This window comes from Pseudomonas sp. 3JA (assembly GCF_036961705.1).
Lineage (GTDB): Bacteria > Pseudomonadota > Gammaproteobacteria > Pseudomonadales > Pseudomonadaceae > Aquipseudomonas > Aquipseudomonas fluorescens_Q.
Genome location: NZ_JBAMDJ010000021.1, coordinates 1 through 56,335, shown reverse-complemented (window position 1 = coordinate 56,335; position 56,335 = coordinate 1). Strand labels below are relative to the sequence as shown.

Below are 56,335 nucleotides of genomic sequence, written 5' to 3'. Positions count from 1 at the left end.
GGTGTAGGAAATGATCACGAACAGTTCACCGGTATGGGCCACGGACGCGATCATGCGCTGCATCAGTACGTCGGCGTGCGCGGTCACTGCCAGGTTGAAGCGGAAAAACTTGTGCTGGGCATCCAACGCTACCGGGGCGGAGGCGCCGAGACCGAAGAAGTGGATCTGCCGGGCCTGGATCAGCAGGTCCACGGCGCGACTGATCAAATTGGGATCAAGGGCCTGGCAGGCGCTGTCCAATGAGGCAATGGCACTGCCAAAGATTTTCCGGGTATAGGCTTCCGGGTTGTCGTCGGCTTCCACTGCACGGCTCACATAAGCAGCGCCACTGGCCAGGCTTTGGGCCAGTTGCAGCTTGAGTTCCGGGTAACCGCTGACGCCGAACGAGCGGCAGAAACGGTTGACGGTCGGTTCACTGACCGAGGCCGCCTGGGCGAGGGCGGCGATGCTGAAGCGGGTCGCCTGCTGCGGGTTGAGCAGGATGATCTCGGCCACCTTGCGTTCGGCCTTGTTCAGGTCTTCAAGGCGACTCTGGATCTGTTCCAGTAAATTTCGCACGCGGTCCATACAAGATTCCTAGGAAGACGGGTCTTTGATACGACCCTTTGCGGTGGCCTATCCTACTGATGGCTCCGACGGACCACCACTCGGAATCGGTGTTTTCGAAAAATGTTGTGGTTATTACTACATTTTTCCTTGAGTGATACCTTGAAAAAAGGTATTTGTAGTTTAACTTGATAAAAGAACAAACATCATGCCTTCGATTACGGTTGAACCGTGCACCTTTGCCTTGTTCGGCGCGTTGGGCGATCTGGCCTTGCGCAAGCTCTTTCCTGCCCTGTATCAGCTCGATGGCGCCCAATTGTTGCACGAGGACACGCGAATCATTGCGCTGGCCCGTGAACCCGGCGGCGAGCAGCAGCACCTGGCGTTCATCGCCGCCGAACTGCGTCGCTACGTCGGTGAAAAAGACCTGGACGAAGCCGTACTCGAGCGCTTCCTGGCACGATTGACCTACCTGCACGTGGATTTCCTCAAGGCCGACGATTACGTCGCCTTGGCCGAAGCAGCCGGTTCGACCCAACAGGTCATTGCCTATTTCGCCACCCCAGCGGCGGTGTATGGGGCGATCTGCGAGAACCTGGCGAAGGTTGGCTTGAGCGAAAACACCCGTGTCGTGCTGGAGAAGCCCATCGGCTCGGACCTGGAGTCTTCGCGCAAGGTCAACGACGCCGTGGCGCAGTTCTTCCCGGAAAACCGTACCTATCGCATCGACCATTACCTGGGCAAAGAGACGGTCCAGAACCTGATCGCGCTGCGGTTTGCCAACAGCCTGTTCGAAACCCAGTGGAACCAGAATTACATTTCCCACGTGGAAATCACCGTGGCCGAGAAGGTCGGTATCGAAGGCCGCTGGGGCTATTTCGACAAGGCTGGCCAACTGCGGGACATGATCCAGAACCACCTGTTGCAGTTGCTGTGCCTGATCGCCATGGACCCACCGGCCGACTTGTCTGCCGACAGCATCCGTGACGAGAAGGTCAAGGTGCTCAAGGCACTGGCGCCGATCAGCCCGGAAGGCCTGACCACCCAGGTGGTGCGCGGCCAGTACATCGCCGGCCACAGCGAGGGCAAGTCGGTGCCTGGCTACCTCGAAGAACCCAACTCCAACACCCAGAGCGACACCGAGACGTTCGTCGCCCTGCGCGCCGACATCCGCAACTGGCGCTGGGCCGGGGTGCCATTTTACCTGCGTACCGGCAAGCGCATGCCGCAAAAGCTGTCGCAGATCGTCATTCACTTCAAGGAACCGTCCCACTACATCTTCGCGCCCGAGCAGCGCTTGCAGATCAGCAACAAGCTGATCATCCGCCTGCAACCGGACGAAGGGATTTCCTTGCGAGTGATGACCAAGGAGCAAGGCCTGGACAAGGGCATGCAATTGCGCAGCGGTCCGCTGCAACTCAACTTCTCCGATACCTATCGCAGCGCACGTATTCCCGATGCCTACGAGCGGTTGTTACTGGAAGTCATGAACGGCAATCAGAACCTGTTTGTCCGTAAAGATGAAATTGAAGCCGCGTGGACATGGTGTGACCAGTTGATCGCCGGATGGAAGAAATCCGGCGATGCGCCCAAGCCGTATGCGGCTGGGTCCTGGGGGCCGATGAGCTCCATTGCACTGATCACGCGGGATGGGAGGTCATGGTATGGCGATATCTGAAGTGAAACTGCCGCAGGGCGTTAGCGCCCATGAGTTCAAGAACCCGGTGGTGCTGGCCGAAGGCCTGGCGCTGAACGTGGCCGAGCAATTGCGCAATGCAATCGACGCACGCGGTGCGGCGACCCTGGTGGTCTCCGGTGGCCGTAGCCCGGTGGCGTTTTTCCAGCACCTGGCCAAGCAGGCGCTGGACTGGTCCAAAGTGGTGGTCAGCCTGGCCGATGAGCGCTGGGTTCCGGTTGAACACGCCGACAGCAACGCAGGCCTGCTCAAGCGTTACCTGCTGCAAGGCGCGGCGGCCAAGGCCCAGTTCCTGAGCCTCTACAGCGCCAGCAGCAACCTGGAAGCGGCTGCCGAACAGGCGGATCGCTTGTTGGCCGAGCTGCCGCCCATCGACGTGCTGGTCTTGGGCATGGGCGATGACGGACACACCGCCTCGCTGTTCCCTGGCAGCCCGAACCTGGCCCAGGCACTGGACGCCAATGGCACACGTCGCTGCTGGCCGATGCTGGCGCCGACCGTGCCGCACCAGCGCTTGACCATGAGCCGCGTCTTGCTGGCTTCGGCGCAACACAAAGTGCTGTCGATTTCAGGTCAGTCGAAATTGACCACCTTGAACGCTGCGGTGGCGGGTGACGATGTCGCCGAAATGCCGATCCGCGCGTTCTTGCAACCTACGTTAGAGATTTACTGGTGCCCATGAACCAAGGATCAGCCGCTATGACAAACCCATCCCCGACCGTTTCCATGGCGGACAAAGTTGCCCTGATCGACAGCCTCTGCGCCAAGGCGCGGATCCTGCCGGTGATCACCATCGCCCGTGAACAGGACATCCTGCCACTGGCCGATGCCCTGGCTTCCGGTGGCCTGACGGCGCTGGAAGTGACACTGCGTTCCCAATACGGCCTCAAGGCCATCCAGGTGCTGCGTGAGCAGCGTCCGGAACTGGTGACCGGTGCCGGCACGGTGCTCGACCGTCACATGCTGGACGCCGCCGAGGCCGCCGGTTCGCAGTTCATCGTCACGCCGGGCATCACCCGTGATCTGCTCGAGGCCAGCGTCTACAGCCCTATCCCGCTGCTGCCCGGTATCAGCAACGCCTCGGGCATCATGGAAGGCTACAGCCTGGGCTATCGTCGCTTCAAACTGTTCCCGGCCGAAGTCAGCGGCGGCGTCGCGGCCATCAAGGCCTTGGGTGGCCCATTTGGCGAAGTGAAATTCTGCCCGACCGGCGGCGTGAGCCCGGCCAACATCAAGAGCTACATGGCGTTGAAAAACGTGATGTGCGTGGGCGGAAGCTGGATGCTTGATCCTGAATGGATCAAGAACGGCGACTGGGCCCGCATTCAGGAATGCACCGCCGAGGCCTTGGCACTGCTGGACTGATTGTTTTACCGAACCTCGTTGGGTGTTCTACGGTTTTACGGTGCGCTTGGTCGGCGCGCCGTTTTTTTTTGCCCAGGTTTTTATGGCAGCACAAAATTCCGGTGGCGAGGGAGCTTGCTCCCGCTGGGGTGCGCAGCGGCCCTGGAGTCCGGCGACGCGGTGGATCAGGTTGATTGAGTGAGCTTGAGAGGGGGCTGCTGCGCAGCCCAGCGGGAGCAAGCTCCCTCGCCACAAAAGCTCAAAAGCTCAACTATGTTCGGCTCAGATGGATCAGTGCCTGGGTCAACCGCTCGATATCACTCGCCAAGGTAATCAGTCCTGGGGTAATGCGGATGCACGGTCCGACGCTGGTACTGCGTACCACGGTGAAGATCCCATGGTCGCTGAGCAATCGATCGGCCATCGCCCGTTGATCGGCCTGGGCGGTGAAGCGCATCGCGGTGATCCCGCAATAGAGACGCCGGTCATCCGGGGTCATGACTTCGATGCCTGGCACATCGCGCACGGCGCTCACCCACAGGTCACGCAGATAACAGAGGCGTGCGCCTTTGGCCGAAGCGCCACCCAGGGCCCGGTGTTCTTCGAAGACCAGCGGCAGGGTGAGCAAGGCAGGGATGTTGGGCGTGCTGTGGGGCGTGCGCGAGCGGACGTCGGTGGCGGGGTAGCTGTCTTCGTCCATGTCCGGGTCGATGTCGGCCAAGCGCTGCGGGGCGATGTACAGAAACCCCTGGGAGAGGGGCCCGCCGATCCACTTCTGCAGGTTGAAACCGGCGAATTCGATCCCGAGCTTCTTCAGGTCGAAATCGATCTGGCCCAGGGCATGGGCACCGTCGAGGATGATATCGACGGCGAACTCGCGGGCACTCTCGGCAATGGCCTGGACCGGCATCACCAGTCCGGTGAGGTGGTTGACGTAAGTCAGCGTCATCAACTTGATGCGAGGGTAGCGAATGAACGCTTCGCGATAAGTGCCCACCAGGCTTTCGAAACTGGCAGGGTGCTGGTGGACGATCTCGATCACCTCCACGCCACGCTGGCGGGCCAGCCAGCGCACTGCGCTCTTGACCGAGGCATATTCCAGATCACAGATCAGCACTTGATCGCCTGGCTTGAGGCCGTTGTAGTTGCGAATCAGCGTCTGCAAGGCATCCACCGCGCTACCGGCCAATGCCACGCTCTGGGGGGATGCGTGGATCAGCCGGGCCACCTGTCGACGAATGGCTTCGCCGTGTTCACGGTCGAAATGCTGGCGCACGTACACCGAGTTGTCCCGGTTGATGAACTCGATGTTGCGCTGGTACTCCTCCACCACAGTGCGGGACATACGCCCGAAGTAACCGTTTTCCAGGTTGAGCGGCCCGGCGGGATCGACGTCGTAGCGGCCGACAAACGTCTGCCAGAAGTTTTCATCATGGGCGCGTAGCGTGTTTTCGGGCATGACAGGGGCTCAACTGGTCAGGGGCGAGGCTTGGGTTTGCCGTGTTTGGCACGCAAGGGATCGAGCAGGTCCGACAGCCCGTTGTGATCGATTTCCTGCATCAGTGCCAGCAACCCCCCCAGTTCACCGTGGGGAAAACCCTCGCGGGCGAACCAGTTCAGGTATTGACCGGGCAGGTCAGCCAGGATTCGACCCTTGTATTTGCCGAACGGCATTTGACGCGTGATGAGCAATTCGAGCTTTTCCGGGTTCATGGCAATCGTCTGATTCAAATCTGCCTCGAAAATACAGGCATTCTGCATGCAGGCCAAATGACAGATCATGCAAATAACGCGGATACAGTTTTCTTGTTTTTTGTTAACTGACTGATTTTAAAGAAAATTAACGAGGTTCTTTGACTGGCATGGCCGATGCAACATCCCTTGCAGGTTTTTTATTCACCAAGCAAAGGAACTGAAAAATGACTGACATCAACAAAGAATCCATCTCCGTCTTGAACGACCTGATCGAGACCAGCAAAGATGGCCAGGAAGGCTTCAAGACCTGCGCTGAAGACATCAAGCATCCAGAACTCAAGGATCTGTTCGTCAAGCGTGCCGCCGATTGCGCCACTGCGGCAGCCGAGCTGCAAGCGGCCGTACGTTCCTTGGGCGGCGATCCGGAAACCTCCACCAGCGTTGCCGGTGACCTGCACCGTCGCTGGGTCGACGTGAAATCCATGTTCACTGGCAAGGATGAAGAAGCGGTGCTCAACGAAGCCGAGCGTGGCGAAGACCATGCGCTCAAGGCTTACAAGGAGGCGCTGGAAAAAATCACCAAGCACAACCTGGTCGGTATTCGTGACCTGGTCGAGCGTCAGTACCATGGCGTTCAACGCAACCATGACCAGGTCAAGGCCCTGCGTAACCAGGCGCGCGCCAGCTAAACACGGGCCCTGACCTGAAAAAACGCCAGCTTGCCTGGCGTTTTTTTATGGCAAGGATTTTATCCCGTGGCGAGGGAGCTTGCTCCCGCTGGACTGCGGAGCAGGCCCAAAAAGAGGGTCGCTTCGCAACCCAGCGGGAGCAAGCTCCCTCGCCACAAAAGCGCTTAGGTTTATGTCTTGGCAAACAGCTCTGGACTCGCATAGTTAGCTAGCTAATAATTGGCGCCTGCCAACCACCCCGTATTGCATCTATCGTTACTGCGTCCCCCCAGAAGAGCCTCTTACGTGCCCATTACTTTCCAGGCCTTGTTTGCCCCCGACCGTCTCGCTTTGCAGTTCGCTATCAAGACGGTGCTGGGCGCTGGGCTGGCGTTGTGGCTGGCGCTGCGCTGGGGGCTGGAGCAGCCGTCATGGGCGCTGATGACCGCGATCATCGTCGCCCAGCCACTGTCCGGGATGGTGGTGCAGAAGGGGTTGGCACGATTGGTCGGCACGCTGGTAGGCACCGTCATGTCGGTGGTGTTCATGGGCCTGTTTGCCCAGGCGCCCTGGTTGTTCCTGCTGGCCTTGGCGCTCTGGCTGGGCTTGTGCACAGCCTGTTCGACGTTGCTGCGCAGTGCCTGGTCGTATTCGTTCGTGCTGGCCGGTTACACGGTGGCGATCATTGCCTTGCCGGCCATTTCCCATCCGCTGGGTGTGTTCGACCAGGCGGTGGCGCGTTGCACCGAGATCAGCCTGGGCATTGTCTGCGCCACGGCGGCCAGTGCCTTGCTCTGGCCGTTGCGGGTCGAGCGGCAACTGGCCGGTCAGGCCCTTGCCGCCTGGCAGAGCGGCATGCAGGCCGCCCGTGCGACCCTGGCTGGCGATGTCCAGGCGCGAAAAGGGTTGCTGGAAATTCTGGGCAGGATCGTCGCGGTGGATGCCCAGCGCGAACATGCCTGGTTCGAAGGCAGCCGTGGCCGACAGCGAGCCCGGGCCATCAGCGGCTTGAGCCAGAAATTGCTGATGCTGCTGCGCCTTTCGCGCTCGGTGCGACGGCAGTGGAAACAGCTCGACCCCGAGGAGGCCGAGGCTCTCCAGCCATGGATGAACGAGGTACAGCAGGCCCTCGACGCCGACAGTGCGACCCTGCAAGCCTTGCGCCCCCGGGTATGGGATGCGTCTCACGATTCGCAGATCAGCTCGGCGCAAAGTTACTGTCTGGCGCGGTTCGCCTTGTTGCTCGATACCGCCCTGGCCGCCTGCGCAGCCCTGACGGCGGTGCAGGAGGGCCGGGAGGCGGCGGATCCACCGCGAACCCTGGCGCCTCATCGTGATCTGTCCCTGGCCATGGTCTTTGGTGCTCGCAGCGCGCTGGCGTTCCTGGCGGTGGCCTGTTTCTGGCTGGCGACAGCCTGGCCCGCCGCTTCGGGCGCGTTGGTGCTGACGTGCGTGGTGTGCAGCCTGTTTGCCAGTCGCGAAAACGGCGCGCAGATCGGCATGAGTTTTCTCCGGGGCATTTTGTTGGCCGTGCCGACGGCGTTCGTGATCGGTGAGCTCCTACTCCCGCAATGGAGCAGTTTCGCGATGCTCTGCATGGCCATGGGCGTGCCGTTGTTTTTCGGCGCGCTGGGTATGGCCAAGCCGCAGATATTCGCCACGGCGACGTCGTTCTGCCTGCATTTCGTGGTGCTGATTTCACCGCTCAATGCCATGAAGTACGACGTCGCGGCGTTCTTCAACAACGCCCAGGCCATGATGATTGGCGTGGGCGCTGCGGTGCTGGCCTTCAATCTGCTGATTTTGCGCAACCCGGCCTGGCACAGCCGCCGCCTGCTGGCCGCGACCCTCCACGATCTGGTGCGCCTGACCCATCGCAGCCTGCGTGGCGCCGAGAGCTGGTTCGGCGGGCGCATGGCCGACCGGCTGCTGCAACTGGCGCGGCATTACCCTGAATTGCCGGTGCAGGCGCGCAGCCGCTGGGATGATGGTTTGCTTGGCCTGGACATTGGCGATGAACTGTTGCATTTGCGCCTGAGCCTGGCCGTCGCCCAAGTGCCTGATACCCGGGCTCAGCGTCGTTATTTCGAAGCGCTGGAGCAGGTGCTCGAACACGGCCCGACCGGTGACCAGGCCGATGCGCTGGCCCCAGCGAGCGCCGAGTTCCTGAAGGTGTTGTCGACCCAGCCGCCCGGTGATGCATTGAAGCTGGCCCAGGGCGCGGTGGTGCAATTGCAAAACAGCTGGCGCGCCTGGTGCCACCAGCACGAACCTGAACGACGGGAGCACAGCCATGGGCTTGCGTGAGTGGTCGATTGGCGGGGTGTTGCTCAGCCCATTCCTGATTTATGTGGTGCTGGCGTTGCTGGTGACCGGTGCGTTGCGCCTGTTGTTCAGCCTGGTGCCGGCCGGGCGCTGGATCTGGCATGAAGCCTTGTTCGACTGCGCCCTGTATGTCTGTGTCCTGACCGTTATTACCGTGGTCCTCGGGCCGCTATAGGAGTTGAACATGCGTACATCCGTACGTGTCGCCGTCACGCTGTGCATGGTGGCCGTGGCGATCTTCGCCGGGTTTCACTTGTGGCAGTACTACATGCTCACACCCTGGACCCGCGATGCGCGGATCCGCGCCGACGTGGTGGTGATTGCACCCGACGTGTCGGGTTGGGTGCGCGAGCTCAAGGCGGTGGATAACCAGCAGGTCAAGGCCGGCGATGTGTTGCTGAGTATCGACCGTGAGCGTTTCGAGGCGGCCCTGGAGAAGGCTCGGGCGGTGGTGCAGACGCGTCAGCAGCAACTGAGCTTGCGCGAGCACGAAGCCAGCCGCCGCGCCGCCCTTGGGCCTCAAGCCATCAGCGCCGAGCTGCGGGAAAACGCCCAGATCAACGCCGGCATCGCCCGAGGCGAACTGCGCGAAGCCCAGGCCGAGGCCAAGGTCGCCGAACTGAACCTGGCGCGCAGCCAGGTCCTGGCCCCACGCAACGGCCACATCACCAACCTGCGCCTGGCCGAAGGCAACTACGTGAATGCCGGGCAGCCGGTGATGGCGCTGATCGACGACTCGACGTTCTATGTGCAGGCCTATTTCGAAGAAACCAAGCTGCCGAGGATCCGCGTAGGCGATCCGGTCAAGATCTGGCTGATGAGCGCCGGCCATGCGCTGGAGGGCCATGTCGAGAGCATCAGCCGTGGCATTACCGACCGCAACACCAATCCCGATGCGCAGTTGCTGGCGGAGGTTGAGCCGACCTTCAACTGGGTGCGCCTGGCCCAGCGGATACCGGTGCGGATCAAGTTGGACAAGGTGCCGGAGGGGGTGAACCTGAGCGCTGGGATGACGGCGAGCGTGCAGGTGCGTGAAGACCGTCAGTAATTGCCGCGCCGCGTTCCCTGTGGCGAGGGAGCTTGCTCCCGCTGGGGGCGAAGCCCCCCAAAAAAGCCACCGCATTTGAACTGCTCAAACGCGGTCGCTTTTTTTACGACGGCTTCGCCGCCGAGCGGGAGCAAGCTCCCTCGCCACATGTGAGTTTGAATCAACCGACAGTAATCGCCGGCAACGTCGGCAAGGTCACGGTCTGCTGCTTGCGCGGTGCGAGGATTTCGGCCTCGCCGTCCACCACCAGCTCGTCGCGCTGGTTGAACACGCGTGTGGCGATGCGCACACGGAATTTCGGCAGTTTTTCCAGGATCTCCAGGCGCACGGTCAGGGTGTCGCCGATTTTCACCGGTTTCTGGAAGCTCATCTGCTGGCCGATGTAGATAGTGCCCGGCCCAGGCAACTCGCAGGCTACCGCCGCGCTGATCAGCGCACCGCTGAACATGCCATGGGCGATGCGCTCCTTGAACATGCTCGCGGCGGCGAACTCGGCGTCCAGGTGCACCGGGTTGTGATCGCCCGACATCGCGGCGAACAGCTGGATGTCACGCTCTTCGACAGTCTTGCTGTAGCTGGCGGTCTGGCCGATTTCGAGGGCTTCGTAAGGGGTGTTGGTAACCTGGGTCATCTGTTTCAAATCCTGTGAAGGAGTAAAGGAAAAATGCTGCAAGCCTACTCGCTGCGTGGCGGCCGCTTGTGGCTCAGGGCCTGGGCAATCCAGGCCAGCACGTCGGCGGTCACTTCATCGCGGTTGGTTTCATTGAACAGTTCGTGTCGGGCCTGCGGATAAATCGTCAATTGCAGGTGCCGGATGCCGGCGTCACGCAAGGCGTCGGCCAGATCCTTCAGACGCTTGCCTTCGCTCACCGGATCACATTCGCCACCGATCACCAGCAGGGGCAGGCCCGGATCGATCTGGGCGAGATTGGACGCTTTGCTGATTTGCTGCAACCCGCCGAGCAGGTCGACCCACAGTTGATTGGTGCAGCGAAAGCCACACAGCGGGTCGTGGACGTACTTGTCGACTTCGACCGGGTCACGGCTGAGCCAGTCGAAGGGGGTGCGCGTGGGTTTGAATTTCTTGTTGAAACTGCCGAACGACAGCCACTCGATCAACGCGCTGCGCCCCGTGGCACCCTGGCGCCAGCGTTCGAAGCGGGCGATCAGGCGAGCGCTGCGGTAGAGCGTCACCGGCTGAAAGTTCGAGCCGCTGAGAATCGCCCCGTGCAGGCTGGCGCTGTGATGCAATAGGTAACCCTGGGCGATGTAGCTGCCCATGCTGTGGCCCAGCAGCAGGATGGGGGTATCGGGATATTGCTGGACGATGTGGTGGTTGAGGCTGGCCAGGTCGCCCACGACCTTGGTCCAGCCGTCCTCGTCGGCAAAATGGCCGAGAAGCGCTTCCTCGCCGCTCTTGCCATGGCCGCGCAGGTCCACAGCGCAGACACCATAGCCTTCGTCGCACAGTGCCTGGGCCAGACGGGCGTAGCGGCCGCTGTGTTCGGCCATGCCGTGAGCCAGCATGATCAGCGCCAAAGGGGCGGTTTCGGGCAGCCACTGGTTGACGAACAGGCGGCTATGGTCGGTCGCGGTCAGCCAGAACGTTTGGTGGATCATGGCGATTCCTTTGCACAAAGTCAGACGCAGCGTCGCTGCATTGTATAGCGCATCCGCTGCGTCTCGCCTGATCAGGCTATGCCATGGCAAGAAGATTCACACAATCTATGACGCAGGTTGCCATATTTGCCTGATTGGCCATAGCTGCTAGTGTCCCAGGAGCTCCGCCTCTGCAAGCGATACAGATGCGGCCCGGACATGCTCAGGTAAAGAGGACAAAAACAATGCAGCCTGATTTCTGGAATGACAAACGCCCGGCCGGGGTGCCCCTGGATGTCGACCTTGGGGCCTACAAGTCGGTGATCGAGGTGTTCGAACGTTCCTGTAAGAAGTTTGCCGACCGTCCGGCGTTCAGCAACATGGGGGTGACCCTCACCTATGCCGAGCTGGAGCGCTACAGCGCGGCTTTCGCCGGCTACCTGCAAGCCCATACCGACCTGGCGCCAGGTGATCGAATCGCGGTGCAGATGCCCAACATCCTGCAATACCCGATCGCCGTGTTCGGTGCCTTGCGCGCCGGGCTGATCGTGGTCAACACCAACCCTTTGTACACCGCGCGGGAAATGCGTCATCAGTTCAAGGACTCCGGTGCCCGGGCGCTGGTGTACCTGAACATGTTCGGGCAGAAAGTCCAGGAGGTGTTGCCCGATACGGACCTGCAGTACCTGATCGAAGCGAAGATGGGCGACCTGATGCCCACCGCCAAGGGCTGGCTGGTCAACACGATGGTGAGCAAGGTCAAGAAAATGGTCCCGGCCTATTCGCTGCCCCAGGCCATTTCCTTCAAGAGCGCCTTGCGCCTGGGGCGCGGCCAGGGCATCAAGCCGCTGAAAGTCAGCCTCGACGATATTGCGGTGTTGCAATACACCGGCGGCACCACAGGGTTGGCGAAGGGCGCGATGCTGACCCACGGCAACCTGGTGGCCAACATGCAACAGGCCCGGGCCTGCCTGGGGCAGCTCGGCGATGACGGCCATCCGCTGTTGCGCGAGGGCCAGGAGGTCATGATCGCACCGCTGCCGCTTTACCATATCTATGCGTTCACGGCGAACTGCATGTGCATGATGGTGACCGGCAACCACAACGTGCTGATCACCAATCCGCGGGACATCGGTGGTTTCATCAAGGAACTGAAGAACTGGCGTTTCTCGCTGCTGCTGGGGCTCAACACGTTGTTCGTGGCCTTGATGGACCATCCGGATTTCAAGGCCCTGGATTTTTCCAACCTCAAGGTCACCAACTCAGGTGGCACGGCGCTGATCAAGGCCACCGCCGAGCGTTGGGAGCAGATCACCGGGTGCGGTATCACCGAAGGTTATGGCCTGACCGAAACCTCACCGGTGGCCAGTGCCAATCCTTACGGCGGCAAGTCCCGGCTGGGCACGGTGGGGATGCCGGTGCCGGGCACGCTGATGAAAGTGATCAACGACGATGGCGTCGAGCAGCCCCTGGGCGAGCGCGGCGAGCTGTGCATCAAGGGCCCGCAGATCATGAAAGGCTACTGGAACAAGCCTGAGGCCACGGCCGAAGTGCTGGACCACGAGGGCTGGTTCAGGTCCGGCGATATTGCGGTGATCGACCCGGACGGTTTCGTGCGCATCGTCGACCGCAAGAAGGACATGATCATTGTCTCGGGCTTCAATGTGTACCCCAACGAGATCGAAGACGTGGTGATGGCCCATCCCAAGGTGGCCAACTGTGCGGTGATCGGCGTGCCGGACGAACGCTCGGGGGAGGCGGTGAAGCTGTTCGTGGTGGCGCGCGAAACCGGCGTCAGCCTTGAAGAACTCAAGGCCTACTGCAAGGAGAACTTCACCGGCTACAAGATACCCAAGCACATCGTGTTGCGGGACTCATTGCCGATGACCCCGGTGGGCAAGATCCTGCGGCGGGAGCTGCGGGATATCGCCTGAGGTCAGAGAGGTCCAGTAGAACCCCCTGTGGGAGCGAGCTTGCTCGCTCCCACAGTTTTTTGGGTATCCAGGGCGATTCAGATGAGGTTTGGTATTTTTACTCTAAAAATGACTATTAGGCGTTCATGAGTCATGTTTGTGACTGTGGGGGCTGCTTTTGGCTCTAGTCGGCCCCCGGCAAAGCTGCTACTCTCGGCGCGCTTTTGTGACTTCTCGGCCTTGATTCAAGCCAGATTCACCAATAAACACACACCAATAATAATCGCATCAAATGCGGTGAGAATTCGCGTTGCTGAGGAGTGGGCTTCCATGATTGAAGACTTTTGGAAGGATAAGTACCCAGCTGGGATTGCTGCCGACATCAATCCAGACGAGTATCCGAATATTCAGGCGGTGTTGAAGCAGTCCTGCCAACGCTTTGCCAACAAGCCGGCATTCAGCAACCTCGGCAAGACAATCACCTACGGTGAACTCTACGAGTTGTCCGGTGCCTTTGCCGCGTACCTGCAACAGCATACCGATTTACAGCCCGGCGATCGAATCGCCGTGCAGTTGCCCAACGTTCTCCAGTACCCGGTGGCCGTGTTTGGTGCGATCCGCGCCGGGCTGATCGTGGTCAACACCAACCCGCTGTACACCGCGCGGGAAATGGAACACCAGTTCAATGACTCCGGGGCCAAGGCGCTGGTGTGCCTGGCGAACATGGCGCACCTGGCCGAGGCCGTGGTGCCCAAGACGAGCGTCAAGCACGTCATCGTCACCGAAGTCGCCGACCTGCTGCCGCCGCTCAAGCGCCTGTTGATCAACAGCGTGATCAAGTACGTCAAGAAGATGGTCCCGGCCTATCACTTGCCCAAGGCCGTCAAGTTCAACGACGTGCTGAGCAAAGGCCACGGCCAGCCGGTGAACGAAGCCAACCCCACCAGCGACGATGTAGCAGTGCTGCAATACACCGGCGGCACCACTGGCGTGGCCAAGGGCGCGATGCTCACCCACCGCAACCTGGTGGCGAACATGTTGCAGTGCAAGGCGCTGATGGGCTCCAACCTCAATGAAGGTTGCGAGATCCTGATCACGCCGCTGCCGCTGTACCACATCTATGCTTTCACCTTTCATTGCATGGCAATGATGCTGATCGGCAACCACAACATCCTGATCAGCAACCCGCGTGACCTGCCGGCGATGGTCAAGGAGCTGTCGAAGTGGAAGTTCAGCGGTTTCGTCGGGCTCAATACGCTGTTCGTGGCCCTGTGCAACAACGAAGCCTTCCGCAAGCTGGATTTCTCGGCCCTGAAAGTCACCCTGTCTGGCGGCATGGCCCTGCAACTGGCAGCAGCCGAGCGCTGGAAAGCGGTGACCGGCTGCCCGATCTGCGAAGGTTATGGCATGACCGAAACCAGCCCGGTGGCCACCGTCAACCCGATCCAGAACATCCAGATCGGCACCATCGGCATTCCGGTGCCGTCGACGCTGTGCAAGGTGATCAATGACGCGGGCGTCGAACAGCCATTGGGCGAAATCGGCGAATTGTGTGTGAAAGGTCCGCAGGTCATGAAGGGCTACTGGCAGCGCCAGGACGCCACCGACGAGATCCTCGACAGCGAAGGCTGGCTCAAGACCGGTGACATCGCGGTGATCCAGCCGGACGGCTACATGCGTATCGTCGATCGCAAGAAAGACATGATCCTGATCTCCGGTTTCAACGTGTACCCCAACGAGCTGGAAGACGTGCTGGCAACCCTGCCGGGCGTGCTGCAGTGCGCGGCCATCGGCATACCGGACGAGAAGTCCGGCGAGGCGATCAAGATCTTCATCGTCGCACGACCGGGTGTCACGTTGACCAAGGAGCAGGTGATGGAACACATGCGTGCCAACGTCACCGGCTACAAGGTGCCCAAGGCCGTGGAGTTCCGTGATGCCTTGCCGACCACCAACGTGGGCAAGATCCTGCGGCGCGAGTTGCGGGATGAAGAGCTCAGGAAGCTGGGGCTGAAAAAGTAAAAGCTTGTAGACGAAAGCCCCGCAGAAGCGGGGCTTTTTGTTGGGCGATGACCTGAAGCGATACCGCCTTTGTGGCGAGGGAGCTTGCTCCCGCTGGACGCGCAGCGGCCCCTTGTGGGGTGTCAGTTGGATCGAAGGGGGCTGCTGCGCAGCCCAGCGGGAGCAAGCTCCCTCGCCACAGGTGAGCGGGTGCTTCTCGGGTCCGGTTACAACCGGAACTGCGCAAAATCCAGGTTAGTACCACCTGGTCGCATGTCCTGCAGGTAGGAATCCTTGTCGGCGCTCAGCTCCAGGCTCAGGGCCGCCTTGCGCTTGCCCTGGTTGCGCACTTCCAAGCCTTCCATTTTCTCGCGCAGGAACACGGTCGGCACCTTCAGGTGCAGCAGCTCATCGGTGGCCGGCGTGTGCAGCAGCAGGTGAATCCATTCGTATTGACCGATGGCCAGGCGCGCCACCGGGATATCGAACCAGAAGATGTTGCGGTTGCGGTTCAATTCGCTGAAGTGGCAGTTGTTGACGCCCAGTACGGCGCCGCCCAGTACCTGGTTCCTGCGGGCGATGGCCTGCTTTTTATCGAGTTTCATAACGTTCCTACGGGGTTGGAGCTTCAGGCCGCAGCCTGAATACGTGGGGCATTCTCGGTGGTTGCCGGGCAAACATAAAGCCCCGCCTGTAGGAACAATGAAACTTGGTTTGGCAATCGCCGGTCAATTCAGCGTCGGGCATGAAAGACGAAATTGATCCAACGTCGCCAAACAGGCTACTTTGTTGTGATAACGGCCCCCTGAGTCGCCAAGCGACCCCCTTTTTTTGCGGCGAAAGGAGACGCACATGATGTTCCCGGCCTTGAAAGGCTTACCCTTGCATCGTGTGATGATGCGCACCGTGACCGAGTTTCTCGACGACGAGATGTCGACCTACGCCTCGGCATTGGCCTACCAGATGCTGTTTTCGCTGTTTCCTTTCATTCTCTTTTTGATCGCGTTGATCGGCTTCCTGCACCTGCCGGACTTCTTTTCCTGGCTGCGCCTGCAATCGGAGCTGGTGCTGCCACCCCAGGCCCTGGAGCAGGTCAATCCGGTGATCGACCAGCTCCAGCAATCCAAGGGTGGATTGTTGTCGGTGGGTATCGTCATTGCGTTGTGGACTGCCTCGGCAGGCGTGCGGCTGATGATGAGCGCGATGAACGCCGCCTACGATGTGGTGGAGGGCCGCCCGGCCTGGAAGCGTTTTCCGCTGTCGATCTTCTACACCGTCGGTATCGCCGGCATGTTGCTGGCCGCTGCGGCGTTGATGGTACTCGGGCCACAGGTAATGGGCTGGATTGCGGCCCAGGTCGGCTTGGAGGAGTTCATCGTCACGCTCTGGACGATCGTGCGCTGGCCGGTGATCGTGATCTTGCTGATGGTGGCCGTGGCGCTGATCTATTACGTGATGCCCGACGTCAAGCAGGAGTTTCGCTTCATCACGCCGGGGTCGGTGCTGGCAGTGGTGGTATGGATCATTGCCTCCCTGGGCTTTGCGTTTTACGTCAAGACCTTTGCCAACTACAACGCCATGTATGGCAGCATCGGTGCGATCATCGTGTTGTTGCTGTATTTCTATATTTCTTCGGCAGTGCTGCTGCTCGGTGCGGAGATGAATGCGGTGATCGAGCACATGTCCACCGAGGGCAAGAACCCGGGGGAAAAGAGCGCCGGCGAGCACGAAAAACAGCATGTGTCGGGCCTGGGCCGCGACCATTCCATCCCTCATCCCCACCCTGACGAAGCCCGACCATGATCCGTGACATCCTGAAAATGGGCGACGAACGCCTGCTGCGCATCGCCCCGCCGGTGCCCACCGAAATGTTCGACAGCCCAGAATTGTGGCAACTGATCGATGACATGTTCCAGACCATGGAAAGCGTCGGCGGCGTCGGCCTGGCGGCGCCACAGATCGGCGTGGACCTGCAACTGGTGATCTTCGGCTTCGAGCACAGCGAGCGTTACCCCGACGCCGAGGCGGTGCCCCAGACCATCCTGATCAACCCGCTGATCACCCCACTGGGCCCGCAGATGGAAGAGGGGTTCGAAGGTTGCCTGTCAGTGCCGGGCCTGCGCGGGGCGGTCGAGCGCTACCGGGACATCCGCTACGAAGGCTTCGATCCCAAGGGCGAGCCGATCGTGCGTTACGCGTCGGGCTTTCATGCGCGGGTGGTGCAGCATGAATGTGATCACCTGATCGGGCGCTTGTACCCGTCGCGTATCAGTGATTTCAGCAAGTTCGGGTTTACCGAGGTGATGTTCCCGGACCTGGACCCCACGGCCGACGATTGATACCCCACCGAACCCTGTGGGGAGCGAGCTGTGTCAGGAAGGGCGCGAAGGCTCCCACCCCATCGCAATCATCGGCTTGCTACGCGCATATCGGCTCAGGCGCTCAGCCATCGCATAGGGCAGTTCGGGGTCGAAGCTGAAACCATGTCGCTCATAAAAACCGCGCAAGTCCGGGTGGCAGAACAGCCACACCGGTTCATTCACGCCGTTCACCGCTTCGGCGATCAACCGTGCGGCGATGCCCTGTACGCGGTACGCCGGGTCGACGAACAACCCCGTCAACCAATGTCCGCCCGACACCGGTCGCAGGCACAGGGCGGCGACGATCTCATCCCGCCGCGCCACCCAAAGCTGCGCGTCACGCACCGCTTTCATCGAGGATTGGTGGGCGCGATAAAACTTGTTCATCAGCGGCCAAAGCGATTCTTCGAGCGCTGCGTAATGGATTTCGGACATGACAGGGTCGTGGGCGATAAGGGGAGGGCGATTATAAAAGAACGCAGGGGCGGCGATAGGTGTATACCTGACTTCACATCCCGTATGAGTGGAGTACGTATCATGGCCAAAGGCATGGATTCAAAAAAAGCGGCAAAGAAAAAACCGGCGAAGACTGCCGATGAAAAGCGCGCCGACAAAAAAACCAAGAAGGTGAACCTGTTCGGACATTGAGCCGACACTGCCTCGGTTGGCCTCAGGTTTGAGCTGGGGCGCTAACCCCAGCTCAAACGCTCCGCCATGTGCCGAGGCTCAAAGCGAGGCGAGAAACATGTCAGTGGCCGAGGCTTTGTCGTCGGTGCGGTTCTGCTGGGCCTTTTCCACTTGTGCCATCGCCGACTTGTCCTGCATGCGCTGGGCAATCTCCTGGCTGACCGCCATCTGCTTCTCGGGCGGCATCGCCTCGAACTCTTCCTCAGTAATGCCCATTTCTTCGAGAATACTGTCGCGCAAGCGCTCTTCGGGCGTCTTGCTCATGTAGTCCTTGAATTCTGCCGTCGCAGAACCTCCAAGCGTTGTGGTTTCTTCGGACGCGGGTGAAGCAACAGTCTGCAATTGCACGCGGGTCTTGGCGAATGCCTCGTCGACGTTGTCGCTGATGGCGGTGCTCGCATTGACCTGTTGCGTGGCTCGTTTGGTGAAGGAGTCCTGGACTTGGGCAGCGCCCTGGCTGGCCTGGACCTGGACGTTATCGCGCAAGGCCTGCAACGCGGCACTTTGCAGGCCGCTGGCGGCTTCGGCGGTGGGATCTTCGCCCGGGCGTTTGAGCGGCAAGACCATCGCTTGCTGTTTTGCACTGATCAACATGATGAACACCTGTGGGTAATGGCTGAGCGATGGGCAGGAGCAATTCCCATGCCGCCCTCGCAAGGTCCGTATTCCAAGGGGTGTGGACGAGCGGGGCGGCCAACCCTTGCCGTCGGACGGCATGGATCGACCGCTTGAACGTGGCGCCTCAGGTGCTTTCGCGAACCTTGAGTTCGAAACCCAGGTCCACCACCGGCTGCGCGATGCGGTTGCCGGCCATCAGCGTCAGCATTTGCTCGGCGGCGCGGCGGCCGATGGCTTCCCGTGGGGTGCTGATGCTGCTCAGGCGCGGCACCATGTGGGCCGAGGCAGGCAGGTCGTTGAAACCGAGGATCGACACCTGCTCGGGAATCTTGATGCCGCAGCGCAATGCTTCGAGCAGGGCGCCGTGGGCCAGGTCGTCGTTGCCGAAGAAGATTGCGTCGACGTCCGGATGACTGGCCAGCAATTGCAGGAACAGCTCGCCGCCCAGGCCTACCGATGACGGACGCGGGGTCAGCAGTTCCAGGTCCGGGTCATAGCGGCCGGCTTTCTGCAGGGCGCGGCGAAAACCTTCGCCACGCAGCAGGGTGCGTTGATCCAGTTGCGCGCCGATGTAGGCCAGGCGCTTGCGACCTTTGGAAATCAGGTGCTCAGCCGCTGTTTCGCCGGCCTTGAGCTGGGAAAAACCGACGCAGTTGAGCCCCGCGCCGGGGTCCAGTTCCATCATGTACACGCAGGGAATGTTGCTGGCCTCGATCATGCGTCGGGCACTTTCGGTGCGGTCGAAACCGGTCAGCAGCAAACCACGCGGCTGATAGGCCATGTAGTTGCGCAGCAGGTCTTCTTCTTCGTCCCGGGAGTAGTGATAGTTGCCGATCACCACTTCGAAACCCTTGGGGCGCAGCACCCGATGAATGGCTTCCAGGGTGTCGATGAACAACAGGTTGGACAACGACGGCACCAGCACCACCACCGAATGGCTCTGGGCCGAAGCCAGGGCGCGGGCGGCGGGGTTGACGACGTAGTTGAGCTCCGAGGCGGCCTGGCGGACTTTTTCCACCAGATCGACGGCTACGGTGCTGACGCCGCGAAGGGCACGGGAGGCGGTGATGGGGCTGACACCGGCCAGGCGTGCGACTTCGTTGAGCGTAGGGCGACCGGTGGTGCGAGTATTCTTATCGTTTTTAGGGGCGGTCATCAGGGCGGCTTGCCAAACAAAAATCAAGGTACTAAGGTAGCGCTGTCTCGACGCGGCTGCAATTGCGTAAGTGGGGTTTGCCTGATCCCCCGTGTGCTGGTGTCGTGAACGAACATGCTGCAACCACAAAAATGACAAGAAGGCGTCGGCAACTTCTGCTTTTGCTGCGGTGTCATAACTGGCAAAGGTAGCGCTGTCTGCGCGCTGAGGTGTTACATGAATAATCCCATCACCGCCCTGGTCATCATGGGCGTTGCCGGTTGCGGCAAAACTTGCGTCAGCCAGGCGCTATGCGAGTTGAGTGGCGCCACTGCCATTGAAGGCGACACTTTCCATCCTGCGGCCAACATCCAGAAGATGAGCGCCGGTATTCCCTTGAACGACGACGACCGTGCCGGCTGGCTCGACAGCCTGTGTGATGAGTTGCGCCGTGTCGACGCCAAGGGCGAGCGCCCGGTGCTGACCTGCTCGGCCCTCAAGCACAGTTATCGCGAGCGTCTGCGCAGTGCCTTGCCAGGCCTTGGCTTCGTGTTCCTTGAATTGACCCCTGAAGTGGCCGCCGACCGGGTTTCCCATCGTCCCGGCCATTTCATGCCGTCGACGTTGATCGACAGCCAGTTTGCCACCCTGCAATCCCCTGTCGGCGAGCCCCTGACCCTGGCTCTGGATGCGTCCAGCCACAGCGTTGAAGAGTTGGCGCATCAGGCTTACGTCTGGTGGTTGGACCATGGTTTGAAGCTTGCTGGCTGAGTTTCAAAAAGTTTGCGTCAGAAAGATAGCGCTACCCCGACGGCTAACCAATAACTGCTTCAATAACAACAACAAATCAGGAGACACCTCCCATGTTCGGCATGTCCCACGAGACGTTCCTGCTGCTCGATGCAGTGGTCACGGTGATCGGACTCATCATCCTCATCACCAAGTTCAAATTCCACCCGTTCATCGCACTGACCATCGCCGCCGCGTTCCTCGGCCTGACGTCGGGCATGCCGACCGGCACCATCATCAAGGCGTTCCAGGACGGCTTCGGTGGCGTACTGGGCTTTGTCGGCATCATCCTGGCGCTGGGCACGATGCTCGGCAAAATGATGGCCGAGTCGGGCGGGGCCGACCAGATCGCCCAGACCCTGATCCGCGCCTTCGGCAAGGACAAGGTGCAGTGGGCGATGATGTTCGCCGCGTTCCTGGTAGGCATTCCGCTGTTCTTCGAAATCGGCTTCGTGCTGCTGATCCCGCTGGTGTTCATCGTTGCACGTCGCACGGGCGTGTCGATCATCAAGATCGGTATCCCGCTGCTGGCCGGTCTTTCCGCGGTCCACGGCCTGGTGCCGCCGCACCCGGGGCCGTTGCTGGCGATTGGCATATTTGGCGCCGACATCGGCAAGACCATTCTCTATGGCCTGATCGTCGCACTGCCGACGGCCATCATTGCCGGCCCGATCTTCGGTACGTTCATTGCCAAGCACATTCCCGGCCATCCAAACCAGGAGCTGGTGGATCAACTGGCCCGTAAGACGGACTCCGCAGATCTGCCAAGCTTCAGTATCACCCTGATCACCGTGCTGTCGCCGGTATTCCTGATGCTGCTCAAGACCTTCGCTGACGTGGCGCTGCCCGATGGCAACCTCTTCCGCGCCTGGATGGACATGATCGGCCACCCGATCTCGGCGTTGCTGCTGGCGTTGCTGCTGTCGCTGTACACCTTCGGCTACAAGCAGGGCATCGGTTCCAGCCAGATGCTCAAATGGCTGGACGCCAGCCTGGCGCCGACCGCCGCGATTATCCTGATCATCGGTGCGGGCGGTGGCTTCAAGCAGATGCTGGTGACCAGTGGTGTGGGTGACGTGATCGGCCACATGGCGGTGAGTGCGCAGATCTCGCCGATCCTGCTGGCGTGGCTGGTGGCTGCGGTGATCCGCATTGCCACAGGCTCGGCGACAGTGGCGACCATTACCGGTGCCGGGATCGTGGTGCCGGTGGTGGGGATGATGCCGGGTGTGAACCGTGAGCTGCTGGTGCTGGCGACCGGTGCCGGTTCGTTGATCCTGTCCCACGTCAACGACGCGGGTTTCTGGTTGGTCAAGCAGTACTTCAACATGACCGTGGCCGAGACCTTCAAGACCTGGACCGCGATGGAAACCATCCTGTCGGTGGTGGGATTGATCTTTATCCTGCTGCTGTCGCTGGTGGTCTAACCGCAACACACCATATGTGGCGAGGGAGCTTGCTCCCGCTCGACTGCGAAGCAGTCGCAACGGCTACCGCGATTCATTGGAATGCAGCGGTGGCCGCATTGGGGCCGCTTCGCGGCCCAGCGGGAGCAAGCTCCCTCGCCGCAATGGGTTCTTGTCTCAGCCGTTGGTTTTGTGAACCAAGCCATCGGCCCTGAACATCCCACGGATCCCACGCACCGCCTGGCGAATCCGGTCCTGGTTTTCGATCAGCGCGAAGCGCACGTGATCATCCCCATATTCCCCGAACCCCACCCCCGGCGAGACGCAGACCTTGGCTTCGGCCAACAGCTTCTTGGCAAATTCCAGTGAGCCCAGGTGGGCATAGGCTTCGGGAATCTTGGCCCAGACGTACATCGACGCCTTGGGGTTTTCCACCATCCAGCCCAGTTCATGCAGCCCCTTGACCAGTACGTTGCGGCGCTGGCGGTACTGCTCGGCGATGTCGCGCACGCATTGCTGGTCGCCTTCAAGGGCGGCGATGGCGGCCACTTGCAGCGGCGTGAAGGTGCCGTAGTCGTGGTAGCTCTTGATCCGCGCGAGGGCGTTGACCAGTTCCGGGTTGCCCACCATGAAACCGATGCGCCAGCCAGCCATGTTGTAGCTCTTGGACAGCGTGAAGAACTCCACCGCGATGTCTTTCGCGCCGGGCACCTGCATGATCGACGGGGCTTTCCAGCCGTCGTAGACGATGTCGGCGTAGGCCAGGTCGTGGATCACCAGGACGTCGTATTGTTTGGCCAGGGCGATGACCCGTTCGAAGAAATCCAGCTCCACGCACTGGGCGGTGGGGTTGGAGGGGAAGCCGAGGATCATCATCTTCGGCTTGGGAATCGAGCCGCGGATGGCCCGCTCCAGTTCAGCGAAGAAATCCACCCCTGGCACCAGCGGTACCGAACGGACTTGGGCGCCGGCGATCACCGCGCCGTAAATGTGGATCGGATAGCTGGGATTGGGCACCAGCACCGTGTCGCCCTGGTCCAGGGTGGCCAGCATCAGGTGGGCGAGGCCTTCCTTGGAGCCGATGGTGACAATGGCTTCGGTTTCCGGGTCGATGTCCACCTCATAGCGATCCTTGTACCAGCGCGAAATGGCGCGGCGCAGGCGCGGGATGCCTTTGGAGGTGGAATAGCCGTGGGTGTCTTCCCGCTGGGCGACGGTGACCAGTTTTTCCACGATGTGCGGGGGTGTGGCGCCGTCGGGGTTACCCATGCTCAAGTCGATGATGTCTTCGCCGCGCCGACGCGCAGCCATCTTCAGCTCGGCAGTGATATTGAATACGTAAGGGGGGAGTCGATCGATGCGCGCAAAGCGGCGCGGCGAACCTTGTTCGGCCATTGTTGCCTCGAGATACGTGAGCGCCCGGAACCGTCCGAGCGACGTTGGCCACTGCGGTGGCCTGCGGCGCAAGATAATCGGGCGGATGTCGGATTGTCCAGTAGCCGCGCGCAACTATTTTCGACGACACTGTCGACCTTGCCACGCAGCCATCAACGCCGGCTGCGGGCCGTTGAATTCGCTGTAGCCCAATCGAACGGAATGAATAATGGAATTTTCCAGCGGTTTCCTGCTGAGTCTCTCCCTGTGCCTGGACATAGGCGTGGCCAATATCGCAATGATCACCCTGGCGATGCAGCGCGGTTACTTCCAGGGTTTCGCCTTGGGCCTGGGCACCTGCGTGGGCGACCTGATCTACGCCGTCCTGGCCTTGGCGGGCATGACAGTCCTGCTGCAATACGAGGCGGTGCGTTGGGTGCTGTGGCTCGGTGGCTCGGTGCTGTTGCTGTATTTCGCGGCGAAGATGATCCATTCGGCGATTTATCACAGCGCCGTGCTCGCCGAGGCCGGGGAGGTGCAGGGCAGTTCCTCGCGCCAGGAGTTCTTTCGCGGGATTTTCCTGGCCATGTCGTCGCCCAGTGCCATCCTCTGGTTCGCTGCGGTGGGCGGTACACTTATCGCGCGTTCGGGTGGTGGCACCTTGCTCAGCTCGGCGCTGTTCCTCAGTGGTTTTCTCTGCGCCGGATTGTTGTGGTGCGCGGCCCTGTGCCTGGCGGCAACCCAGGGTGGCAAATTGTTGGGGGATAAACTGCTGCGTTACTCCTATTGGGCATCCGCCGCGATCTTCTGCTATTTCGCGGTGTACGTGATCGTTTCTGGCTACAACGAGTTTGTAGGAAAAGCTGTCGCCAACGCCTTGCCTGGAATCTGACAGGCGAAACGGCCCTGGCAATCACGGTTTGGCTTCTATACTGCCAAACCCGACTTCACGTTTTGCTGGAGTGTTGCCGCATGGAAAAGCACAAACGCGATTACATAGCCCAACCACGCTTTGAACAGGGACGTTTTCAGCTTATCGCCGGCTTTGGTGCTCGGTTTACCCAGGACACTGCCCAGGACATTCCTTTGCTCTGGGAAAAGTTCCTGCCCTGGCTCGGCAAGGTGCCAGGGCAGAAAGATGAAGTGACCTACGGCGTGTGTTGCAACCCGGACGGGAAGGGTGGGTTCGAATACATCGCTGGCGTGGAAATCAGCCGGCTCGACGATCTGCCGGAGCAATACCGCTGGATCGAAATCCAGCCTGGGTATTACGCCGTCTTCGAACACAAGGGGCCGTTGAAACAACTACCGGACACGTTCCAATACATCTGGAACGAGTGGCTGCCACATTCCGGTCATACAGCGGCCGAGCTGCCGGAGTTCGAGCGCTACAGCGAGGACTTCAACCCCAGGACCGGCGAAGGCACCCTGGAGATCTGGATCCCGCTCAAGCCAAGCTGATCGTCGCCGCTTCAGTACAGGCTGGCCTGCACCCGCGCAGGTGCTTCACGGTCATAAGTTTCGGCATCGAACTGCCCACCATTCAAGCGCTTGTGGATCGCCCCGGCGCTGGGCAGGGCCGAGCGCTCGAGATGGCGAGCCGGATTCCACAGGTCTGAGCGCACGATGGCTTTGGAACAATGGAAAAACGCCGCTTCGACCGTCACCAGCAGCACCGTGCGAGCCGGCTTGCCGTTGACTGCAAAGCGTTCCAGCAGTGCGGGGTCGGCGCTGATCCGGGCCGTACCGTTGACCCGCAAGGTCTCGCCAATCCCGGGAATGAGGAACAGCAGCGATACCCGTGGATCGTGCAGCACGTTGCGCAGGGTGTCGATGCGGTTGTTGCCGGGGCGATCCGGCAAGGCCAGGGTGTGCTCGTCGAGGACCTGTACGAAACCCGGCGCATCGCCCCGGGGCGAGCTATCGAGGCCGTCGGGCCCTGCCGAACCGATGACCACCAGGGGCGAGGCCCGGACCATCGCCTGGTAATCCTCGTTCAGGAAGGGGATCTGTTTGCGTACGGCCCGTTCGTGGGGCAGGCCATAAAGGGCTTCCAGCTGTTCAATCGAGGTCAACATCATCCATTCATCCTAAGTCTATGGGGCGAGGTCCATCAGAACGCCAACCCCATCCGGCGCTCGTAACCGATGCGGCCCTTGTAGGCCTCGCCACTGTCGACCCAGCCCAGCCGGGAATACAGGCCGATGGCCGAGTCGTTATCGGCGTCAACCGACAGTTCCAGCCCGCGGATTTCCGGCCAGGCTGCTCGCGCCACGGCGGGTAGCGCCTGTAGGCAGGCCTTGCCATAACCTTTGCCCTGGGCCCGGTGATCGACTTGCAGGGCATGCAGGGTGGCGCTGTGTTCATTGGCCCAGGCGGGCAGTACCGGTGGGCGCTTGAGCAGCAGGAAGGCCACTGGCACCTCTTCAGCCAATAGCGCAAACCCTTTGACTCCGGGGCCTGGCTTGGACAGCAGCGTGTGCAGGGCGCCGTGGATATCGCCAGCGAACTTGATCTGTTCGGGGTGGATTTCGATGGCACCGACCTGTTCGCGTTGCAGCGGGGTCAGGTCTTCGTAGGGTACAAGCTGAGCGGTCACAAGAACGTCCGTTGTTTGCCAGCAGAATAGAACCTGGATTCTAGCGAATTTTTTCTTTGAATCATTTTTGTTGGGTTGTCGATTTGCTGTTTGTCCAAACGACAAAGGGTGTCTTCAACAAAAAACTGCGGAGAATCACCATGAATACCCAAGCCACTGAAACCGAAATCCAGGTCCTGATCGACACCTATCGCCAAGCGGTCATGGCCAAGGACGTTGAAAAGGTCATGGCACTCTATGACGAAGACATCGTCTCGTTCGATGCCATCCAGGCCTTGCAATTCAAGGGCAAGACCGCTTACCGGGCCCATTGGCAAGCCTGCATGGAAATGTGCCCCGGCCCGCACAAGTTCGACTTCCATCAGGTCAAGATTACCCCGGCAGAGAACATCGCCTTCGCTCACTGGCTGGCCTATTGTGGCGGCACCAATGACAAGGGCGAGGAACAGGCCTGCTGGATGCGTGTGACGGCCTGCTACCGGCGTGTAGCCGGGCAATGGCGGATCGTCCATGAACATTGGTCCGCGCCGTTCGACCCGATGGCCGGTACGACGCTGTTCGACCTACAACCCTGATCGTCGGTTTTTTTGCCGAGCCACATTCTACCGTCCATAGTTGATCAGTCCGATCGTGGAGCCTTCCATGAAGTACCTATGCCTGGTGTATAGCAACGAACACACGCTGCACAACTCGCCCGACAGCCCGGAGGACGCCGAGTGCATGGCCTATGCCGAATCGATCCAGGGCAGTGGGCGGATGCTGGCCGCCGAGGCCCTGGAGTCGGTGCAGACCGCCACCACGGTGCGCATGCGCGGCGGCAAGCTGTCGATCATCGACGGCCCGTTCGCCGAAACCAAGGAGCAACTGGCCGGCTTCTACCTGATCGATGCCAAGGACCTCAACGAAGCCATCCAGGTCGCCGGCAATATCCCGGCGGCCCGGGTCGGCTGCGTCGAAGTGCGACCGGTACGCCAACTGAACCCCTGAACAATAAATACAAACAGGACTTCATTCATGAACCTTGCAGCTGCCCCCTACGCGTTATTCATCAGCCGAACGATCGACGCCCCGCGTCAGAAGAATTTCCGCCCCCGGAGCGAGCCAGCCTTGTTGGTCCAAGGGTGGGGCCCCCAAGGCATGCCCGACTGATGTCGGTCGAAGCGGTCCAGGCGCGGGTCGAGCAGGTTTATCGGCAAGACTCGCGGAGAATCCTGGCGACGTTGATTCGCCTGCTGGGGGACTTCGACCTCGCCGAAGAAGCCTTGCACGAGGCCTTCTTCATTGCGGTCGAGCGCTGGCAGCGCGACGGGGTGCCGGACAACCCGCGGGCCTGGCTGGTGTCTGCCGGGCGTTTCAAAGCCATCGACAGTTTGCGCCGGCGCGCGCGTTTCGCCGCGTCCCGGCCGATGTTGATCGCCCAGCTCGAAGAGCTGGAGCAGGGCCAGTGGAGTGACGAAGACGTGGAAGATGATCGCCTGCGGCTGATTTTTACCTGTTGCCACCCGGCCCTGGCGGCGGATGCCCAAGTGCCCCTGACGTTGCGGGAAGTCTGCGACCTGACCACCGAGCAAATCGCCCGGGCATTCCTCGCCGCCCCGGCGGCCATTGCCCAGCGTATCGTGCGGGCCAAGGCGAAAATCCGCGATGCCAGGATCCCCTACCAAGTGCCATCCCGCGCGGAACTGCCGGAACGGCTGGACAGTGTGCTGCGGGTGATCTACCTGGTGTTCAACGAGGGTTATTCGGCCTCGATGGGTGCCGAGCTGACCCGCGAAGACCTGACGCGCGAAGCCATCCGCCTCGGGCGCCTGCTGATGGAGTTGCTGCCCGACGCGGAGGTCATGGGGTTGCTGGCATTGATGCTGCTGCACGAATCCCGGCGCCCGGCACGGACGTCATCGACCGGTGAACTGATCCTGCTGGATGAACAGGCACGATCCTTGTGGGATGCCGAGCTGATCGCCGAGGGCTGTGCATTGGTGGAGGCTGCGCTGAAGACCCGGCGGTTCGGGCCGTACTGCCTGCAGGCGGCGATTGCGGCGGTGCATGCCGAAGCACCGACGGCAGAGCAGACCGACTGGCCGCAGATCGTCGGGCTTTATGATGAGCTGCTGCGCGCCGTGCCGTCGCCGGTGATCGAACTCAACCGCGCCGCTGCCCTGGCCAAGCGCGACGGACCGGAAGTCGGCTTGCGCCTGGTCGAGGCGATCCTGGAGCGTGGGGAATTACTCGACTATCACCTGGCCTATTCGGCGCAGGCGGAATTCTGTCGTCAATTGGGACGATTGGACGAGGCGAGGGCGGCGTACCGCCGAGCGCTCGAACTGACGCAGCAACTGCCGGAACGGCGGTTTATCGAGGGGCGACTTGCGGGGTTGCAGTGACAGGGTCCCGCCGAACGCAGACCCCTGTGGCGAGGGAGCTTGCTCCCGCTGGGCTGCGCAGCAGCCCCAAAACAGGGCCGCTACGCGCCCCAGCGGGAGCAAGCTCCCTCGCCACAGGGTTGTCGTTCGAATTTCATTTTTTCAACTGACCTGCATCAGACAAAAAAAAAGCGACCCGAAGGTCGCTTTTTCTGTCAGCCAACCTTGATCAGAACTCGTGATCAGCGTTGTCCGGGTTCAGGTCGCTGATACCCAGTTTGCCCGCGGCCTGTTCGATCGAACCGGTCTGCTTGACCAGTGCGGCGATGGCGTCGCGCACGATCTGGTTGCCCGCGGTGTTGCCGGCGGCGATCAGTTGGTCGTAGTGCTCACCCTTGTTGGCGTGATCGACCATGACCTGGATCTTGGCCTCGGTGTCGGCCAGGTCGGCCTTGAGCGCCGTATCTGCGGCTGGATCGGCCTTGGCGACCAGGGACGACAGGCTCGCGCCGGTCATCTTGGTGCCGTCGACGCGGGTGTATTCGCCCAGGTACACGTTACGCACGCCTTTGGCATCGTAGAAGTGCGAGTTGTGGGTGTTGTCGCTGAAGCAATCCTGCTCGTCTTCTGGCGAGTTGGCTTCCAGGGACACCTTCATGCGCTCGCCCGCCAGTTCACCCAAGGACAGGCTGCCCATGCCGAACAGCATCTTGCGCAGGCCGCTTTCGGCCGGTTCGGCTTCCAGGGTGGCGCGGTAGTTGTCGGCCACGTTCGGCTTCCAGTTGCCGACCATCTCTTCGAGGTCGTTGACCAGCAATTGGGTCACGGACTTGAGGTAGGCACGACGACGGTCGTTGTGACCACCGGTGGCGCCAGTACCTTGCAGGTAGTCCGATGCCGGGCGGTTGCCCGCACCAGGGCCGGTGCCGTTGAGGTCCTGGCCCCACAGCAGGAATTCGATGGCGTGGTAGCCGGTGGCGACGTTGGCCTCGGAACCGCCCAGCTCGTTGAGGCTGGCGAGTTTTTCCGGGGTGATGTCTTTCACATCGACCTTGTCTTCGCCAACCTGGACTTCGGTATTGGCGATGATGTTGGCGGTGGCGCCAGGGTTACCCAGGGCGTGTTCGTAGGATTTGTCGACGTAGTCGATCAGGCCTTCATCCAGGGGCCAGGCGTTCACTTGGCCTTCCCAGTCGTCGATGATGGTGTTGCCGAAGCGGAACACTTCACTTTGCAGGTAAGGCACGCGTGCGGCGACCCAGGCAGCCTTGGCGGCCTTCAGGGTCTCGGCGTTCGGCTTGGCCAGGAACGCGTCGACGGCGGTTTGCAGGGTTTTTGCAGTGGATTCGGCATCGCTGTAGACGGCATAGACGATGTCGGCATAGTGCGCGACGACGGCCTTGGCGGCCGCTTCGTCGATTTTGCCGGCGGCAGCAGGGGCGACCGGTGCCGCGGTGCTGGCGGCAGGCGTTGGCGCTTGCGGGGCGGCGGCCTTGTCTTTGCCTTCGCCGCAACCGGCGAGGGAAATAGCGATAGCCAGCAGACTGGCGGTAGCCAGGGGCATACGAATCATGGCAAACATCCTGCTTCGATGATGGATGGGACAGGCGCGAGGGTGCGCAAAACTGCGACATAATGCGAAAGATTTGCATTATGTGTAAAGGGTTGCAGGTGTAAATATTTCTTATTTAATGATGAAAGATTGCCGCCTTCGATAGTGTCTGTAGGAACTGCCTCGCAAAGCGAGGCTTGGCGCCCAGGGGCAGGAATCAGATGATGGACGCCTTGCTGCGCTCGGCCTGCTTCAGGTAAAGGCCCAATTCCCGTGCCGGCAGCGGTTTGCTGTAGTAATACCCCTGACCTTCGTGGCAGCCCTCGGCGATGATGTAGGCTTCCTGCTCGACTGTTTCGACGCCTTCGGCAATGACCTGCATCCCCAGGCTCTTGCCCAACTGGATGATGGCCCGGACGATGGTTGCATCGTCCTCGTCGTCGAGCAGGTCCTGGACGAAGCTCTTGTCGATCTTGATCTTGTCCAGCGGCAGGCTCTTGAGGTAGCTCAGGGACGAATAGCCGGTGCCGAAGTCATCGATGGCGATCAGCGCCCCGGAGCGGCGCAGGCTCAGCAAATGCTGGGCAGCGGTGGTGATGTCTTCCATCAGGCCGGTCTCGGTGACTTCCAGCTCCAGGCTGCGCGGCGGCAGCCGGTACATTTGCAGGAGATTGTTCACCACCCGCGGCAGTTCGGCGTGGTGCAGTTGCACCGTCGACAGGTTGACCGCCATGCGCAGGTCGACGAAGCCCTGGTCGTGCCAGTCGCGCAATTGCCTGCAAGCCTGGTCCAGCACCCATTCACCGATGGCGATAATGGTGCCGTTCTGCTCGGCCAGGGGAATGAACAGATCCGGCGGCACCAGGCCGTGCTCGGGATGGTGCCAGCGGATCAGGGCTTCGGTGCCCACCACCCGCAGGTCGCGGTAGCTGATCTGCGGCTGGTACACCAAGGTGAACTGCTCGCGGGCCAGGGCCTCGCGCAAGTCTTTCTCCAGTTCGCGACGACGGCGCATCTCGCTGTCGACGCTGGCGATGTAGAACTGGTAGCGATTGCGCGAGCGGCTCTTGGCCAGGGTCATGGTCTGCTCGGCTTTCTGCAACAGTTTCTCGGTGCTGTCGCCGTCTTCGGGGAAGAGGGTGATGCCGATGGTGGCCCGCAGGCGGATTTGTTGATCGTCGATGGCGAACGGCGCTTCCAGGTCATCGAGGATGCTTTGAGCCAGTTCGGCCGCCTCGTAAGGCTGTTCGATGTCGGCCTGGACCAGCGCGAACTGATCGCCCCCCAGCCGCGCCAGTGCGCCGAGTCGACCGCTGTGGGCCCGCAGCCGATCGGCCAGGGCCAGCAGCAACTGGTCGCCGGTCTGATAGCTGAACTGTTCGTTGATGCCCTTGAAATCATCCAGCCCTACACACAACACCGCCACCCGGCGTTGCAGGCGCCCGGCGTCCACCAGGATCTTGTCCAGTTGCTGTTGAAGTTGCTGGCGGTTGGGCAGACCGGTGAGAAAGTCGTACTGGGCCATGCGCAGCAGGCTGTTTTCCGCTTCGTGGCGCAGGTGCGTGTTGCGCTCGATGGATTCGAGCAGTTGGTTGGCCGTATTGATCCACAGGCCCAGTTCGTTTTGCTCGTGGCCGCGCAGCTGCGGGATCTTGTGGGCGCTGGGGCGATCGGGGTTGATCTCGGTCAGGTGCTCGATGATCCGCGACAACGGCTTGGTCAGCAGCCAGTGATAGACCAGGTACAGCACCAGGCCCATGGCCAGGGCCCGCAGCATTCCGGAGATGAAGATGATCACCGAGCTGACGATGAAACCCTCGCCGTAGGTGGCGGTGTCGAGGGTAATGCTCAGGTCGCCGTAATATTCGCTATAGGGGCCGCGTCCCACCAGTTGCGTGGTGAAGGTGCGCTCCTTGCCCAGGATCAGGTCGGTCAGCCAGCGGCTTTCGGAGCGCTGCAAGGGCCGGGTTTTTTCGGCGAGCATGGTTTCGCGTGGATGGCCGATGGAAGCCATGCGTACGGCTTCGTCCTGGAACAGGCCCTCGATCACTTGCATGCCCATCTCCCGGTCCAGGCTGTAGACGGCCTGGGTCGAAGGATCGCGAAACATGTCGAGGATCCGTTGGGCGTCACTGGCGACGGCCTGGTTGGTTTTGTAGGCATCGAACACGATCTGGGCGCAGCTCAAGACCATGCCAACGATCAATGCCGAGAGGAGCACGACCCGGAGCAACTTCACAGACAAGCTGTTCTTGAGTTCCAGCTTCAAAGAGTGGTTCCTTGTTCCGTGCGGGTAGCGTCAAGTTGCCATGAGTATTGGCAATCCTGTGATGTCAGTCAAAGGGACAATCAAACACAAGGTTTTTCGCTTGAAACCTTATCGGTGTACGTTTTTTCCAGAGTGATTGCTCTACGACCATTGTGTCGGTTGGAAGGGGCCGCAACTTGAGGCCTCCAGGGATTTTTTCTTGGGGTTCCAGACGCGAGGTATTTTGCCTGCGGTCATTTTTTCCGGCAAAAAAAAACCCGGCACGACGCCGGGTTTTCTTGTCTGGCATTGGCGCTTAGGCGGTGAAGGCTTTGCCTTCGAACTGCTCGGCGACGAATTTCCAGTTGACCAGGTTCCAGAACGCTTCGACGTATTTCGGGCGAAGGTTGCGGTAGTCGATGTAGTAAGCGTGTTCCCACACGTCGCAGGTCAGCAGCGGGGTGTCACCGCTGGTCAGCGGGTTGCCGGCACCAATGGTGCTGGCCAGGGCCAGGGAACCGTCGGCCTTTTTCACCAGCCAGCCCCAGCCGGAACCGAAGGTGCCGATGGAGGTTTTGCTGAACTCTTCCTTGAACTTGTCGAACGAACCGAAGGCCTTGTTGATGGCTTCAGCCAGCGCGCCGGTTGGTTGACCGCCGGCGTTCGGTGCCAGGCAGTTCCAGTAGAAGGTGTGGTTCCAGACCTGAGCGGCGTTGTTGAAGATACCGCCCGAGGAAGTCTTGACGATTTCTTCCAGGGTCTTGCCTTCGAACTCGGTGCCAGGCACCAGGTTGTTCAGGTTCACGACATAGGTGTTGTGGTGCTTGTCGTGGTGGTATTCCAGTGTTTCCTTGGAAATGTGTGGCGCCAGTGCGTCGTGTGGATAGGGCAGCGGCGGCAATTCGAAAGCCATGGTGATTCTCCTAATCAGGTCAGTTGCGGTGAGCGCAAGGCCGATCACGGGCGGCCAGACTAGCGCCGGGGAGTTTGTACTCTTTGCGGCGCAGGAGTCGGATCATAGCACCGGGGGTGCGGCATAACCACGCAACAACTGTGTGGAATAGAGGTTCCAGAGCGGTTTGGAATAATCAGCCGTTGACGATCAATTGCACCGCCACGGTAAACATCATCACCGCCACGAGCAGGTCGAGGATCCGCCAGGTGCTGGGACGAGCCAGCCAGGGTGCCAGCCACGCAGCGCCGAAGGCCAGGGTGAAGAACCACAGCAGCGAGGCACTGGCCGCGCCCACGACATAGGCGCCAGGCACGCTCTGCTGGGCACCGAGAGAGCCGATCAGCAGCACGGTGTCGAGGTAGACGTGGGGGTTGAGCAGCGTCACCGCCAGGGCGCTGAGCAGCACCGCCCGCAGCGAGCGTACAGCCTGGTTTCCCCCCTGTCGCAGGCTTTGCTTCGAGCAGGCCCGGCGCAGGGCCAGGCTGGCGTACCAGAGCAGGAACGCCGCACCGCCCCAGCGGGCAATCGACAGCAGCAACGGACTCTGGGCCAGCAAGGTCGCCAAGCCGAAAACCCCAGCGGCGACCAGCAGCGCATCGAACGTGACGCACAGCGCCGCCACGGGCAGATGATGTTCGCGGCGCAGGCTCTGGGCCAGCACAAATGCGTTCTGGGCGCCGATGGCCATGATCAGCCCAAAGGCCACCAGCAGGCCGTTCATGTAACTTTGCCACATAGGTTTGATCCCCGGTTTGTGTCTCAATGCTGGCCATTCTCCGGGGAAGGGCTGTATAAGAAAAACAAATCCTGCTGATTGCTCATTAGGAAAACTGATGTTCGATTACAAATTGCTTTCTGCCCTGGCTGCCGTGGTCGAGCAGGCCGGTTTCGAGCGCGCGGCCCAAGTGTTGGGTTTGTCGCAATCGGCCATTTCCCAACGAATCAAACTGCTGGAAGCGCGCGTCGGCCAGCCCGTGCTGGTACGTGCCACGCCGCCAGCGCCCACGGAGATCGGCCGACGGCTGCTCAATCACGTGCAACAGGTGCGTCTGCTTGAGCGCGACCTGCAAAGCCTGGTGCCGGCCCTGGATGAAGAGGGTTTGCCGGAGCGTTTGCGCATCGCCTTGAACGCCGACAGCCTGGCAACCTGGTGGGCGGCGGCCGTGGGCGATTTCTGCGCCGAGCAGCACCTGTTGCTCGACCTGGTGGTGGAGGACCAGACCGTTGGTCTCAAGCGCATGCGCGCCGGTGAAGTGGCGGCGTGTGTCTGCGCCAGCGAACGCCCGGTGGCGGGCGCCCGCAGTGTTTTGCTGGGGGCGATGCGCTACCGGGCGCTGGCCAGCCCAGCGTTCATCGCCCGGCATTTCCCCGACGGGGTGCGGGCCGATCAACTGGCCCGTACGCCGGCATTGGTGTTTGGCCCGGATGATTTCCTGCAGCACCGCTACCTCGCGTCCGTAGGCGTGGAGGGCGGTTTCGAGCACCATCTGTGCCCCTCGTCCGAAGGTTTTATCCGTCTTGCTGAAGTCGGGCTGGGCTGGGGGCTCGTGCCGGAGCTGCAAGTGCGCGAACAGCTGGAGCGAGGCGTGCTGGTGGAATTGCTGGCAGATAAACCGATCGATGTGCCGCTGTACTGGCATCATTGGCGCAATGGCGGGCAGTTGCTCGGCTTGTTGACCGAACAGTTGATCCGCTCCTCCCGGCAGTGGCTGGTGCCTTGGGAGGCGCAGTAGACGTCAAGCTGCTGGTAAAAGCGGCGCACAGATAAAATTGCAGGTTGTAGCGCAAGGCTCGTAACCGCATTTCTTAGGAGCATTCATGAAAATTCTGGTCACCGGCGCGAGCGGCTTCATTGGCGGACGCTTCGCGCGTTTCGCCCTGGAGCAAGGCCTGGATGTACGGGTCAATGGTCGCCGGGCCGAGAGTGTGGAACACCTGGTGCGTCGCGGCGCACAGTTTGTCCAAGGGGATCTGAGCGACCCGCTGCTGGCCCGGGATTTGTGCCTGGATGTCGAAGCCGTCGTGCATTGCGCCGGTTCCGTGGGACTTTGGGGCCGCTACCAGGATTTCCACCAGGGCAATGTCCAAGTCACGGAAAATGTCGTCGAGGCCTGCCTCAAGCAAAAGGTTCGCCGATTGGTTCATCTGTCCTCGCCGTCCATCTACTTCGACGGTCGTGACCACCTCGGGTTGACCGAAGAACAGGTGCCCAAGCGCTTCAAGCACCCTTACGCGGCCACCAAATACCTGGCCGAGCAGAAAGTCTTCGGCGCCCAGGAGTTCGGCCTCGAAGTGTTGGCCCTGCGCCCGCGTTTCGTGACCGGTGCCGGTGACATGAGCATTTTTCCGCGGCTGTTGAAAATGCAGCGCAAGGGGCGCCTGGCGATTGTCGGCAACGGGCTGAACAAAGTGGATTTCACCAGCGTGCAAAACCTCAACGAAGCGCTGCTCAGCAGCCTGCTGGCTACCGATTCAGCATTGGGCAAGGCCTATAACATCAGCAATGGGGCACCGGTTCCACTGTGGGATGTGGTCAATTATGTGATGCGCCAGATGGAAGTCCCGCAGGTCCGGCGTTATCGTTCCTACGGCTTGGCTTATAGTGTCGCGGCCCTGAATGAAGGTTTCTGCAAATTGTGGCCGGGCCGCCCCGAACCGACGCTGTCGCGCCTGGGCATGCAGGTCATGAACAAAAATTTCACCCTGGACATCAGCCGGGCCCGGCATTATCTCGATTATGATCCGCAGGTCAGCCTGTGGACCGCCCTCGATGAATTTTGTGCCTGGTGGAAGGTACAGCAGCCTGTATGACTAGCCATACAGCCCACCCGAGTACCCGCTGATCGGCCCGTCATGAACCGACTGCCAGGTTCGGGGTCAATCGGTGCGGCGGGCGAGGGGGTTATACTCGCCGCATCAAGCCATCACCGGTTTCCCAAAGGTTGAACCATGCCCATGCGTAACGATGCCAACGACGACTTCGATGATGTACCGAGCCTGCGGATGCGGGCCGACATTCCCGATGACGATGATTTCCTGCCCAACCGCCAGCCTCACGTGCAAGCACGCCCGGCGCCCGTTGCCGCGGCCAAGGTCAAGGGGCCCAGCACCGGGCCGCTGTGGGCGTTGGTCGGCGCGCTGCTGTGTGCGTTCGGTTTCCTGGCCTGGTGGAGCTTCCAGCAGATTTCCCTGATGGAACAGCAACTGGTGGCCACCCAGGAGAGCTTCGCGCGGATCAGTGAAGATGCGGCGGGGCGACTGCAGGAGTTTTCCGGCAAGGTTGTCGCCGGCCAGTCCAATGTGATGAGCGACAGTGAGGCCTTGAAACTGCAGATCAAGCAGTTGGAAAGCAAGCTGCAGGATCAGGGCAAGCAATTCGACAACAAACTGTTGGAGCAGTATAAGCAACAGCAAGCTACCTTCGGTCCGTCCGCCGACCTGGACAAGGAACTGGCCCAGCTCATTGCCCAGGCCTCTGAGCAGCAGAACACCAACGCCCAGTTGCAAGCGTCCAACAAGGAACTCCAAGCCCAGGTCAAGACGCTGGTGGCTGAAGTTAACGCCCTGAAAAGCCAAGGCGAGGGTGGTGCCCTGGATGCTCAGCTCAAGAGCATCGGAGCCGACATCACCGCCCTGAAAAGAGCCACCTCCAACTCGGCCATCGATCGCCTGGAGCAGGACATGATCGTGCTCAAGAGCCAGCAGGACAAGGGCGGCAACACTGCCGAGTTCGACGCCTTCCGTGGCCAGGTCACCCGTAACATCAACACCTTGCAAGCGCAGATCCAGAACTTGCAGCAGCAACTCCGCGCTGGGGCTCAATAAGCCTGTGGGCGTTTGTTCGCGATAGCGATTGTGAATGTGCCGCCGCTATCGCGAGCAAGCTCGCTCCCACAGGAAACGCTGTCCAGCGTGGGAGCGAGCTTGCTCGCGATGGCACCGCCTCTGTCAGTAACCATACCCGCTGACGCCTCCGGCTCTCCAGCAATTCCCTGAATACTCCAACATCACCCCACGCCGTCTACGCTCTTGAAACACCAACAAGAACGAGGGGCGCGCATATGGGTTTTTTTCACAGGATGGCTTGGCTGGGCGCAATGCTTGTGCTGGGGCTGGCACCGGTTCATGCAGCGACACCGGATGACGGCCAGGCGGCCCGCTCGCTGCTGGAAAAGGCCTTGGCTTACTACCACGACAACGGCGACAAAGCCTTTGCCGCCTTCAGTCGCCAGGGGGAATTCGTCGACAAGGATCGCTACGTATTCGTGGTGGATACCCAGGGTGTGATGCTCGCCAGCGGCGGGCCTTCCTCGGCGCTGATCGGGCGGGATGTGTCTGAAGTGCTGGGCCCGGACCTGCGCAAAGCCTTCAAGGACGCCTTGAAGACTCCCGAGGCCAGTGGCATCCAGCAAGCCGAGTACCGTTGGCAGAACTGGTCGGACGGCAAGGTCGAGCGCAAGCATGTGTATTTCCAGCGTGTCGGCGAACGGATTCTGGCTGTCGGCTACTACCTGCCCCGGGCTTCCGCCGAACAGGCCAAGGCGCTGCTGGACAAGGCTTCAAGCGACCTGTTGAAAAATGAGAAGGCCACGCTGACGGCGGTTAACTCCCTCAAGGGCGGTTATCTGCAGGATGACTTGTACGTCTTTGTCGTCGACCTCAATACCCGGCGCTATGTCGGTCACGGCACCAACCTGCGGTTGATCAATACCGACTTCGCCAAGGTCAAGGACCCCGATGGCAAACCGGTGGGCGAGCCGATCCTGGCCATGATCGGCAAGCAGGACGTGGGGGAGTATGAGTATCGGTGGAAGAACCCGGTGACCGGTAAGGTCGAGGACAAGCACGCGTACCTGAAGAAGGTCGGGCACTTCCTGGTGGCGGTGGGGTATTACAGTCCTTGATGCCAAGGCCAAGGCTGGAGCTGAAGCCGACAGGGCATTGTGGCGAGGGGATTTATCCCCGTTGGGTTGCGCAGCAACCCTCTGCATTTCAACTGACAATCTCGGCGCATGATGGATTCTGGGGCTGCTGCGCAACCCAGCGGGGATAAATCCCCTCGCCACAGTTGACCATGTCCCGGCCAGGCATTTCTGTGTTTGGCAGGTTGCTCACAAAAAGGCCCGCATCGCTGCGGGCCTTTTTTCGGACTACTGCGGCAATCAGCCCGCCACCAACACCCGAATCGCCTCCAAGCGCAACGCCGCTTTCTCAAGCATCGCCAGCCCTTGCTCGCGTTGTTGGCGCAGGGCTACCAGTTCGCTGTCGCGCACGGTCGGGTTGACTGCTTGTAGGGCGGTCAGGCGCGCCAGTTCTTCGTCGGTATCGGCGGCCAGGCGACGCTGGGCCTCGGCCACGCGTTCGGCGTGACGCGGGGCGATCTTTTCTTCGCCTGCATTGATCCGAGGCGTGAGCTGGTCGCGCTGGGCCTGGATGAATTTGTTGGCGCTGGCACGTGGCACGCTTTCGAGCTGGTCGTTCAAGGTTTCGAACGAAACCCGGGCGGCCAGGTCGTTGCCGTTGGCGTCAAGCAGGCAGCGCAGGGCGGCCGGCGGCAGGTAGCGGCCCAGTTGCAGCGAACGCGGGGCCACTACTTCACTGACGTAGAGCAGTTCCAGCAACACGGTGCCGGGCTTGAGGGCCTTGTTCTTGATCAGCGCCACGGCGGTGTTGCCCATGGAACCGGACAGCACCAGGTCCATGCCGCCTTGCACCATCGGGTGCTCCCAGGTGATGAACTGCATGTCTTCGCGCGACAGCGCCTGGTTGCGGTCGTAGGTGATGGTCACGCCTTCGTCGTCGCCCAGCGGGAAGCTGGCGTCGAGCATTTTTTCGCTCGGCTTGAGGATCAGCGCGTTTTCCGAATGATCCTCACTGTCGATGCCAAAGGCGTCGAACAGGGTTTCCATGTAGATCGGCAGGGCGAACTGGTCGTCCTGCTCGAGAATGGCTTCCACCAGCGCATCGCCTTCACCGGTGCCGCCGGAGTTGAGCTCCAGCAAACGGTCTCGACCGGTGTGCAGCTCGGCCTCCAGGCGTTCGCGTTCGGTGCGGGCTTCGTCGATCAGTGCTTGCCACTGGCCATCGTCGGCTTCTTCCAGCAATGGCAGCAGGCGCGGGCCGAACTGATGCTGCAAGGCGTTGCCAGTCGGGCAAGTGTTGAGGAAGGCATTCAGGGCTTCGTGATACCACTGGAACAGCCGCGCCTGTGGGCTGGTTTCCAGGTACGGCGCGTGCAGCTCGATGGTGTGCTTCTGGCCGATCCGGTCCAGACGGCCGATACGTTGTTCGAGCAGGTCCGGGTGCGCCGGCAGATCGAACAGTACCAGGTGATGGGCGAACTGGAAGTTGCGCCCCTCACTGCCGATTTCCGAACAGATCAGCACCTGGGCACCAAACTCTTCGTCGGCGAAATAGGCCGCCGCGCGGTCGCGCTCCAGGATGTTCATGCCTTCGTGGAACACCGTGGCCGGAATGCCGGAGCGTACGCGCAGGGCGTCTTCCAGGTCCATGGCGGTTTCGGCGTGGGCACAGATCACCAGTACTTTGGTGCGCTTGAGCATCTTCAGGGTGTCGATCAGCCACTCGACCCGCGGGTCGAAACGCCACCAGCGTTCTTCTTCGCTGGCGTCCGGCTGGGCTTGGAAGCTGACTTCCGGGTACAGCTCGGGATGATCGCCCAGCGGCAATTCGAGGTATTCGGCCGGGCACGGCAGCGGATAGGCGTGCAGCTTGCGCTCCGGGAAACCCTGCACGGCGGCGCGGGTGTTGCGAAACAGCACGCGGCCAGTGCCGTGGCGGTCCAGCAGTTCACGCACCAGGCGGGCACTGGCTTCGACATCGCCATCATTGACGGCGGTCAGCAACGCTTCGCCTTCGTTACCCAGGAAGCCGTGGATGGTCTTGTGGGCTTCGGGCGAGAGGCGGCCTTTGTCCAGCAGCTCCTGCACGGCTTCGGCCACCGGGCGATAGTTTTCGCTCTCGGCACGGAAGGCCTTGAGGTCGTGGAAGCGATTCGGGTCCAGCAGGCGCAGGCGAGCAAAGTGGCTGTCCTGGCCCAGTTGTTCCGGGGTCGCGGTCAGCAGCAGCACGCCCGGGATCGTCTCGGCGAGTTGCTCGACCAGCGCGTACTGCGGGCTGACCTGATCTTCGTGCCACACCAGGTGATGGGCCTCGTCGACCACCATCAGGTCCCAGCCGGCGGCGAACAGCGCGTCCTGGGCCTTCTCGTCGTCCACCAGCCACTCCAGCGCCACCAGGGCCAGTTGAGTGTCTTCGAACGGGTTGCTGGCATCGCTTTCGATGAAGCGTTCTTCGTCGAACAGCGCGACTTGCAGGTTGAAACGTCGACGCATTTCCACCAGCCATTGGTGCTGGAGGTTTTCCGGTACCAGGATCAGGACGCGGTTGGCGCGGCCGGACAGCAGTTGACGATGGATGACCAGGCCGGCCTCGATGGTCTTGCCCAGGCCCACTTCGTCCGCCAGCAACACCCGCGGCGCAATGCGGTCGGCTACTTCACGGGCAATGTGCAATTGGTGGGCGATAGGCTGGGCACGGACGCCGCCCAGGCCCCAAAGCGAAGACTGCAACTGGCGGCTGGTGTGTTCCAGGGTGTGGTAGCGCAGGGAGAACCAGGCCAATGGGTCGATCTGGCCGGCGAACAGACGGTCGCTCGCCAGGCGGAACTGGATAAAGTTCGACAGTTGGGTTTCCGGCAGGGTGACGACTTCGTTCTGTCCGTTGAGGCCGTGGTAGACCAGCAGCCCGTCGATGTCATCGACTTCGCGCACGGTCATTTTCCAGCCTTCGAAGTGAGTGATCACATCGCCCGGCGAAAACCGTACACGGGTGAGCGGCGCGTTCCGTAGCGCGTACTGGCGAGTGTCGCCAGTGGCCGGATAGAGCACGGTCAACAAGCGGCCGTCCTGTGCCAGAACGGTGCCTAAACCCAGCTCGGCTTCGCTGTCACTGATCCAGCGTTGCCCCGGTTGATACTGCTGCGCCATGCTGCCTGACTCCCGCCTTGAAAAAGCCGGTTATCTTAACGGAAGGATCCCTCAGACCAAAGGATTTACGTACGTTGATTAGTGAGCGACGCACGGAACTTACGCTTGCCCAGCGATCAAACGAGCTCGGCCCTGGGGATCGCTGCAATGCCAACTGGGTCACAAGTTTCAGACCGGCGGTTCAAGCTGCCACTTTCCCAGCCGACAACCTGAAGACAGGAGACCTTTATGTTGCCACCCATGCTCCCTTTGAGCGCCGTACCTATCACCGCTCAACAGGATCCGGTTCGCCAGCGACCGGACATACCGCCCGTGGTCCCGGTGCAGCAAAGCTCCAACGAAAGCACCATCGACCTGCAGAGCCGCGACCCGGAAGAGGCCGCGCTGCTGTTGCGCGAGGAACAGCGTCGCCGGCAAGAGCGCGACAAGCGCCACCGCGAGGCCAATGAAGATCCTGAAGAACACCTGGCCGTACCGGGTACCGAACTCAACGCCGACAACACCGTGCCGGTGGTGCCGCTGATAGACGAAGAGTCGCGCCAGGGCTTGTGGGTCGATATCCAGATCTGATTCAGGCGTTTGCCGACGTACGCAGGCTGGTCAACGCCGTCAACACCCCGCATCATGGGCGCATCCGCAATTCACTGCACGATGCCCACACGCCATGAGCCAAGACGACAAGCTGATCGACCTCAGTGCCGAGCGCGCCAAGCGCGTTCACGACCTCAACGAAAAACGCCTCAATGAAGTCCGCCAGGCTTTCGAGCAGGCCATGCCGTTGGGCAAGCCCAAGAAAAAGTCGAAAAACAAACCGAAAAAGCGCTGAACCCCCTCGATCCATTGATGCAGATCAGTTATTTCCCCACCTTTTCGCCCCGTTGAGGGCGTTATTGACCCCGGTCAATTTTCATCCAGGCCTGATTGGTTAACTTGAACCCATCGCAACAGGGGCAAGACCAGGAGGCCAGTCATGTTTTTCGATAATGTGGTGTTTGCCGGTGTGTTGACGGTCGGCCTCATGTTCGTATTTTTCGCAGGTTTTGGATTATTCATCTGGAAAGACGCACACAAGCGGAAAAAACCGTAGGTCTTTCCGGCTAAAACGAGCACGCAAGGCATTTTGGGCGACTTCGGTCGCCCTTTTTTTTTGGCCAAATTTTCGCTGTTCCACACAAGACCATTGTGGGGGCGAGGTGTTTTAAGCATAAAAAAAGGTGCGACCCATCAGGATCGCACCTTTTTTGTGGCTGCGGGAATCAGCTGCCCAAGGCCTTGGACGCCAACCAGAACAGCCCGGCCGACAGCGCCACCGTTGCCGGCAGGGTCAGCACCCAGGCCAGCAGGATGTTGCGCACGGTGCCACCTTGCAGGCCGCTCTTGTTCGCGACCATGGTACCGGCCACGCCCGAAGACAGTACGTGGGTGGTGGAAACCGGCAGGCTGAAAATGTTCGCCGCGCCGATCATGCACGCGGTGGTGATCTGCGCCGACATGCCCTGGGCATAGGTCATGCCTTGCTTGCCGATCTTCTCGCCGATGGTCAGTACCACACGCTTCCAGCCGACCATGGTGCCCAGGCCCAGTGCCAGGGCGACCGCCAGGATCACCCAGAATGGGGCGTACTCGGTGGTGCCGGTCAGGTCCTTGCGCAGTTTGTTCAGGTCGTCTTTCTCACGGGCTGCCAGGCCTGGCAGTTTGCCAACCTTCTTCGCCGTGTCGTCCAGGCAGAGCAAGTAGCGACGCACTTCGATACGGCTTTCCGACGGCAGCGAATGGTAGTCAGCCACGCCCTTGAGGGTGTTGAGCAGGGCATCGATGGTGGGTTCGGTCTGCTGCGGGTTGCAACGGAATTTTTCCGGCAGATCGCCTTCCACGCTCTTGCCCAGCGCCAGGTATTCACCCAGGGATTCGCTGTTGCGCTGGTAGAACTGGCTCAGGTGCAGGGTCGCGTCGCGGGTCCGCTCGATCTGATACGTGGTGCTGCTCAGGTCGAGCACGAACTGCGAAGGCACGATACCGATCAGCACCAGCATGATCAGGCCGATGCCTTTCTGGCCATCGTTGGAGCCATGGACAAAACTGACGGCCATGGCCGAAATCACCAGTACCAGGCGATTCCAGAACGGCGGGTGCTTCTTGTCATCGATCTTGCGGCGCTGTTCCGGTGTCTTGTGCATCTTCGACAGCGGACGCCACCATTTCAGGCCGATCAGCACCAGGGCAGCGATCAGGAAGCCGGCCATGGGCGAGAACACCAGGGAGGCGCCGATATCGATCGCCTTCTGCCAGTTCACCCCATCGGCCAACGGGATATCGTTGATCAACGCATTGGCCAGGCCCACGCCGAGGATCGAGCCGATCAACGTGTGGGAGCTGGACGCCGGGATACCGAAGTACCAGGTGCCCAGGTTCCAGGTAATGGCCGCTGCGAGCAGCGAAAACACCATGGCGAGCCCGTGTCCGGTGTTCACATTGATCAGCAGCTCTACGGGCAGCAAGTGAACGATGGCGTACGCCACCCCCACACCACCCAGCAGCACGCCGAGGAAATTGAACACACCGGAAAAGAACACCGCCAGATGAGGCGGCATGGCTTTGGTGTAGATAACAGTGGCAACCGCGTTAGCGGTGTCATGAAAGCCGTTGATGAACTCGAAGGCGAGGACAAAAGCCAGGGCGAGCAAGAGGCTCACAAGCACCCAAGCATCCAGTCCGCTGAATAAATCGATCATGAAGGTTTTCTGACCCGGTCATAAGGGGGCGCGATTATGCCAGAAAACCATGGCAATCGATGCATTGCCTGCTCATCGGCAACATTCTTCAACGAAATAATTTGTAGGAATGGCTCTGGCGCGAGGTTTTCCGTGGGGCGCGTAACCCTTTGATTCAGGGGCGCAAAGCGTCCTGGAACCTGACCGCCGCCCCGTGTAGAGCACTTCGAGCGGTTGCATGAAATATCTGAAAAGAAGGTCGGCCATGAGCCTTCCCGGCCGTCGGGCGGGAGCGGATGGCGGCCCGCTCATGGCGGGCGTGCGCTGCGGTTTCCGGCCTGGATGGCGGCCGGAGACCTCTTCACAAGAACATCATGCCCAGCGCGTCACTGCTCTTCGGCTTTGAGTTCTTTTTCCATTTTCTGGAGTTCCTGGGTGAAGGCCTGGTCCTGAACGGTGGCGCGCTTACGCCAGGGTTTACGTTCCGGTTCAGGTTGTGCGGCGTAGGTGGTGATTTCCCCGCCGTAAACTTCCTTGTAACGTTGTTCCTGGCGCTCAAGTTCCGCGCGCAGTTCGTCTTTCGTCACAGTTGTACCTAATTAATTGAAATTGAATCTGGTGATACGCACTGCATGTAGACATGCAGACGGCCACGGCACCAGAGCTGACAGCTGACGTAGCATCAGGGCTTCGTGTTGTTGCCAATACAGGGGAAGCGACCTAAAGGTGCTTCGGGCGCCAGGGTATTACCAAGGTGCCTGCGTACGGGAGCGGTCGATTGGCCGTACCGTCGCTGAGTTGCATTATAGCGGTCCAGCTGAATAACACTATCGGGAAATATTTAAAGGGGCCTGTTGTTGTGTGAATCGATGTTTGTATGTGCAAACTTGTGTCAATCAGGTTTCAGAAGATGTCTGCTAGTGCCGATATCCTGATGCCGTTCAAGGCGACAAGTTCAATATCGCCCGCGCCTTCACGTCAAATCGCTTGTCACTCTCGCTCAACTTGTTATCGGGCGTTCGACGGCTGTCGAACTCATGATACCGGGCAGGATTGCGATTATCGGTTGCTGGTTCGATAATCGAACACTGTTGGCGATCCGGCCCTTGTCTGTCCGTCGGACAGCCGCTTGTAATAGCCGTCATTCCCCGGGAAGGACCAGACATGAACGACCAATTGCGCAATGCTTTCACTTCAGTCGCGCCACCGATCGTCGCCTCGCCGGCCAAGCGGATCCAGGCCCTGACCGGCGATCCCGATTTCATGACGTCCCTGGCCCGCGGGTTGGCCGTGGTCCAGGCCTTCCAGGAGCGCAAGCGGCACCTGACCATTGCCCAGATCAGCCATCGTACGGAAATCCCTCGCGCCGCCGTCAGACGTTGCCTGCATACCTTGATCAAGCTGGGCTACGCCACCACGGATGGACGGACCTATTCGCTGCTGCCCAAAGTGCTGACCCTGGGGCACGCCTATCTGTCCTCGACGCCGCTGGCCGTTTCTGCACAGCCGTACCTGGACCGCATGAGCGAGCAATTGCACGAGGCCTGCAACATGGCGACGCTCGAAGGCGACGACATCCTCTATATCGCCCGCTCAGCCACCACCCAGCGCCTGATTTCGGTCGATCTGTCGGTCGGCGGGCGTCTTCCAGCCTATTGCACTTCGATGGGCAGGATTCTCCTGGCGGCCCTGGATGACGCTTCGCTGCGCGACTACCTGGACCATGCCGACCTGCAAGCCAAGACCAGCCGCACCTTGCACACCCCCGAGGCATTGCTTGAATGCCTGGAACAGGTGCGGCAGCAAGGCTGGTGCATCGTCGACCAGGAGCTGGAACAGGGCCTGCGTTCGATTGCCGTGCCGGTGTACGACGCTTCCGGTCAAGTGGTGGCCGCGCTCAACGTCAGCACCCATGCCGGGCGGGTCAGCCGCAATGAGCTGGAACAGCGCTTCCTGCCAGGCCTGCTGGGGGCCAGCCGCGACTTGAGCGCGCAGCTGTTCACTTAAGCTGTTCGATAAACGCACAGAGTCGGCGGCGATGAATTGACGGTATTTGCCTGCCCTCATTAATGTCGCGCAGCGTCATCCGGCGTGTTTCGCCGGTCCCTGATCGTTCGCCTGCGTTTATCACGTGGAATAAAAATAAAATGAACCAGCCCCAGACCTCCGTAGGCAACTGCCTCGATGTGCAGTCCTTTATCAATGCCCAACCTATTTCGCGCTACCAGTGGCGGGTGGTGATTCTCTGTTTCCTGATTGTTTTCCTCGACGGCCTTGATACAGCGGCCATGGGCTTCATCGCCCCGGCGCTGTCCCAGGATTGGGGCATCGATCGCGCCAGCCTCGGCCCGGTGATGAGCGCCGCGCTGATCGGCATGGTGTTCGGCGCGCTGGGTTCAGGGCCGCTGGCTGACCGCTTCGGGCGAAAAGTCGTACTGGTGGGCGCGGTTCTGCTGTTCGGCGCGTTCAGCCTGGCCTCGGCCTACAGCACCAATGTCGATCAATTACTGGTGCTGCGTTTCCTCACCGGCCTGGGATTGGGCGCCGGGATGCCGAACGCCACGACCTTGCTCTCGGAATACACCCCTGAACGCAAGAAATCCCTGTTGGTGACCAGCATGTTCTGTGGCTTCAACCTGGGCATGGCCGGCGGTGGGTTCATCTCCGCCAAGCTGATACCGGCGTTCGGTTGGCATAGCCTGCTGCTGATTGGTGGGATCCTGCCGTTGATCCTGGCGGTCGTGTTGCTGTTCTGGCTGCCGGAGTCGGCGCGTTATCTGGTGGTGCGCAATCGCGGCACCGACAAGGTGCGCAAGACCCTGGCACCGATCGAACCGAACACGGTGGCCCAAGCGGCGAGCTTCAGTGTGCCGGAACAGAAAACCGTGAAAGCCCGCAATGTGCTGGCGGTGATTTTCTCCGGCACCTACAGCGCTGGCACCTTGCTTCTGTGGCTGACCTATTTCATGGGCCTGGTGATCGTCTACCTGTTGACCAGTTGGCTGCCGACCCTGATGCGCGACAGCGGCGCGAGCATGGAGCAGGCAGCGTTTATCGGTGCGCTGTTCCAATTCGGTGGCGTGTTGAGCGCTGTCGGGGTGGGTTGGGCGATGGACCGGTTCAATCCGCACAAGGTCATCGGCCTTTTCTACCTGATGGCGGGGGTGTTTGCCTACGCGGTAGGGCAGAGCCTGGGCAACATTACCTTGCTCGCCACCCTGGTGCTGGTGGCGGGCATGTGTGTCAACGGCGCGCAATCGGCGATGCCTTCGCTGGCGGCGCGTTTCTACCCGACCCAGGGTAGGGCCACCGGTGTCTCGTGGATGCTGGGCATCGGTCGTTTCGGCGCGATTCTCGGCGCCTGGATGGGCGCGACCCTGTTGGGCCTGGGCTGGAACTTCGAACAGGTCCTGACCGCCCTGGTGATTCCGGCGGCCCTGGCGACCACGGCGGTGGTGATCAAAGGCATGGTCAGCCATGCGGATGCCACCTGAAACCCCGAACCTACACCCCTGTGGCGAGGGAGCTTGCTCCCGCTGGGCTGCGTAGCAGCCCCAAAAAACAGGGCCGCTTCGTGCTGGAGCGCCAGCCCGGCCCAGCGGGAGCAAGCTCCCTCGCCACGGTTCTCGTTTTCGCTGTGTGGATAAATCGATAGCCAAACAACAATCTGTTCGATAAACGAACACTCAGTCGATTATCGGATTGTTTGGCTTTTCCCCCAGGCTTAATCTTCAGTCACTTCGGCGCTTAACCTCGCGCCTTTTTCTTCATGTCGGTCTACTGGAAAACGGGAGCCTGCCCCATGGCTGAAATCCTTTCGCTGCACGACGCGGTGAAGCAATTCGTCAACGACGGCGATACCGTCGCGCTCGAAGGCTTCACTCACCTGATTCCTACGGCGGCGGGTCATGAAATCATTCGTCAGGGAAAGAAAGATCTGACCTTGGTGCGCATGACACCTGACCTGATCTATGACCAGTTGATCGGCGCCGGTTGTGCTCGCAAGTTGATTTTCTCCTGGGGCGGCAACCCTGGCGTGGGGTCGTTGCACCGCTTGCGCGATGCCGTGGAGAAACAATGGCCGCGCCCGCTGGAGATCGAGGAACACAGCCACGCCGACCTGGCCAACGCCTACGTTGCCGGCGCCTCCGGCCTGCCGTTCGCGGTGCTGCGGGCCTACGCCGGTTCCGACCTGCCGAAGGTCAACCCGCTGATCAAGAGCGTGACCTGTCCCTTCACCGGTGAAGTACTGGCCGCTGTACCTTCGGTGCGCCCGGACATCACGGTGATCCACGCCCAGAAAGCCGACCGCAAGGGCAACGTGCTGCTGTGGGGCATTCTCGGTGTGCAGAAAGAAGCCGCCTTGGCCGCCAAGCGTTGCATCGTCACCGTGGAAGAAATTGTCGACGACCTGAATGCACCGATGAACGCTTGCGTACTGCCGACCTGGGCATTGAGCGCCGTGTGCCTCGTGCCGGGTGGCGCTCATCCGTCCTACGCCCACGGCTATACCGAGCGTGACAACCGTTTCTACCAGGCGTGGGATCCGATCGCCCGGGACCGTGAGACCTTCACCGCATGGATCAACGAATACATCCATGGCACTAAAGACTTCAGTGAATTCCAGGCCAGACTGGCAGCCGCTTCGCAGGTGAAACCATGACTTACTCCACCAACGAAATGATGACCGTCGCCGCGGCGCGTCGCTTGAAGAACAATGCCGTGTGCTTCGTTGGCATCGGCCTGCCGTCGAAAGCGGCCAACCTGGCACGGCTGACCTCATCGCCGGACGTCGTGCTGATCTACGAATCCGGCCCGATCGGTGCCAAACCCAGCGTACTGCCGCTGTCCATCGGCGACGGTGAGCTGGCGGAAACCGCCGATACCGTCGTGCCGACCGGTGAGATTTTTCGCTATTGGCTGCAGGGCGGGCGTATCGACGTCGGTTTCCTGGGGGCGGCCCAGGTCGACCGTTTCGGCAACATCAACACTACGGTGGTGGGCGATTACCATCAGCCGAAAGTCCGCCTGCCGGGTGCGGGTGGCGCGCCGGAAATCGCCGGCTCGGCCAAGAGCGTGTTGATCATCCTCAAGCAGTCGGCGCGTTCGTTTGTCGACAAGCTGGATTTCATCACTTCGGTCGGCCACGGTGAAGGCGGCGATTCGCGCAAGCGCCTGGGCCTGCCGGGTGCCGGTCCCGTCGGTATCATCACCGACTTGTGCATCATGGAACCGGAAGCCGGCACCCATGAATTCGTGGTCACCGCGCTGCACCCCGGCGTAACCCGCGAGCAAGTCATTGCCGCCACCGGATGGGCGATCCGTTTCGCCGACCAGGTGCAAACCACCGCCGAACCGACCGAGGTAGAGCTGCGCGCACTGCGCGATCTGGAAGCTCGCACCGCGGCGGCCCATGGCCAGGCACCGGGAGAAGCCTGATGCGCGACGTTTATATCTGTGATGCGATTCGAACCCCCATCGGTCGGTTTGGCGGCGGTTTGTCCGCCGTGCGTGCCGATGACTTGGCGGCGGTGCCGATCAAGGCGCTGATGGAGCGCAACCCATCGGTGGACTGGAGCGCGGTGGACGAAGTGTTTCTTGGCTGTGCCAACCAGGCCGGCGAAGACAACCGCAACGTGGCGCGCATGGCGCTGCTGTTGGTGGGCCTGCCGGACAGCATTCCCGGTGTGACCATCAACCGTCTATGCGCCTCGGGCATGGACGCCATCGGCACGGCGTTCCGCGCCATCGCCAGCGGTGAGATGGAACTGGCCATCGCCGGTGGCGTGGAGTCGATGTCCCGTGCGCCGTTCGTGATGGGCAAGGCCGACGCGGCGTTTTCCCGCAACATGAAGCTGGAAGACACCACCATCGGCTGGCGTTTCATCAACCCATTGATGAAGGCCCAGTACGGCGTGGATGCGATGCCGCAGACCGCTGATAACGTGGCTGATGACTATGCCGTGTCCCGCGCCGACCAGGACGCTTTCGCCTTGCGCAGCCAACAGCGCACGGCAGCGGCCCAGGCGGCAGGTTTTTTCGCCGAAGAAATCGTGGCGGTGCGCATTGCCCACAAGAAAGGTGAAACCGTGGTCGAGCAGGATGAACATCCTCGCGCCGACACCACCTTGGAAACCCTGGGCAAACTCAAGCCGGTCAACGGCCCGGACAAGACCGTCACCGCCGGCAACGCCTCGGGTGTCAACGACGGTGCGGCGGCGCTGATCCTGGCCTCGGCCGAAGCGGTAAAGAAACATGGCCTGACGCCGCGTGGCAAAGTGCTGGGCATGGCCAGTGCCGGCGTGGCGCCACGGGTGATGGGCATCGGCCCGGTGCCGGCGGTGCGCAAACTCACTGAACGGCTGGGCCTGGCGGTCGCCGATTTCGACGTGATCGAACTCAATGAAGCCTTTGCCAGCCAGGGCCTGGCCGTGCTGCGTGAGTTGGGGTTGGCGGACGATGCGCCGCAGGTCAACCCGAACGGCGGCGCCATCGCCCTCGGCCATCCGCTGGGCATGAGCGGGGCGCGTCTGGTGTTGACGGCGTTGCACCACCTGGAAAAGACCGGCGGCAAGAAAGGCCTGGCGACCATGTGTGTCGGCGTCGGCCAAGGCCTGGCGTTGGCAATCGAACGCGTCTGACGCGTCGTTCTACTAATAAGAAACCGAGGAACGCTCCATGACTGACAAGCCTGGTTATCGTCGCCCCCAAGCGGGCACCCAGCCGGAGTATCTGCACCCGCCGTACCAGTCCACCAACCTGCGCTCGCCGTCCAAGCCGTTGGTGTTCCTGCCGCATTCGCTGTCGGAAATTACCGGCCCGACTGTCGGTGCCGACCGCGTGCAAGAGAAGGACCACGACCTGACCGCCCAGCATGCCGGCGAGCCGCTGGGGGAGCGGATCATCATTCACGGGCGCGTGCTGGACGAGCATGGCCAGCCGGTGCCGGGCATCCTGGTGGAGATCTGGCAGGCCAACGCCGCCGGTCGCTACAACCATGACCGTGACAACCATGACGCGCCGCTGGACCCGAATTTCACCGGCACCGGTCGTACCGTCACCGATGCTGACGGCTGGTATCAGTTCCAGACCATCAAGCCCGGCGCCTATCCGTGGGGCAACCACCACAACGCCTGGCGCCCGGCGCACATCCATTTCTCACTGTTCGGGCCGAGCATTCTGACGCGGCTGGTGACGCAGATGTACTTCCCTGGCGATCCGTTGCTGGAATACGACCCGATCTACAACTGCGTGCCGGACACGAGTGCCAAGGAACGCCTGATCGCCCGTTTCGACCTGGAAAAAACTGTCCCTCACTACGCCCTCGGTTACCGCTGGGACATCGTCTTGCGCGGCCGCGATGCCACGCCGATGGAGAAATAAGATGACGCTCACCGCCACCACATCCCACACCGTTGGCCCGTACTACCACATCGGCCTGACCTGGCTGAACCGCGAAGACCTGACCGTCGCCGAAACCCTCGGCCAACGCGTGGCGATCACCGGGCAGGTGGTCGACGGCAACGGCCAGTTCGTCAACGACGCGATGCTGGAAGTCTGGCAGGCCAACGCCGCCGGCAAATACGCCCACCCGGAAGACGACCAGGACAAACCCCTGGACCCGAATTTCGAAGGCTTCGGCCGGGTGCCGGTGGACGCCGAAGGGCGCTTCCGCTTTACCACCATCAAGCCGGGCACTGTGCCAGGGTTGAACGGTACGACCCAGGCACCGCATCTGGTGGTGCTGGTGTTCGCTCGCGGGCTGGTCAAGCATTTGCTGACGCGTATCTATTTCGACGGCGAACAGGCCAATGAAACCGACCCGCTGCTGGCCTGCGTACCCGAGGAACGGCGCGGCACAATCGTGGCCAAGCCTGATGCTTCGGGCGTGTACCAGTGGAACGTGATCCTGCAGGGCACGGATGCCGAGACGGTGTTCTTCGATTACTGACTCATGATTTTCCTGTGGCGAGGGAGCTTGCTCCTGCTCGGCTGCGAAGCAGTCGCAAAACCAGGCACTGAGGTCATCCTGATACACCGGGTCGCCGGCTTTGGGCTTGCTGCGCAAGCCAGCGGGAGCAAGCTCCCTCGCCACAGGGGATATGAACCCAGCCCGGAAGTGTATGAACTCACAGGACCACAGCAATAGCATGAACCCTGTGGGAGCGAGCTTGCTCGCGATGGCGGCGCTACAGGCGCTACTGCTTGAAAGACCGTTTGTGGAACGGGACTGTTACTAAGTGTGTCTAGACTTCGTCAGTCCCCAACGAGTGAATAATCCATGGCCACCCCAATCATCAGCCACTATACCGGCGAAGAACGTAGCAAGCGTATCTTCGCCATCGTCGGTGCTTCATCCGGCAACCTGGTCGAATGGTTTGACTTCTATGTCTATGCGTTCTGCGCAATTTATTTCGCCCCGGCGTTCTTCCCCTCGGACAACCCCACGGTGCAACTGGTCAACACGGCCGGTGTGTTCGCCGCCGGGTTCCTGATGCGGCCCATCGGCGGTTGGATTTTCGGCCGGGTGGCGGACCGTCACGGACGTAAGAATTCGATGATGATCTCGGTGCTGATGATGTGCTTCGGCTCATTGCTCATCGCCTGCCTGCCCACCTACAAGGACATCGGCGTCTGGGCGCCGCTGCTGCTGTTGTTCGCGCGCTTGTTGCAAGGCCTGTCAGTGGGCGGCGAATACGGCACCACCGCCACCTATATGAGCGAAGTCGCCCTCAAGGGGCAGCGCGGTTTTTTTGCTTCGTTCCAATACGTGACGCTGATCGGCGGGCAACTGCTGGCGGTGTCGTTGGTGGTGATCCTGCAGCAGTTTCTCAACGAAGACGAACTGCGCGCTTATGGCTGGCGGATTCCATTTGTGGTGGGGGCCGTGGCTGCATTGATTTCCCTGTTCCTGCGGCGCTCCCTGAAGGAAACCAGTAGCAAGGAAATGCGCGAGAACAAGGACGCTGGCAGCATCATGGCGCTGTTTCGCGACCACAAGGCCGCGTTCATCACCGTGCTGGGCTACACCGCCGGCGGCTCGCTGATTTTCTACACCTTCACCACCTACATGCAGAAATACCTGGTGAACACCGCCGGCCTGCACGCCAAGACCGCCAGCTACATCATGACCGGCGCGCTGTTCCTGTACATGTGCATGCAGCCGCTGTTCGGCATGCTGGCGGACAAGATCGGCCGGCGTAACTCCATGCTCTGGTTCGGTGGCCTGGGGGCGTTGTGCACCGTGCCGATCCTGCTGACCCTGAAAAGCATCAGCAGCCCGTTCCTGGCGTTTGTCCTGATCACGTTGGCGCTGGCGATCGTCAGCTTCTACACCTCCATCAGCGGCCTGGTGAAAGCGGAAATGTTTCCACCTGAAGTGCGGGCGCTGGGAGTAGGGTTGGCTTACGCGGTGGCCAATGCGATTTTTGGCGGCTCGGCGGAGTACGTTGCCCTGAGCCTGAAAGCCCAGGGCATGGAAAACGCTTTTTATTGGTATGTCACGGTGATGATGGTGGTGGCGTTCCTGTTCAGCCTGCGCCTGCCCAAGCAGCCGGCGTATTTGCACCATGACCTTTGAACCCACCTGATCATTTGAGGCTTGTTTGAGTCATTGTGGCGAGGGAGCTTGCTCCCGCTGGGCTGCGTAGCAGCCCTCTCTTGTGAGCGCTTCGCACTCAAGCGGGAGCAAGCTCCCTCGCCACGGGACATCTACCTTCCCAAGGACTGTTTATGAGCGAACGACCGGGCAATCAACTATTCGATGCCTACTTCACCGCCCGCGACATGCGCGAGGTGTTCTGCGATGCGGGCCGGGTCCAGGCCATGCTTGACGTCGAAGCCGCCTTGGCCCGGGCCGAGGCGCGGGTCGGGGTGATTCCGCAAAGTGCCGTGGCGCCGATCGAGCAGGCTTGTCGTGCGCAGCTGTACGATTTTTCGGCACTGAGAGAAGCGATCGCCAGTGCTGGCAATTCGGCTATCCCGCTGGTCAAGGCGTTGGGCAAGCGCATCGCCGCCGAGGATGCCGAAGCCGAGCGCTACGTGCATCTGGGCGCCACCAGCCAGGACGTGATGGACAGTGGGCTGGTGCTGCAACTGCGCCTGGCCTTGGGGCTGATCGAAGGCGAGCTGGCGCAGTTGGCCGCCACCCTGGCCCGACAAGCCGAGCACTACGCCGCCACGCCGCTGGCCGGACGCACCTGGCTGCAGCACGCCACGCCGGTGACCCTGGGTATGAAAATCGCCGGTTGGCTGGGAGCAATCACCCGCAGTCGCCAACGTTTGAAAGAACTCAAGCCGCGTTTGCTGGTGCTGCAGTTTGGCGGTGCTTCCGGCACCCTCGCGGCCTTGGGTGAACACGCCTTGCCCATCGCCGAAGCCTTGGCCGCCGAATTGCAACTGAACCTGCCCGAGCAGCCGTGGCACACCCAGCGCGATCGCCTGGTGGAGTTCGGTTCCGTGCTGGGCTTGATCGCCGGTAGCCTGGGCAAGCTGGGCCGCGACATCAGCCTGTTGATGCAGACCGAGGCCGGCGAAGCGTTCGAGCCCTCGGCGCCGGGCAAGGGTGGTTCGTCCACCATGCCGCACAAGCGCAACCCGGTGGGCGCGGCAGTGCTGATCGGCGCGGCGACGCGAGTGCCTGGCTTGTTGTCGACGCTGTTCAGCGCCATGCCCCAGGAACACGAGCGCAGCCTGGGCCTGTGGCACGCCGAATGGGAAACCCTGCCGGAGATCTGCTGCCTGGTGTCCGGTGCCTTGCAGCAGGCGCGGCTGCTGGCCGAAGGGTTGGAAGTGGACGCGGCGCGCATGGCCCGCAACCTGGAACTGACCCAGGGGCTGGTGCTGGCCGAAGCGGTGAGCATCGTCCTGGCCCAGCGTGTGGGACGCGACGCGGCGCACCATCTGCTGGAGCAATGCTGCAAGCGCGCCGTGGCCGAACAACGGCATTTGCGTGATGTGCTGGGGGATGAACCTCAGGTCACTGCGCAGTTATCCGCGACCGAGCTTGATCATCTGCTCGACCCGGCGCACTACCTCGGACAAGCCCAGACCTGGGTCGCCCGGGCCGTGGCCGAACACCTTGCCTTGAACGCCTGAAAGGAGATTGTTGTGGGATTCGTCAAACTCGCCGAGGGCGATCTGAACTATCGTTTTGATGGGCCGCAAGACGCCCCTGTGCTGGTGCTCTCCAACTCCCTGGGCACCGATCTGCACATGTGGGACGAGCAGGTCGCGGCTTTCAGCGAACACTTTCGCGTGCTGCGCTTCGACACGCGCGGCCATGGCCAGTCGTTGGTCACGGAAGGGCCGTACAGCATCGAGCAACTGGGTCGCGATGTGCTGGCGATGCTTGATCAGTTGAACCTCGACAAGGTGCATTTCTGCGGCTTGTCCATGGGCGGGTTGATCGGCCAATGGCTGGGCATCAACGCCGGCGAGCGCCTGTACAAACTGGTGGTGTGCAACACCGCGGCCAAGATCGGCGATCCGTCGGTGTGGAACCCGCGCATCGAAACCGTGCTGCGCGACGGCAAGGATGCGATGGTGGCGTTGCGCGATGCTTCGATCGCCCGCTGGTTTACTGCGGATTTTTCCGAGGCTCATCCTGCGAAGGTGAAGAAAATCACCGACATGCTCGCTGCCACATCGCCCCAAGGCTACGCGGCCAACTGCGCGGCTGTGCGTGATGCCGATTTCCGCGAGCAGTTGTCGTCGATTCGCGTGCCGCTGCTGGTGATCGCCGGCACCGAAGATGCCGTGACACCGCCGTCGGGTGGGCACTTTATCCAGGAGCGGGTCAGTGGCGCGGAGTACGCCGAGTTCTACGCCGCGCACCTGTCCAACGTCCAGGCCGGCGCCGCCTTCAGCGCGCGGGTGCTGGATTTCCTGCTTGATTCTGGCCGTGCCTGAGGAGTTTTTTGTGGACGAGAAACAACGTTACGATGAAGGTATGCAAGTACGCCGCGCGGTGCTGGGCGATGCCCACGTCGATCGCAGCCTCAATGCCCTGACCGAGTTCAACAGCGAGTTCCAGGAGATGATCACCCGCCATGCCTGGGGCGACATCTGGACTCGCCCGGGCCTGCCGCGCCATACCCGTAGCCTGATTACCATCGCCATGCTGATCGGCATGAACCGCGCCGAAGAACTCAAGCTGCACCTGCGCGCCGCCGCCAACAATGGCGTGAGCCGCAGCGAGATCAAGGAAGTGATCATGCAGAGCGCCATCTACTGCGGCATCCCGGCGGCCAACGCCACGTTTCATCTGGCCGAGTCGGTGTGGGACGAACTGGGCGTCGAATCGCGGGCTTAAGGGGTTACCTCATTTCCTGTGGGAGCGAGCTGGCTCGCGATAGCGGTGGTTCAATTGATGGGGGATGTTGAATGTGATGACGCCATCGCGAGCAAGCTCCCACACTGGATCTTCAGTGAGCGCTGATTTTGTACTCGGCACCGATTCCCTGTGGAAGCTAGTCTGCTCGCAATGACGGTGGTACAGCCTCCATCCATGTTTGGCTTTTACAGCAGGCTGAGCGGATAGCTGATGATCAACCGGTTCTCATCGAACTCATTGGTGCTGTAATCCCGACGCATCGTCGAGTTACGCCACTTCACGTTGAGACTCTTCAACGCGCCGCTCTGCACGGTGTAGGCCAGCTCACTTTCCCGACCCCATTCCTTGCCGTCGTCGACC

56 protein-coding genes (1 of these 56 cut by a window edge) are annotated in these 56,335 nt (G+C 61.2%); 36 read left to right on the top strand and 20 right to left on the bottom strand.

Annotation, left to right across the window (positions count from 1 at the left end; all coding sequences use genetic code 11):
* Positions 1-558 carry the 5' portion of a MurR/RpiR family transcriptional regulator gene (locus V7773_RS17435; protein WP_170842276.1) on the bottom strand. The gene continues 303 nt to the left of window position 1, outside the view, so 558 of the gene's 861 nt are visible here — the first part of the coding sequence; it begins with the start codon at positions 556-558; its stop codon lies beyond the left edge, outside the window.
* 196 nt (positions 559-754) lie between these two features.
* Between V7773_RS17435 and zwf the strand changes: the two genes are divergently transcribed.
* From zwf to V7773_RS17420, 3 genes are read left to right on the top strand one after another with little or no spacing between them, the layout of a single operon-like run.
* Positions 755-2,224: a glucose-6-phosphate dehydrogenase gene (gene zwf / locus V7773_RS17430; RefSeq protein WP_060738865.1), complete on the top strand. Its 1,470-nt coding sequence runs from the start codon at positions 755-757 to the stop codon at positions 2,222-2,224.
* Positions 2,211-2,924: a 6-phosphogluconolactonase gene (gene pgl, locus V7773_RS17425; RefSeq protein WP_336074259.1), complete on the top strand. Its 714-nt coding sequence runs from the start codon at positions 2,211-2,213 to the stop codon at positions 2,922-2,924. Before zwf ends, pgl begins: the two co-directional genes overlap by 14 nt.
* A gap of 17 nt (positions 2,925-2,941) precedes the next feature.
* Positions 2,942-3,607 carry a bifunctional 4-hydroxy-2-oxoglutarate aldolase/2-dehydro-3-deoxy-phosphogluconate aldolase gene (locus tag V7773_RS17420; protein WP_336074258.1) on the top strand — a complete coding sequence of 222 codons (666 nt, stop codon included), beginning with the start codon at positions 2,942-2,944 and terminating at the stop codon, positions 3,605-3,607.
* Positions 3,608-3,857: 250 nt separating this feature from the next.
* On the opposite strand, the gene V7773_RS17415 is transcribed toward V7773_RS17420, so the two are convergent.
* Together V7773_RS17415 and V7773_RS17410 are read right to left on the bottom strand one after the other, a co-directional pair.
* Positions 3,858-5,045 (bottom strand): aminotransferase class V-fold PLP-dependent enzyme, encoded by a 1,188-nt coding sequence (locus V7773_RS17415; RefSeq protein ID WP_336074257.1) that lies wholly within the window; start codon positions 5,043-5,045, stop codon positions 3,858-3,860.
* Between the two features lie 17 nt (positions 5,046-5,062).
* Positions 5,063-5,299, bottom strand: a complete 237-nt coding sequence (locus tag V7773_RS17410) for a DUF3820 family protein (protein WP_014336924.1) — start codon at positions 5,297-5,299, stop codon at positions 5,063-5,065.
* A 206-nt stretch (positions 5,300-5,505) separates the two neighbouring features.
* Here V7773_RS17410 and V7773_RS17405 point away from each other — a divergent pair, with 206 nt between their 5' ends.
* The 4 genes from V7773_RS17405 to V7773_RS17390 all read left to right on the top strand — a co-directional run bounded on the left by V7773_RS17405 (position 5,506) and on the right by V7773_RS17390 (position 9,322).
* Entirely contained in the window at positions 5,506-5,970 is a 465-nt protein-coding gene (locus V7773_RS17405; protein ID WP_063322630.1) for a PA2169 family four-helix-bundle protein, read from the top strand.
* 285 nt (positions 5,971-6,255) lie between these two features.
* Positions 6,256-8,256: an FUSC family protein gene (locus V7773_RS17400; RefSeq protein WP_336074256.1), complete on the top strand. Its 2,001-nt coding sequence runs from the start codon at positions 6,256-6,258 to the stop codon at positions 8,254-8,256.
* On the top strand, positions 8,243-8,449 hold the full coding sequence (locus tag V7773_RS17395) for a DUF1656 domain-containing protein (protein ID WP_336074255.1): 207 nt from the start codon (positions 8,243-8,245) through the stop codon (positions 8,447-8,449). Before V7773_RS17400 ends, V7773_RS17395 begins: the two co-directional genes overlap by 14 nt.
* A 9-nt stretch (positions 8,450-8,458) precedes the next feature.
* Positions 8,459-9,322, top strand: a complete 864-nt coding sequence (locus tag V7773_RS17390) for an HlyD family secretion protein (protein WP_336074254.1) — start codon at positions 8,459-8,461, stop codon at positions 9,320-9,322.
* 160 nt (positions 9,323-9,482) lie between these two features.
* On the opposite strand, the gene V7773_RS17385 is transcribed toward V7773_RS17390, so the two are convergent.
* The gene (locus tag V7773_RS17385; protein ID WP_014336929.1) at positions 9,483-9,953 is read right to left on the bottom strand and encodes a MaoC family dehydratase; all 471 of its coding nucleotides are present in this window, start codon (positions 9,951-9,953) and stop codon (positions 9,483-9,485) included.
* A 44-nt stretch (positions 9,954-9,997) separates the two neighbouring features.
* A complete protein-coding gene (locus V7773_RS17380) occupies positions 9,998-10,942 on the bottom strand; it encodes an alpha/beta hydrolase (RefSeq protein WP_336074252.1) in 945 nt (314 codons plus the stop codon).
* Positions 10,943-11,166: 224 nt separating this feature from the next.
* On the opposite strand from V7773_RS17380, the gene fadD2 reads away from it, so the two are divergent.
* Positions 11,167-12,855 carry a long-chain-fatty-acid--CoA ligase FadD2 gene (fadD2, locus tag V7773_RS17375; protein WP_336074251.1) on the top strand — a complete coding sequence of 563 codons (1,689 nt, stop codon included), beginning with the start codon at positions 11,167-11,169 and terminating at the stop codon, positions 12,853-12,855.
* A 309-nt stretch (positions 12,856-13,164) separates the two neighbouring features.
* Positions 13,165-14,856, top strand: a complete 1,692-nt coding sequence (gene fadD1 / locus V7773_RS17370) for a long-chain-fatty-acid--CoA ligase FadD1 (protein WP_092346778.1) — start codon at positions 13,165-13,167, stop codon at positions 14,854-14,856.
* A gap of 206 nt (positions 14,857-15,062) precedes the next feature.
* Here the strand turns inward: fadD1 and V7773_RS17365 are convergent, their stop codons facing one another.
* On the bottom strand, positions 15,063-15,440 hold the full coding sequence (locus tag V7773_RS17365; protein ID WP_336074249.1) for a hypothetical protein: 378 nt from the start codon (positions 15,438-15,440) through the stop codon (positions 15,063-15,065).
* A gap of 247 nt (positions 15,441-15,687) precedes the next feature.
* On the opposite strand from V7773_RS17365, the gene V7773_RS17360 reads away from it, so the two are divergent.
* Together V7773_RS17360 and def are read left to right on the top strand one after the other, a co-directional pair.
* A complete protein-coding gene (locus V7773_RS17360) occupies positions 15,688-16,638 on the top strand; it encodes a YihY/virulence factor BrkB family protein (protein WP_057448927.1) in 951 nt (316 codons plus the stop codon).
* Positions 16,635-17,174, top strand: a complete 540-nt coding sequence (gene def / locus V7773_RS17355) for a peptide deformylase (protein ID WP_336074248.1) — start codon at positions 16,635-16,637, stop codon at positions 17,172-17,174. Before V7773_RS17360 ends, def begins: the two co-directional genes overlap by 4 nt.
* Before the next feature lie 33 nt (positions 17,175-17,207).
* Here def and V7773_RS17350 read toward each other — a convergent pair whose 3' ends face one another.
* The 3 genes from V7773_RS17350 to V7773_RS17340 all read right to left on the bottom strand — a co-directional run bounded on the left by V7773_RS17350 (position 17,208) and on the right by V7773_RS17340 (position 19,656).
* Positions 17,208-17,630, bottom strand: a complete 423-nt coding sequence (locus V7773_RS17350; RefSeq protein ID WP_336074247.1) for a GNAT family N-acetyltransferase — start codon at positions 17,628-17,630, stop codon at positions 17,208-17,210.
* 291 nt (positions 17,631-17,921) lie between these two features.
* Entirely contained in the window at positions 17,922-18,476 is a 555-nt protein-coding gene (locus V7773_RS17345) for a hypothetical protein (RefSeq protein WP_063322621.1), read from the bottom strand.
* 148 nt (positions 18,477-18,624) lie between these two features.
* On the bottom strand, positions 18,625-19,656 hold the full coding sequence (locus V7773_RS17340) for a LacI family DNA-binding transcriptional regulator (protein WP_063322620.1): 1,032 nt from the start codon (positions 19,654-19,656) through the stop codon (positions 18,625-18,627).
* Positions 19,657-19,872: 216 nt separating this feature from the next.
* Between V7773_RS17340 and V7773_RS17335 the strand changes: the two genes are divergently transcribed.
* Positions 19,873-20,406 carry a gluconokinase gene (locus tag V7773_RS17335; protein WP_072342091.1) on the top strand — a complete coding sequence of 178 codons (534 nt, stop codon included), beginning with the start codon at positions 19,873-19,875 and terminating at the stop codon, positions 20,404-20,406.
* A gap of 92 nt (positions 20,407-20,498) precedes the next feature.
* Complete coding sequence (locus V7773_RS17330; protein ID WP_063322618.1) at positions 20,499-21,851, top strand: GntP family permease; 1,353 nt, start codon at positions 20,499-20,501, stop codon at positions 21,849-21,851.
* Positions 21,852-22,007: 156 nt separating this feature from the next.
* On the opposite strand, the gene alaC is transcribed toward V7773_RS17330, so the two are convergent.
* Positions 22,008-23,225 carry an alanine transaminase gene (alaC, locus tag V7773_RS17325; RefSeq protein ID WP_063322617.1) on the bottom strand — a complete coding sequence of 406 codons (1,218 nt, stop codon included), beginning with the start codon at positions 23,223-23,225 and terminating at the stop codon, positions 22,008-22,010.
* Positions 23,226-23,433: 208 nt separating this feature from the next.
* On the opposite strand from alaC, the gene V7773_RS17320 reads away from it, so the two are divergent.
* Positions 23,434-24,096, top strand: coding sequence for a LysE family translocator (locus V7773_RS17320; protein WP_063322616.1), 663 nt, complete (start codon positions 23,434-23,436; stop codon positions 24,094-24,096).
* Between the two features lie 80 nt (positions 24,097-24,176).
* Positions 24,177-24,665 (top strand): GyrI-like domain-containing protein, encoded by a 489-nt coding sequence (locus V7773_RS17315; protein ID WP_336074245.1) that lies wholly within the window; start codon positions 24,177-24,179, stop codon positions 24,663-24,665.
* 11 nt (positions 24,666-24,676) lie between these two features.
* Here the strand turns inward: V7773_RS17315 and V7773_RS17310 are convergent, their stop codons facing one another.
* Together V7773_RS17310 and V7773_RS17305 are read right to left on the bottom strand one after the other, a co-directional pair.
* Positions 24,677-25,282, bottom strand: coding sequence for a pyridoxamine 5'-phosphate oxidase family protein (locus V7773_RS17310; RefSeq protein WP_336074244.1), 606 nt, complete (start codon positions 25,280-25,282; stop codon positions 24,677-24,679).
* A gap of 35 nt (positions 25,283-25,317) precedes the next feature.
* The gene (locus V7773_RS17305) at positions 25,318-25,803 is read right to left on the bottom strand and encodes a GNAT family N-acetyltransferase (protein WP_092223131.1); all 486 of its coding nucleotides are present in this window, start codon (positions 25,801-25,803) and stop codon (positions 25,318-25,320) included.
* 140 nt (positions 25,804-25,943) lie between these two features.
* Between V7773_RS17305 and V7773_RS17300 the strand changes: the two genes are divergently transcribed.
* From V7773_RS17300 to V7773_RS17290, 3 genes are all read left to right on the top strand, one after another.
* Entirely contained in the window at positions 25,944-26,378 is a 435-nt protein-coding gene (locus tag V7773_RS17300) for a YybH family protein (protein ID WP_072342082.1), read from the top strand.
* 67 nt (positions 26,379-26,445) lie between these two features.
* Positions 26,446-26,790, top strand: a complete 345-nt coding sequence (locus tag V7773_RS17295) for a YciI family protein (RefSeq protein ID WP_063322612.1) — start codon at positions 26,446-26,448, stop codon at positions 26,788-26,790.
* A gap of 161 nt (positions 26,791-26,951) precedes the next feature.
* Positions 26,952-28,187 carry an RNA polymerase sigma factor gene (locus V7773_RS17290; protein WP_336074242.1) on the top strand — a complete coding sequence of 412 codons (1,236 nt, stop codon included), beginning with the start codon at positions 26,952-26,954 and terminating at the stop codon, positions 28,185-28,187.
* 208 nt (positions 28,188-28,395) lie between these two features.
* Here V7773_RS17290 and V7773_RS17285 read toward each other — a convergent pair whose 3' ends face one another.
* The 4 genes from V7773_RS17285 to V7773_RS17270 form a co-directional block, all read right to left on the bottom strand.
* Positions 28,396-29,739 (bottom strand): imelysin family protein, encoded by a 1,344-nt coding sequence (locus V7773_RS17285; RefSeq protein WP_063322609.1) that lies wholly within the window; start codon positions 29,737-29,739, stop codon positions 28,396-28,398.
* 196 nt (positions 29,740-29,935) lie between these two features.
* Entirely contained in the window at positions 29,936-31,987 is a 2,052-nt protein-coding gene (locus V7773_RS17280; protein WP_092144274.1) for a putative bifunctional diguanylate cyclase/phosphodiesterase, read from the bottom strand.
* A gap of 295 nt (positions 31,988-32,282) precedes the next feature.
* Positions 32,283-32,879, bottom strand: coding sequence for a superoxide dismutase (locus tag V7773_RS17275; RefSeq protein WP_063322607.1), 597 nt, complete (start codon positions 32,877-32,879; stop codon positions 32,283-32,285).
* 175 nt (positions 32,880-33,054) lie between these two features.
* A complete protein-coding gene (locus tag V7773_RS17270) occupies positions 33,055-33,657 on the bottom strand; it encodes a LysE/ArgO family amino acid transporter (protein ID WP_336074241.1) in 603 nt (200 codons plus the stop codon).
* Positions 33,658-33,754: 97 nt separating this feature from the next.
* Here V7773_RS17270 and V7773_RS17265 point away from each other — a divergent pair, with 97 nt between their 5' ends.
* The 4 genes from V7773_RS17265 (at position 33,755) to V7773_RS17250 (ending at position 37,825) form a co-directional block, all read left to right on the top strand.
* Positions 33,755-34,654: a LysR family transcriptional regulator ArgP gene (locus V7773_RS17265; RefSeq protein ID WP_072342064.1), complete on the top strand. Its 900-nt coding sequence runs from the start codon at positions 33,755-33,757 to the stop codon at positions 34,652-34,654.
* Between the two features lie 85 nt (positions 34,655-34,739).
* Positions 34,740-35,732, top strand: a complete 993-nt coding sequence (locus V7773_RS17260; RefSeq protein WP_063322604.1) for an NAD-dependent epimerase/dehydratase family protein — start codon at positions 34,740-34,742, stop codon at positions 35,730-35,732.
* Positions 35,733-35,870: 138 nt separating this feature from the next.
* Positions 35,871-36,746, top strand: a complete 876-nt coding sequence (locus tag V7773_RS17255; protein ID WP_063322603.1) for a hypothetical protein — start codon at positions 35,871-35,873, stop codon at positions 36,744-36,746.
* 236 nt (positions 36,747-36,982) lie between these two features.
* Positions 36,983-37,825: a cache domain-containing protein gene (locus V7773_RS17250; protein WP_336074239.1), complete on the top strand. Its 843-nt coding sequence runs from the start codon at positions 36,983-36,985 to the stop codon at positions 37,823-37,825.
* A gap of 258 nt (positions 37,826-38,083) precedes the next feature.
* On the opposite strand, the gene rapA is transcribed toward V7773_RS17250, so the two are convergent.
* Positions 38,084-40,930, bottom strand: a complete 2,847-nt coding sequence (gene rapA / locus V7773_RS17245) for an RNA polymerase-associated protein RapA (protein ID WP_336074238.1) — start codon at positions 40,928-40,930, stop codon at positions 38,084-38,086.
* Between the two features lie 228 nt (positions 40,931-41,158).
* Between rapA and V7773_RS17240 the strand changes: the two genes are divergently transcribed.
* The 3 genes from V7773_RS17240 (at position 41,159) to ccoM (ending at position 42,017) form a co-directional block, all read left to right on the top strand.
* Entirely contained in the window at positions 41,159-41,500 is a 342-nt protein-coding gene (locus tag V7773_RS17240; protein ID WP_092144282.1) for an aspartate-semialdehyde dehydrogenase, read from the top strand.
* A 94-nt stretch (positions 41,501-41,594) separates the two neighbouring features.
* Positions 41,595-41,756 (top strand): hypothetical protein, encoded by a 162-nt coding sequence (locus tag V7773_RS17235; RefSeq protein WP_003198631.1) that lies wholly within the window; start codon positions 41,595-41,597, stop codon positions 41,754-41,756.
* Between the two features lie 144 nt (positions 41,757-41,900).
* A complete protein-coding gene (gene ccoM, locus V7773_RS17230) occupies positions 41,901-42,017 on the top strand; it encodes a cytochrome c oxidase subunit CcoM (protein ID WP_025212288.1) in 117 nt (38 codons plus the stop codon).
* A 169-nt stretch (positions 42,018-42,186) separates the two neighbouring features.
* Here ccoM and V7773_RS17225 read toward each other — a convergent pair whose 3' ends face one another.
* Together V7773_RS17225 and V7773_RS17220 are read right to left on the bottom strand one after the other, a co-directional pair.
* Positions 42,187-43,662, bottom strand: a complete 1,476-nt coding sequence (locus V7773_RS17225; RefSeq protein WP_063322599.1) for an inorganic phosphate transporter — start codon at positions 43,660-43,662, stop codon at positions 42,187-42,189.
* A gap of 365 nt (positions 43,663-44,027) precedes the next feature.
* Entirely contained in the window at positions 44,028-44,228 is a 201-nt protein-coding gene (locus tag V7773_RS17220) for a hypothetical protein (RefSeq protein WP_003198635.1), read from the bottom strand.
* 577 nt (positions 44,229-44,805) lie between these two features.
* Here V7773_RS17220 and pcaR point away from each other — a divergent pair.
* The 11 genes from pcaR to pcaC all read left to right on the top strand — a co-directional run bounded on the left by pcaR (position 44,806) and on the right by pcaC (position 55,954).
* On the top strand, positions 44,806-45,648 hold the full coding sequence (gene pcaR, locus V7773_RS17215; protein WP_014336961.1) for a pca regulon transcriptional regulator PcaR: 843 nt from the start codon (positions 44,806-44,808) through the stop codon (positions 45,646-45,648).
* Positions 45,649-45,788: 140 nt separating this feature from the next.
* Positions 45,789-47,135 carry an MFS transporter gene (locus V7773_RS17210; protein ID WP_072342041.1) on the top strand — a complete coding sequence of 449 codons (1,347 nt, stop codon included), beginning with the start codon at positions 45,789-45,791 and terminating at the stop codon, positions 47,133-47,135.
* A gap of 308 nt (positions 47,136-47,443) precedes the next feature.
* Entirely contained in the window at positions 47,444-48,304 is an 861-nt protein-coding gene (locus tag V7773_RS17205; RefSeq protein ID WP_092463779.1) for a CoA transferase subunit A, read from the top strand.
* Positions 48,301-49,080, top strand: coding sequence for a CoA-transferase subunit beta (locus tag V7773_RS17200; protein WP_053178376.1), 780 nt, complete (start codon positions 48,301-48,303; stop codon positions 49,078-49,080). The genes V7773_RS17205 and V7773_RS17200 overlap by 4 nt, the downstream gene beginning before the upstream one ends.
* Positions 49,077-50,282, top strand: coding sequence for a 3-oxoadipyl-CoA thiolase (pcaF, locus tag V7773_RS17195; RefSeq protein ID WP_336074287.1), 1,206 nt, complete (start codon positions 49,077-49,079; stop codon positions 50,280-50,282). Before V7773_RS17200 ends, pcaF begins: the two co-directional genes overlap by 4 nt.
* Before the next feature lie 37 nt (positions 50,283-50,319).
* Positions 50,320-51,024 (top strand): protocatechuate 3,4-dioxygenase subunit beta, encoded by a 705-nt coding sequence (gene pcaH / locus V7773_RS17190; RefSeq protein WP_092144292.1) that lies wholly within the window; start codon positions 50,320-50,322, stop codon positions 51,022-51,024.
* Between the two features lies 1 nt (position 51,025).
* A complete protein-coding gene (gene pcaG, locus V7773_RS17185) occupies positions 51,026-51,592 on the top strand; it encodes a protocatechuate 3,4-dioxygenase subunit alpha (RefSeq protein WP_336074237.1) in 567 nt (188 codons plus the stop codon).
* A gap of 330 nt (positions 51,593-51,922) precedes the next feature.
* Positions 51,923-53,221 carry an MFS family transporter gene (locus tag V7773_RS17180; RefSeq protein ID WP_063322593.1) on the top strand — a complete coding sequence of 433 codons (1,299 nt, stop codon included), beginning with the start codon at positions 51,923-51,925 and terminating at the stop codon, positions 53,219-53,221.
* A 152-nt stretch (positions 53,222-53,373) separates the two neighbouring features.
* Complete coding sequence (locus V7773_RS17175) at positions 53,374-54,738, top strand: 3-carboxy-cis,cis-muconate cycloisomerase (RefSeq protein ID WP_336074235.1); 1,365 nt, start codon at positions 53,374-53,376, stop codon at positions 54,736-54,738.
* A gap of 12 nt (positions 54,739-54,750) precedes the next feature.
* Positions 54,751-55,551 carry a 3-oxoadipate enol-lactonase gene (gene pcaD / locus V7773_RS17170; protein ID WP_092144296.1) on the top strand — a complete coding sequence of 267 codons (801 nt, stop codon included), beginning with the start codon at positions 54,751-54,753 and terminating at the stop codon, positions 55,549-55,551.
* 10 nt (positions 55,552-55,561) lie between these two features.
* Complete coding sequence (gene pcaC / locus V7773_RS17165) at positions 55,562-55,954, top strand: 4-carboxymuconolactone decarboxylase (RefSeq protein ID WP_063325152.1); 393 nt, start codon at positions 55,562-55,564, stop codon at positions 55,952-55,954.
* A gap of 206 nt (positions 55,955-56,160) precedes the next feature.
* Here the strand turns inward: pcaC and V7773_RS17160 are convergent.
* Positions 56,161-56,335, bottom strand: a 175-nt coding sequence (locus tag V7773_RS17160) for an OprD family outer membrane porin (protein ID WP_336074285.1), incomplete at its 5' end; no start/stop codon positions are given.

Coding starts and splice junctions, on each gene's coding strand:
- V7773_RS17405 (WP_063322630.1), top strand. CDS start 5,506: ATGACTGACATCAACAAAGAATCCATCTCCGTCTTGAACGACCTGATC.
- V7773_RS17385 (WP_014336929.1), bottom strand. CDS start 9,953: ATGACCCAGGTTACCAACACCCCTTACGAAGCCCTCGAAATCGGCCAG.
- fadD2 (WP_336074251.1), top strand. CDS start 11,167: ATGCAGCCTGATTTCTGGAATGACAAACGCCCGGCCGGGGTGCCCCTG.
- V7773_RS17410 (WP_014336924.1), bottom strand. CDS start 5,299: ATGAACCCGGAAAAGCTCGAATTGCTCATCACGCGTCAAATGCCGTTC.
- fadD1 (WP_092346778.1), top strand. CDS start 13,165: ATGATTGAAGACTTTTGGAAGGATAAGTACCCAGCTGGGATTGCTGCC.
- V7773_RS17335 (WP_072342091.1), top strand. CDS start 19,873: ATGAATAATCCCATCACCGCCCTGGTCATCATGGGCGTTGCCGGTTGC.
- V7773_RS17390 (WP_336074254.1), top strand. CDS start 8,459: ATGCGTACATCCGTACGTGTCGCCGTCACGCTGTGCATGGTGGCCGTG.
- def (WP_336074248.1), top strand. CDS start 16,635: ATGATCCGTGACATCCTGAAAATGGGCGACGAACGCCTGCTGCGCATC.
- pcaG (WP_336074237.1), top strand. CDS start 51,026: ATGACGCTCACCGCCACCACATCCCACACCGTTGGCCCGTACTACCAC.
- rapA (WP_336074238.1), bottom strand. CDS start 40,930: ATGGCGCAGCAGTATCAACCGGGGCAACGCTGGATCAGTGACAGCGAA.
- V7773_RS17420 (WP_336074258.1), top strand. CDS start 2,942: ATGACAAACCCATCCCCGACCGTTTCCATGGCGGACAAAGTTGCCCTG.
- V7773_RS17260 (WP_063322604.1), top strand. CDS start 34,740: ATGAAAATTCTGGTCACCGGCGCGAGCGGCTTCATTGGCGGACGCTTC.
- V7773_RS17340 (WP_063322620.1), bottom strand. CDS start 19,656: ATGACCGCCCCTAAAAACGATAAGAATACTCGCACCACCGGTCGCCCT.
- V7773_RS17295 (WP_063322612.1), top strand. CDS start 26,446: ATGAAGTACCTATGCCTGGTGTATAGCAACGAACACACGCTGCACAAC.
- V7773_RS17345 (WP_063322621.1), bottom strand. CDS start 18,476: ATGTTGATCAGTGCAAAACAGCAAGCGATGGTCTTGCCGCTCAAACGC.
- ccoM (WP_025212288.1), top strand. CDS start 41,901: ATGTTTTTCGATAATGTGGTGTTTGCCGGTGTGTTGACGGTCGGCCTC.
- V7773_RS17250 (WP_336074239.1), top strand. CDS start 36,983: ATGGGTTTTTTTCACAGGATGGCTTGGCTGGGCGCAATGCTTGTGCTG.
- V7773_RS17240 (WP_092144282.1), top strand. CDS start 41,159: ATGTTGCCACCCATGCTCCCTTTGAGCGCCGTACCTATCACCGCTCAA.
- V7773_RS17175 (WP_336074235.1), top strand. CDS start 53,374: ATGAGCGAACGACCGGGCAATCAACTATTCGATGCCTACTTCACCGCC.
- pcaR (WP_014336961.1), top strand. CDS start 44,806: ATGAACGACCAATTGCGCAATGCTTTCACTTCAGTCGCGCCACCGATC.
- V7773_RS17300 (WP_072342082.1), top strand. CDS start 25,944: ATGAATACCCAAGCCACTGAAACCGAAATCCAGGTCCTGATCGACACC.
- V7773_RS17225 (WP_063322599.1), bottom strand. CDS start 43,662: ATGATCGATTTATTCAGCGGACTGGATGCTTGGGTGCTTGTGAGCCTC.
- V7773_RS17310 (WP_336074244.1), bottom strand. CDS start 25,282: ATGTTGACCTCGATTGAACAGCTGGAAGCCCTTTATGGCCTGCCCCAC.
- pcaH (WP_092144292.1), top strand. CDS start 50,320: ATGACTGACAAGCCTGGTTATCGTCGCCCCCAAGCGGGCACCCAGCCG.
- pgl (WP_336074259.1), top strand. CDS start 2,211: ATGGCGATATCTGAAGTGAAACTGCCGCAGGGCGTTAGCGCCCATGAG.
- V7773_RS17330 (WP_063322618.1), top strand. CDS start 20,499: ATGTTCGGCATGTCCCACGAGACGTTCCTGCTGCTCGATGCAGTGGTC.
- V7773_RS17200 (WP_053178376.1), top strand. CDS start 48,301: ATGACTTACTCCACCAACGAAATGATGACCGTCGCCGCGGCGCGTCGC.
- V7773_RS17415 (WP_336074257.1), bottom strand. CDS start 5,045: ATGCCCGAAAACACGCTACGCGCCCATGATGAAAACTTCTGGCAGACG.
- V7773_RS17180 (WP_063322593.1), top strand. CDS start 51,923: ATGGCCACCCCAATCATCAGCCACTATACCGGCGAAGAACGTAGCAAG.
- V7773_RS17265 (WP_072342064.1), top strand. CDS start 33,755: ATGTTCGATTACAAATTGCTTTCTGCCCTGGCTGCCGTGGTCGAGCAG.
- V7773_RS17275 (WP_063322607.1), bottom strand. CDS start 32,879: ATGGCTTTCGAATTGCCGCCGCTGCCCTATCCACACGACGCACTGGCG.
- V7773_RS17290 (WP_336074242.1), top strand. CDS start 26,952: ATGTCGGTCGAAGCGGTCCAGGCGCGGGTCGAGCAGGTTTATCGGCAA.
- V7773_RS17255 (WP_063322603.1), top strand. CDS start 35,871: ATGCCCATGCGTAACGATGCCAACGACGACTTCGATGATGTACCGAGC.
- V7773_RS17360 (WP_057448927.1), top strand. CDS start 15,688: ATGATGTTCCCGGCCTTGAAAGGCTTACCCTTGCATCGTGTGATGATG.
- V7773_RS17315 (WP_336074245.1), top strand. CDS start 24,177: ATGGAAAAGCACAAACGCGATTACATAGCCCAACCACGCTTTGAACAG.
- V7773_RS17350 (WP_336074247.1), bottom strand. CDS start 17,630: ATGTCCGAAATCCATTACGCAGCGCTCGAAGAATCGCTTTGGCCGCTG.
- V7773_RS17270 (WP_336074241.1), bottom strand. CDS start 33,657: ATGTGGCAAAGTTACATGAACGGCCTGCTGGTGGCCTTTGGGCTGATC.
- V7773_RS17395 (WP_336074255.1), top strand. CDS start 8,243: ATGGGCTTGCGTGAGTGGTCGATTGGCGGGGTGTTGCTCAGCCCATTC.
- zwf (WP_060738865.1), top strand. CDS start 755: ATGCCTTCGATTACGGTTGAACCGTGCACCTTTGCCTTGTTCGGCGCG.
- V7773_RS17365 (WP_336074249.1), bottom strand. CDS start 15,440: ATGAAACTCGATAAAAAGCAGGCCATCGCCCGCAGGAACCAGGTACTG.
- V7773_RS17210 (WP_072342041.1), top strand. CDS start 45,789: ATGAACCAGCCCCAGACCTCCGTAGGCAACTGCCTCGATGTGCAGTCC.
- V7773_RS17235 (WP_003198631.1), top strand. CDS start 41,595: ATGAGCCAAGACGACAAGCTGATCGACCTCAGTGCCGAGCGCGCCAAG.
- V7773_RS17380 (WP_336074252.1), bottom strand. CDS start 10,942: ATGATCCACCAAACGTTCTGGCTGACCGCGACCGACCATAGCCGCCTG.
- V7773_RS17205 (WP_092463779.1), top strand. CDS start 47,444: ATGGCTGAAATCCTTTCGCTGCACGACGCGGTGAAGCAATTCGTCAAC.
- V7773_RS17285 (WP_063322609.1), bottom strand. CDS start 29,739: ATGATTCGTATGCCCCTGGCTACCGCCAGTCTGCTGGCTATCGCTATT.
- V7773_RS17320 (WP_063322616.1), top strand. CDS start 23,434: ATGGAATTTTCCAGCGGTTTCCTGCTGAGTCTCTCCCTGTGCCTGGAC.
- alaC (WP_063322617.1), bottom strand. CDS start 23,225: ATGGCCGAACAAGGTTCGCCGCGCCGCTTTGCGCGCATCGATCGACTC.